General features: G+C 57.4%; 61 protein-coding genes and 2 pseudogenes (2 of these 63 cut by a window edge). 22 read left to right on the top strand and 41 right to left on the bottom strand.

Translation table 11 applies throughout. From position 1 onward, the window contains the following. The 7 genes in view from H035_RS0107705 to H035_RS0107675 are tightly spaced (at most 37 nt apart) and all read right to left on the bottom strand, a layout consistent with a single transcriptional unit that may run on beyond the window. Positions 1-978: the 5' portion of an FAD:protein FMN transferase gene (locus H035_RS0107705; protein WP_152485988.1), read on the bottom strand. Its footprint begins 27 nt before the window's first position; only the first 978 of its 1,005 coding nucleotides appear in the window; its start codon is at positions 976-978; its stop codon lies beyond the left edge, outside the window. Positions 979-1,015: 37 nt separating this feature from the next. Beyond that, positions 1,016-2,233: an NADH:ubiquinone reductase (Na(+)-transporting) subunit F gene (gene nqrF / locus H035_RS0107700; protein WP_022948411.1), complete on the bottom strand. Its 1,218-nt coding sequence runs from the start codon at positions 2,231-2,233 to the stop codon at positions 1,016-1,018. Between the two features lie 15 nt (positions 2,234-2,248). After that, positions 2,249-2,857, bottom strand: coding sequence for an NADH:ubiquinone reductase (Na(+)-transporting) subunit E (gene nqrE, locus H035_RS0107695; protein ID WP_022948410.1), 609 nt, complete (start codon positions 2,855-2,857; stop codon positions 2,249-2,251). Continuing rightward, on the bottom strand, positions 2,857-3,552 hold the full coding sequence (locus tag H035_RS0107690) for an NADH:ubiquinone reductase (Na(+)-transporting) subunit D (protein ID WP_022948409.1): 696 nt from the start codon (positions 3,550-3,552) through the stop codon (positions 2,857-2,859). The genes nqrE and H035_RS0107690 overlap by 1 nt, the downstream gene beginning before the upstream one ends. A 12-nt stretch (positions 3,553-3,564) precedes the next feature. Further along, positions 3,565-4,425, bottom strand: a complete 861-nt coding sequence (locus tag H035_RS0107685; RefSeq protein WP_022948408.1) for a Na(+)-translocating NADH-quinone reductase subunit C — start codon at positions 4,423-4,425, stop codon at positions 3,565-3,567. Beyond that, positions 4,418-5,623: an NADH:ubiquinone reductase (Na(+)-transporting) subunit B gene (locus H035_RS0107680; protein ID WP_022948407.1), complete on the bottom strand. Its 1,206-nt coding sequence runs from the start codon at positions 5,621-5,623 to the stop codon at positions 4,418-4,420. The genes H035_RS0107685 and H035_RS0107680 overlap by 8 nt, the downstream gene beginning before the upstream one ends. Further along, entirely contained in the window at positions 5,623-6,984 is a 1,362-nt protein-coding gene (locus H035_RS0107675) for a Na(+)-translocating NADH-quinone reductase subunit A (RefSeq protein WP_022948406.1), read from the bottom strand. The genes H035_RS0107680 and H035_RS0107675 overlap by 1 nt, the downstream gene beginning before the upstream one ends. A gap of 384 nt (positions 6,985-7,368) precedes the next feature. Here H035_RS0107675 and H035_RS0107670 point away from each other — a divergent pair, with 384 nt between their 5' ends. From H035_RS0107670 to H035_RS0107655, 4 genes are all read left to right on the top strand, one after another. Continuing rightward, a complete protein-coding gene (locus tag H035_RS0107670; RefSeq protein ID WP_022948405.1) occupies positions 7,369-8,229 on the top strand; it encodes a glycosyltransferase family 2 protein in 861 nt (286 codons plus the stop codon). Between the two features lie 22 nt (positions 8,230-8,251). Then, a complete protein-coding gene (locus tag H035_RS0107665) occupies positions 8,252-9,457 on the top strand; it encodes a glycosyltransferase (protein WP_022948404.1) in 1,206 nt (401 codons plus the stop codon). A 125-nt stretch (positions 9,458-9,582) separates the two neighbouring features. Next, positions 9,583-10,596: a glycosyltransferase family 4 protein gene (locus tag H035_RS0107660; protein WP_022948403.1), complete on the top strand. Its 1,014-nt coding sequence runs from the start codon at positions 9,583-9,585 to the stop codon at positions 10,594-10,596. Beyond that, positions 10,593-11,534 (top strand): glycosyltransferase family 2 protein, encoded by a 942-nt coding sequence (locus H035_RS0107655; RefSeq protein ID WP_022948402.1) that lies wholly within the window; start codon positions 10,593-10,595, stop codon positions 11,532-11,534. The genes H035_RS0107660 and H035_RS0107655 overlap by 4 nt, the downstream gene beginning before the upstream one ends. A 76-nt stretch (positions 11,535-11,610) precedes the next feature. Here the strand turns inward: H035_RS0107655 and H035_RS18740 are convergent, their stop codons facing one another. The 4 genes from H035_RS18740 to H035_RS21265 form a co-directional block, all read right to left on the bottom strand. Further along, the gene (locus tag H035_RS18740) at positions 11,611-12,510 is read right to left on the bottom strand and encodes a sulfotransferase domain-containing protein (RefSeq protein ID WP_022948401.1); all 900 of its coding nucleotides are present in this window, start codon (positions 12,508-12,510) and stop codon (positions 11,611-11,613) included. After that, the gene (locus tag H035_RS0107645) at positions 12,507-13,820 is read right to left on the bottom strand and encodes a flippase (protein WP_022948400.1); all 1,314 of its coding nucleotides are present in this window, start codon (positions 13,818-13,820) and stop codon (positions 12,507-12,509) included. Before H035_RS0107645 ends, H035_RS18740 begins: the two co-directional genes overlap by 4 nt. A 177-nt stretch (positions 13,821-13,997) precedes the next feature. After that, a complete protein-coding gene (locus H035_RS22175; protein ID WP_200861533.1) occupies positions 13,998-14,255 on the bottom strand; it encodes a hypothetical protein in 258 nt (85 codons plus the stop codon). Further along, positions 14,194-14,346, bottom strand: a complete 153-nt coding sequence (locus H035_RS21265; protein ID WP_022948398.1) for a hypothetical protein — start codon at positions 14,344-14,346, stop codon at positions 14,194-14,196. The genes H035_RS22175 and H035_RS21265 overlap by 62 nt, the downstream gene beginning before the upstream one ends. A 62-nt stretch (positions 14,347-14,408) precedes the next feature. Between H035_RS21265 and H035_RS0107630 the strand changes: the two genes are divergently transcribed. Then, positions 14,409-14,639, top strand: a complete 231-nt coding sequence (locus H035_RS0107630) for an AbrB/MazE/SpoVT family DNA-binding domain-containing protein (RefSeq protein WP_022948397.1) — start codon at positions 14,409-14,411, stop codon at positions 14,637-14,639. After that, positions 14,629-14,964: a type II toxin-antitoxin system PemK/MazF family toxin gene (locus H035_RS0107625; RefSeq protein ID WP_022948396.1), complete on the top strand. Its 336-nt coding sequence runs from the start codon at positions 14,629-14,631 to the stop codon at positions 14,962-14,964. The genes H035_RS0107630 and H035_RS0107625 overlap by 11 nt, the downstream gene beginning before the upstream one ends. An 82-nt stretch (positions 14,965-15,046) precedes the next feature. Here the strand turns inward: H035_RS0107625 and H035_RS0107620 are convergent, their stop codons facing one another. The 12 genes from H035_RS0107620 to rpe all read right to left on the bottom strand — a co-directional run bounded on the left by H035_RS0107620 (position 15,047) and on the right by rpe (position 23,053). Beyond that, positions 15,047-15,346 (bottom strand): nucleotidyltransferase domain-containing protein, encoded by a 300-nt coding sequence (locus tag H035_RS0107620; protein ID WP_022948395.1) that lies wholly within the window; start codon positions 15,344-15,346, stop codon positions 15,047-15,049. 1 nt (position 15,347) lies between these two features. Continuing rightward, positions 15,348-15,662, bottom strand: a complete 315-nt coding sequence (locus tag H035_RS18735) for a DUF4351 domain-containing protein (RefSeq protein ID WP_022948394.1) — start codon at positions 15,660-15,662, stop codon at positions 15,348-15,350. A gap of 58 nt (positions 15,663-15,720) precedes the next feature. Further along, positions 15,721-16,290, bottom strand: a complete 570-nt coding sequence (locus H035_RS0107610) for a Uma2 family endonuclease (RefSeq protein ID WP_022948393.1) — start codon at positions 16,288-16,290, stop codon at positions 15,721-15,723. A gap of 4 nt (positions 16,291-16,294) precedes the next feature. Then, positions 16,295-16,855, bottom strand: coding sequence for a Uma2 family endonuclease (locus H035_RS0107605; RefSeq protein WP_022948392.1), 561 nt, complete (start codon positions 16,853-16,855; stop codon positions 16,295-16,297). Between the two features lie 3 nt (positions 16,856-16,858). Beyond that, positions 16,859-17,404 (bottom strand): hypothetical protein, encoded by a 546-nt coding sequence (locus tag H035_RS18730; RefSeq protein ID WP_022948391.1) that lies wholly within the window; start codon positions 17,402-17,404, stop codon positions 16,859-16,861. Continuing rightward, positions 17,401-17,712: a nucleotidyltransferase domain-containing protein gene (locus H035_RS21260; protein WP_022948390.1), complete on the bottom strand. Its 312-nt coding sequence runs from the start codon at positions 17,710-17,712 to the stop codon at positions 17,401-17,403. Before H035_RS21260 ends, H035_RS18730 begins: the two co-directional genes overlap by 4 nt. Before the next feature lie 76 nt (positions 17,713-17,788). Beyond that, entirely contained in the window at positions 17,789-18,346 is a 558-nt protein-coding gene (locus H035_RS0107590; RefSeq protein WP_022948389.1) for a Uma2 family endonuclease, read from the bottom strand. A 30-nt stretch (positions 18,347-18,376) separates the two neighbouring features. Then, positions 18,377-19,180, bottom strand: a complete 804-nt coding sequence (trpC, locus tag H035_RS0107585) for an indole-3-glycerol phosphate synthase TrpC (RefSeq protein ID WP_026596383.1) — start codon at positions 19,178-19,180, stop codon at positions 18,377-18,379. After that, the gene (gene trpD / locus H035_RS0107580; RefSeq protein ID WP_022948387.1) at positions 19,177-20,196 is read right to left on the bottom strand and encodes an anthranilate phosphoribosyltransferase; all 1,020 of its coding nucleotides are present in this window, start codon (positions 20,194-20,196) and stop codon (positions 19,177-19,179) included. Before trpD ends, trpC begins: the two co-directional genes overlap by 4 nt. Further along, on the bottom strand, positions 20,193-20,780 hold the full coding sequence (locus H035_RS0107575; protein ID WP_022948386.1) for an anthranilate synthase component II: 588 nt from the start codon (positions 20,778-20,780) through the stop codon (positions 20,193-20,195). The genes trpD and H035_RS0107575 overlap by 4 nt, the downstream gene beginning before the upstream one ends. Next, entirely contained in the window at positions 20,777-22,360 is a 1,584-nt protein-coding gene (gene trpE, locus H035_RS0107570; protein ID WP_022948385.1) for an anthranilate synthase component I, read from the bottom strand. The genes H035_RS0107575 and trpE overlap by 4 nt, the downstream gene beginning before the upstream one ends. Before the next feature lie 9 nt (positions 22,361-22,369). Further along, positions 22,370-23,053: a ribulose-phosphate 3-epimerase gene (gene rpe, locus H035_RS0107565; protein ID WP_022948384.1), complete on the bottom strand. Its 684-nt coding sequence runs from the start codon at positions 23,051-23,053 to the stop codon at positions 22,370-22,372. Positions 23,054-23,171: 118 nt separating this feature from the next. On the opposite strand from rpe, the gene grxC reads away from it, so the two are divergent. Then, the gene (gene grxC, locus H035_RS0107560; RefSeq protein WP_022948383.1) at positions 23,172-23,429 is read left to right on the top strand and encodes a glutaredoxin 3; all 258 of its coding nucleotides are present in this window, start codon (positions 23,172-23,174) and stop codon (positions 23,427-23,429) included. A gap of 14 nt (positions 23,430-23,443) precedes the next feature. Here grxC and rd read toward each other — a convergent pair whose 3' ends face one another. The 3 genes from rd to H035_RS18725 all read right to left on the bottom strand — a co-directional run bounded on the left by rd (position 23,444) and on the right by H035_RS18725 (position 25,056). Continuing rightward, complete coding sequence (rd, locus tag H035_RS0107555; RefSeq protein ID WP_022948382.1) at positions 23,444-23,623, bottom strand: rubredoxin; 180 nt, start codon at positions 23,621-23,623, stop codon at positions 23,444-23,446. A gap of 92 nt (positions 23,624-23,715) precedes the next feature. Continuing rightward, on the bottom strand, positions 23,716-24,540 hold the full coding sequence (locus H035_RS0107550; RefSeq protein WP_022948381.1) for a thermonuclease family protein: 825 nt from the start codon (positions 24,538-24,540) through the stop codon (positions 23,716-23,718). 156 nt (positions 24,541-24,696) lie between these two features. Further along, positions 24,697-25,056, bottom strand: a complete 360-nt coding sequence (locus H035_RS18725) for a hypothetical protein (RefSeq protein ID WP_022948380.1) — start codon at positions 25,054-25,056, stop codon at positions 24,697-24,699. Between the two features lie 173 nt (positions 25,057-25,229). Between H035_RS18725 and H035_RS18720 the strand changes: the two genes are divergently transcribed. Further along, positions 25,230-26,747, top strand: a complete 1,518-nt coding sequence (locus tag H035_RS18720) for a putative bifunctional diguanylate cyclase/phosphodiesterase (protein WP_022948379.1) — start codon at positions 25,230-25,232, stop codon at positions 26,745-26,747. Positions 26,748-27,027: 280 nt separating this feature from the next. On the opposite strand, the gene H035_RS0107535 is transcribed toward H035_RS18720, so the two are convergent. Beyond that, positions 27,028-27,804 (bottom strand): enoyl-ACP reductase FabI, encoded by a 777-nt coding sequence (locus tag H035_RS0107535; RefSeq protein ID WP_456152364.1) that lies wholly within the window; start codon positions 27,802-27,804, stop codon positions 27,028-27,030. Positions 27,805-27,850: 46 nt separating this feature from the next. Then, entirely contained in the window at positions 27,851-28,774 is a 924-nt protein-coding gene (locus H035_RS0107530) for an AEC family transporter (RefSeq protein WP_022948377.1), read from the bottom strand. Between the two features lie 92 nt (positions 28,775-28,866). On the opposite strand from H035_RS0107530, the gene pyrF reads away from it, so the two are divergent. Next, the gene (gene pyrF, locus H035_RS0107525) at positions 28,867-29,592 is read left to right on the top strand and encodes an orotidine-5'-phosphate decarboxylase (protein WP_022948376.1); all 726 of its coding nucleotides are present in this window, start codon (positions 28,867-28,869) and stop codon (positions 29,590-29,592) included. Between the two features lie 6 nt (positions 29,593-29,598). Here pyrF and lysM read toward each other — a convergent pair whose 3' ends face one another. The 4 genes from lysM to H035_RS0107505 all read right to left on the bottom strand — a co-directional run bounded on the left by lysM (position 29,599) and on the right by H035_RS0107505 (position 33,498). Then, the gene (gene lysM, locus H035_RS0107520; RefSeq protein ID WP_022948375.1) at positions 29,599-30,045 is read right to left on the bottom strand and encodes a peptidoglycan-binding protein LysM; all 447 of its coding nucleotides are present in this window, start codon (positions 30,043-30,045) and stop codon (positions 29,599-29,601) included. A 12-nt stretch (positions 30,046-30,057) separates the two neighbouring features. Continuing rightward, positions 30,058-30,618 carry a DUF937 domain-containing protein gene (locus tag H035_RS18715; RefSeq protein ID WP_084684854.1) on the bottom strand — a complete coding sequence of 187 codons (561 nt, stop codon included), beginning with the start codon at positions 30,616-30,618 and terminating at the stop codon, positions 30,058-30,060. A 12-nt stretch (positions 30,619-30,630) separates the two neighbouring features. Further along, positions 30,631-31,038, bottom strand: coding sequence for a DUF4332 domain-containing protein (locus H035_RS0107510; RefSeq protein ID WP_022948373.1), 408 nt, complete (start codon positions 31,036-31,038; stop codon positions 30,631-30,633). A gap of 282 nt (positions 31,039-31,320) precedes the next feature. Further along, on the bottom strand, positions 31,321-33,498 hold the full coding sequence (locus tag H035_RS0107505; RefSeq protein ID WP_022948372.1) for a TonB-dependent receptor plug domain-containing protein: 2,178 nt from the start codon (positions 33,496-33,498) through the stop codon (positions 31,321-31,323). 231 nt (positions 33,499-33,729) lie between these two features. Here H035_RS0107505 and H035_RS21255 point away from each other — a divergent pair. Together H035_RS21255 and H035_RS0107500 are read left to right on the top strand one after the other, a co-directional pair. Next, positions 33,730-34,398 (top strand): annotated as a pseudogene (locus tag H035_RS21255) (sulfite exporter TauE/SafE family protein); the annotation flags it as partial. A 78-nt stretch (positions 34,399-34,476) separates the two neighbouring features. After that, positions 34,477-35,424 carry a sigma-54 interaction domain-containing protein gene (locus tag H035_RS0107500; protein ID WP_026596380.1) on the top strand — a complete coding sequence of 316 codons (948 nt, stop codon included), beginning with the start codon at positions 34,477-34,479 and terminating at the stop codon, positions 35,422-35,424. A 54-nt stretch (positions 35,425-35,478) separates the two neighbouring features. Here H035_RS0107500 and H035_RS0107495 read toward each other — a convergent pair whose 3' ends face one another. The 5 genes from H035_RS0107495 to H035_RS0107475 form a co-directional block, all read right to left on the bottom strand. Then, a complete protein-coding gene (locus H035_RS0107495; RefSeq protein WP_026596270.1) occupies positions 35,479-36,420 on the bottom strand; it encodes an IS110 family RNA-guided transposase in 942 nt (313 codons plus the stop codon). Positions 36,421-36,651: 231 nt separating this feature from the next. Continuing rightward, the gene (locus H035_RS0107490) at positions 36,652-37,872 is read right to left on the bottom strand and encodes an argininosuccinate synthase (RefSeq protein ID WP_022948370.1); all 1,221 of its coding nucleotides are present in this window, start codon (positions 37,870-37,872) and stop codon (positions 36,652-36,654) included. A gap of 96 nt (positions 37,873-37,968) precedes the next feature. After that, positions 37,969-38,229 carry a hypothetical protein gene (locus H035_RS0107485; RefSeq protein ID WP_022948369.1) on the bottom strand — a complete coding sequence of 87 codons (261 nt, stop codon included), beginning with the start codon at positions 38,227-38,229 and terminating at the stop codon, positions 37,969-37,971. Positions 38,230-38,298: 69 nt separating this feature from the next. Beyond that, positions 38,299-38,511, bottom strand: a complete 213-nt coding sequence (locus H035_RS18710) for a PA3496 family putative envelope integrity protein (RefSeq protein WP_152485987.1) — start codon at positions 38,509-38,511, stop codon at positions 38,299-38,301. Between the two features lie 19 nt (positions 38,512-38,530). Further along, on the bottom strand, positions 38,531-39,412 hold the full coding sequence (locus tag H035_RS0107475) for a fructosamine kinase family protein (protein ID WP_022948367.1): 882 nt from the start codon (positions 39,410-39,412) through the stop codon (positions 38,531-38,533). A 137-nt stretch (positions 39,413-39,549) separates the two neighbouring features. On the opposite strand from H035_RS0107475, the gene H035_RS0107470 reads away from it, so the two are divergent. Then, positions 39,550-40,026 carry a YbhB/YbcL family Raf kinase inhibitor-like protein gene (locus H035_RS0107470; protein WP_022948366.1) on the top strand — a complete coding sequence of 159 codons (477 nt, stop codon included), beginning with the start codon at positions 39,550-39,552 and terminating at the stop codon, positions 40,024-40,026. Between the two features lie 22 nt (positions 40,027-40,048). Further along, a pseudogene (locus H035_RS21765) lies at positions 40,049-41,008 on the top strand (O-antigen ligase family protein); the annotation flags it as partial. Positions 41,009-41,217: 209 nt separating this feature from the next. Here the strand turns inward: H035_RS21765 and H035_RS22425 are convergent. Then, entirely contained in the window at positions 41,218-42,315 is a 1,098-nt protein-coding gene (locus H035_RS22425) for a mitochondrial fission ELM1 family protein (RefSeq protein ID WP_022948363.1), read from the bottom strand. Between the two features lie 14 nt (positions 42,316-42,329). Between H035_RS22425 and H035_RS0107450 the strand changes: the two genes are divergently transcribed. The 7 genes from H035_RS0107450 to H035_RS20750 are packed head-to-tail and all read left to right on the top strand — an operon-like array spanning position 42,330 to position 49,550. After that, the gene (locus H035_RS0107450) at positions 42,330-43,373 is read left to right on the top strand and encodes an N-acetylneuraminate synthase family protein (protein WP_022948362.1); all 1,044 of its coding nucleotides are present in this window, start codon (positions 42,330-42,332) and stop codon (positions 43,371-43,373) included. After that, positions 43,373-44,527, top strand: a complete 1,155-nt coding sequence (gene neuC / locus H035_RS0107445) for a UDP-N-acetylglucosamine 2-epimerase (RefSeq protein WP_022948361.1) — start codon at positions 43,373-43,375, stop codon at positions 44,525-44,527. The genes H035_RS0107450 and neuC overlap by 1 nt, the downstream gene beginning before the upstream one ends. Beyond that, positions 44,524-45,876, top strand: a complete 1,353-nt coding sequence (locus H035_RS0107440) for a surface carbohydrate biosynthesis protein (protein WP_022948360.1) — start codon at positions 44,524-44,526, stop codon at positions 45,874-45,876. Before neuC ends, H035_RS0107440 begins: the two co-directional genes overlap by 4 nt. Continuing rightward, positions 45,863-46,588, top strand: a complete 726-nt coding sequence (locus tag H035_RS18700; protein WP_022948359.1) for an acylneuraminate cytidylyltransferase family protein — start codon at positions 45,863-45,865, stop codon at positions 46,586-46,588. The genes H035_RS0107440 and H035_RS18700 overlap by 14 nt, the downstream gene beginning before the upstream one ends. A 1-nt stretch (position 46,589) precedes the next feature. Continuing rightward, a complete protein-coding gene (locus H035_RS0107430) occupies positions 46,590-47,555 on the top strand; it encodes a class I SAM-dependent methyltransferase (RefSeq protein ID WP_022948358.1) in 966 nt (321 codons plus the stop codon). 43 nt (positions 47,556-47,598) lie between these two features. After that, positions 47,599-48,384: an aspartyl/asparaginyl beta-hydroxylase domain-containing protein gene (locus tag H035_RS0107425; RefSeq protein ID WP_022948357.1), complete on the top strand. Its 786-nt coding sequence runs from the start codon at positions 47,599-47,601 to the stop codon at positions 48,382-48,384. 5 nt (positions 48,385-48,389) lie between these two features. Next, positions 48,390-49,550: a sulfotransferase family protein gene (locus tag H035_RS20750; RefSeq protein WP_022948356.1), complete on the top strand. Its 1,161-nt coding sequence runs from the start codon at positions 48,390-48,392 to the stop codon at positions 49,548-49,550. Between the two features lie 12 nt (positions 49,551-49,562). Here the strand turns inward: H035_RS20750 and H035_RS0107415 are convergent, their stop codons facing one another. Further along, positions 49,563-50,474: a hypothetical protein gene (locus tag H035_RS0107415; protein ID WP_026596378.1), complete on the bottom strand. Its 912-nt coding sequence runs from the start codon at positions 50,472-50,474 to the stop codon at positions 49,563-49,565. A gap of 3 nt (positions 50,475-50,477) precedes the next feature. On the opposite strand from H035_RS0107415, the gene H035_RS18690 reads away from it, so the two are divergent. Then, positions 50,478-51,386 carry a metallophosphoesterase family protein gene (locus tag H035_RS18690; protein ID WP_022948354.1) on the top strand — a complete coding sequence of 303 codons (909 nt, stop codon included), beginning with the start codon at positions 50,478-50,480 and terminating at the stop codon, positions 51,384-51,386. 44 nt (positions 51,387-51,430) lie between these two features. Here the strand turns inward: H035_RS18690 and lptG are convergent, their stop codons facing one another. Continuing rightward, a complete protein-coding gene (gene lptG / locus H035_RS0107405; protein WP_022948353.1) occupies positions 51,431-52,501 on the bottom strand; it encodes an LPS export ABC transporter permease LptG in 1,071 nt (356 codons plus the stop codon). A 3-nt stretch (positions 52,502-52,504) separates the two neighbouring features. Then, positions 52,505-53,611, bottom strand: a complete 1,107-nt coding sequence (gene lptF / locus H035_RS18685) for an LPS export ABC transporter permease LptF (RefSeq protein ID WP_084684852.1) — start codon at positions 53,609-53,611, stop codon at positions 52,505-52,507. Between the two features lie 225 nt (positions 53,612-53,836). Here lptF and H035_RS0107395 point away from each other — a divergent pair, with 225 nt between their 5' ends. After that, positions 53,837-55,338, top strand: partial view of a 2-oxoglutarate dehydrogenase E1 component gene (locus H035_RS0107395; protein WP_022948351.1) — the 5' portion only. It continues 1,339 nt past the right edge of the window; 1,502 of the gene's 2,841 nt are visible here — the first part of the coding sequence; it begins with the start codon at positions 53,837-53,839; its stop codon lies beyond the right edge, outside the window.

Here is a 55,338-nt window from a genome sequence, read left to right as displayed (position 1 = left end):
GATAAACGCCGATGTGGCCTTTTCGCTGAAGCCTTCCTTTTCTTTGACGATAAACAAGGCGGAAAGTCCCGCCTCTTCCGCCCGGGCGAATCCCTCCCGGGGACCCAGTACCGTCAATGCGGTCGCCAACGCGTCGGCCTGCATTGTAGTATGACTCAACACGGTGACGGATGCCAGACGGTGCCTGATCGGCCTGCCGCTGCGGGGGTCGATGGTATGGGAGAAACGCTCGCCGTCGACCTCGAAATAATTGCGGTAGTCGCCGGAGGTGGCCATGGCGGTATCGGTTAATGTCAGCAATTTTTCCACTTGGCGTACTTGGGGTACCGGCTTCTCGAGCGCAATCCGCCACGCGCCCCCGCGGGGACTGTCGCCTTTCAGACGCACCTCGCCGCCGACCTCGACCAGATAATCTTCGATCCCCAAGGCTTCCAAATGTTCGGCCATAAGATCCACGGCGAAGCCCTTGGCGATCGCCGAAAGATCCACATACAACTGGGGCTCGCGTTTTTTCAACGCCGGCGGATCGAGCCGGACTTCCAGCCTGTCGTAACCGATTCGAGCCTTCAGCGTTTCAATCGCTGCATCGGATGGCGTCTCCGTGATGTCGGGATCGGGACCGAAACCCCACAGATTGACCAAAGGACCGACCGTCACATCGAAAGCCCCCCCGCTCCATCGACTGATTTCCAGGGACGCCGCCACCACCCTCGCCAAATCTTCCGAAACCGGCTGCCAATTGTCGGCGATGCTTCGATTGAAGCGGGATAGTTCGGAATCCTCGCGATAGGTGGACATTTGTCGATCCACCGTTTCCAGCAGATCTTCCAGCTCGTTTTTGAGGCCGTCCGGTTCGATTCCCGGCGGCAAGCGAGTGGCCTTGACCGAAAAACTCGTCCCCAGGGCAAGGCCATCGTGTTCGAATTGAGCCTTCGACGTCTCCCGCTCGCAACCGACCCCAAACAAAACGAGGAGCACCAAGGCTCCTCGCAAGGCGAAGGAAAGGACGGAAGGATTAACCGCCGAAATCGTCCAGCATGATATTTTCCCGCTCGACACCGAGATCCTCCAGCATTTTGATCATCGCGGCGTTCATCACCGGGGGACCGCACAAATAGTACTCGCAGTCTTCCGGCGCGGGATGATCCTTCAGATAGTTTTCGTACAATACCTCGTGGATGAAGCCCGTATAGCCGCTCCAGTTGTCTTCCGGTTTCGGTTCCGACAAGGCCAGATACCAGTTGAAGTTGTCGTTCTCGGCCTGGAGCTTGTCGAAATGATCGATATAGAACGCCTCGCGCAAACTCCGGGCGCCGTACCAGAAGGTCATCTTGCGATTCGTTTTGATCCGCATCAGTTGGTCGAAGATGTGGGAGCGCATCGGCGCCATCCCCGCGCCGCCGCCGACAAAGACCATCTCGTTGTCGGTCTCGCGGGCGAAGAACTCGCCGAACGGCCCCGAAATGGTCACTTTGTCGCCGGGCTTGAGATTGAAAATGTAGGACGACATTTGCCCCGGCGGAACATTCATGCCCGGAGGCGGGGTGGCCACTCGCACGTTGAGCATCACAATGCCCTGTTCCTCCGGATAGTTGGCCATGGAATAGGCCCGCACCACCGGCTCGCCCACCTTCGACTCGAACTTCCAAAGATCGTATTTGTCCCAATCCTCGCGGAATTCTTCCTCAATGTCGAAATCGGAATATTTCACGAGGTGGGGAGGACATTCGATCTGAATGTAGCCCCCGGCGCGGAAATCCAGGGTTTCCCCTTCCGGCAGCTCCAGCACCAACTCCTTGATGAAGGTGGCCACGTTATGATTGGAGCGTACCGTGCATTCCCATTGCTTGACCCCGAAGACGTCCTCCGGCACTTCGATCTTCAGAGGCTGCTTGACGGTCAATTGACAGGACAGGCGCTCGCCTTCCCGGGCCTCGCGCTTGGTGATGTGGCCAGCCTCGGTCGGCAGCAGTTCGCCGCCGCCTTCCAGCACTTTCACCTTGCATTGGCCGCAGGTTCCCCCGCCCCCGCAGGCCGAGGAGACGAACAAATGATTGTTGGCCAAGGCCATCAACAACTTGGACCCCACCGGTGCGTGGATGGTCTTCTCGTCGTTGATGACCACGTCCACCTCTCCTTGAGGCACCAAATGGGATTTGGCCCATAGAATCACCATCACCAAAGCGATGACGATGAGCGTGAAAAATAAAACCCCTAAAATGATCTCCAACATGTTTAAACCTTGTTATTAGAGCTGAATTCCGGAAAACGCCATAAACCCGAGCGACATCAGTCCCGCGGTGATGAAAGTGATGCCCAGCCCTTGCAAACCGGCCGGAATATCACTGTACTTGAGCTTTTCCCGGATTCCCGCCAAGGCGGTAATCGCCAACGCCCAGCCCAGACCGCTGCCCACGCCGTACACCGCGCTCTCGGACAGATTGTAGTCGCGCTCGATCATGAACAGACTGCCGCCGAGAATGGCGCAATTGACGGTGATCAAGGGCAGAAAAATACCCAGGGCGTTGAACAGCGCCGGAAAGAAGCGGTCCAGGGTCATTTCCAAGATTTGGACGATGGCCGCGATCACCCCGATACTGGCCAGGTAAACCAGAAAACTCAGATTCACATCCGGCAGCCCCGCCCAACTCAGGGCGCCCTCCTGGAGCAGGTAGGCATGGATCAAATGGTTGGCCGGAACGGTCAGGGTCTGCACCACGATCACCGCGATCCCGAGCCCGATGGCGGTGCTGATCTTCTTGGAGACGGCCAGAAACGTGCACATCCCCAGAAAGAACGCCAAGGCCAGGTTTTCGATGAAAACCGATTTGACGAACAGACTGATCAACGCTTCCATTACGCCACCTCCCCGTGGGCCGGCATGATTTTATAATCCGGCGCTTCCACTTGCTTCGGCTTCCAGGAACGAATGCCCCAGATCATCAAACCGATGATGAAGAAGGCGCTGGGCGGCAACAGCATGAGGCCGTTGGGCTCGTACCAGCCGCCGTTCTGGATCAGCGGCAGCACCTCCACGCCGAACAGGCTGCCGGAACCCAGCAATTCGCGAAAGAACGCCACGAACATCAAGATCAAGCTATAGCCCAAGCCGTTGCCCAGGCCGTCGAAGAAGCTGGTCACGGGCGGGTTCTGCATGGCGAAGGCCTCCGCCCGCCCCATGACGATGCAGTTGGTGATAATCAGACCCACGAACACCGACAATTGCTTGCTGATATCGTAAGCCACCGCCTTCAGGACCTGATCCACCACAATCACCAAGGAAGCGATGATGGTCATCTGAACGATGATCCGGATGCTCGACGGAATGTGATTGCGAATCAAGGCGATCGCGGTATTGGAGCTGGCCACCACCGAGGTCAGGGCGATGCACATGATCAACGCGGTGGTCATCTGCGAGGTGACCGCCAGCGCCGAGCAGATCCCCAGGACCTGCAGGGTGATCGGATTATTGTCGACCAGGGGGTCGAGCAAAACCGGCTTGACCTTTTGAAAATCGAATTCTTCTTCGGTTTCCAGGATTTCTTCACTCATGACATCTCTCCTCTATTGCCCGCACAGCTTGTCGAGAAAGGGCTTGTAACCGTCTTCGCCGAGCCAGAAACGAATCAAGTTGGTCACCCCATTACTGGTCAGGGTGGCGCCCGCCAGGCCGTCCACCATATATTCGGAGCCCGGTCGGTCGGCACTCACCGATCCCTTGATCAGGCGCAACACCGGCGTCCCCGACTCGTCGTAAACCTGCTTGCCTTTCCAGATGGCGCGCCAATCGGGATTGACCACTTCGCCTCCCAAGCCCGGGGTTTCACCTTGATCATAAAAGTTGATCCCGATCACGGTATTGCAGTCCGGTTCGAGGGCCAAAAAACCGTACATGGTGGACCACAAACCGTAACCGGATACCGGTAGGACAATCGCCTGCAGCTCACCGTTCTCGTCGTTCAGAAAATAAACGGTGGCATATTTGGGCAGGCGCTTGATCTGGGCAATATCCTTGTCCCGCGGCAAGGGTTCGCTCAATTGGGGATCCTTGACCGCCTTGCGCATATCGTAGCTGCTCGGATCGACGTCTTCGGCGGTTTCGCCGGTCTCGAGATCCACCACTTGCACTTCAAACCGCTCGAAGGCGTCATCCACATCCATGCCTTCCTTCCATAGGTCGACCACTTCGAGGATATTGCGCTTCATATCGGCCGCTTTGTTGCTTTCCTGCAAAGGCTTCAAAACCACCGCGGCGAACGAAACCACCACCGCGCACACCAAGCACAACCAGAACGCCACCGATAGGGTTTTCTCGAAGCTGTCGTTGGGCAGGGAACGGATTTTTTCGGCATAGATCCTGGCTTTTTCCCGCCAGACCTGCCATGCGCCGGGTTGTTGAACCGTCGAGTTGGTATTCTCAGACATTGCGTTTGACCCTTCTTCTGATATTCGCTTGAACCACAAAATAGTCGATGAGCGGCGCAAAGATATTGGCGAAAAGAATCGCCAGCATCATCCCTTCCGGGAAGGCCGGGTTCACCACTCGGATCAGGACGGTCATCACCCCGATGAGGATGCCGAAGATCCAGCGTCCGGTATCGGTCATCGCGGCGCTGACCGGATCGGTGGCCATGAAAACCAAGCCGAAGGCCAGTCCTCCCAGGCTCAGGTGCCAGTACCAAGGCAGGCCGAACATGGGGTTGGTTTCACTGCCGATGAGATTGAACATGACCGAAGTGGCGATGACGCCGATCAGCACCCCGGCCATGATTCGGTAATTGGCAACCTTCGTGTAAATCAGGAAAGCCGCCCCGAGCACGATCGCCACCACCGACGTTTCCCCGAGAGACCCGGGCATGAAGCCGAAAAAGGTCTGCCCCCAGGAATAGCCGGCTTCCTGGACGGCCTGCAAACCGCCGGTGGCGGCCAGACCCAACGGCGTCGCCGCGCTATAACCATCCACCGCGGTCCAAACCGTATCCCCCGACATGAAGGCGGGATAAGCGAAGAACAAAAACGCCCGACCGGTCAACGCGGGGTTGAGGAAGTTCTTGCCGGTGCCGCCGAAAATTTCCTTGCCCAGCACCACCCCGAAGCTGATACCCAAGGCAACCATCCACAAGGGAATTGCCGGGGGGCAGATCAGCGCAAACAAAATGGAAGTGACGAAGAAGCCTTCGTTGATGTCGTGCTTGCGCACCACCGCAAACAGCACTTCCCAGACCCCCCCGGCCACGAAGGTGACGATATAGACGGGGAAGAAATACAAGGCCCCGTGCATCAAGCACGACAGGGGGTTGGAGGGATTGTAGCCGAACCAATCCATGATCGGTCCGCGCCAATTGTCGATCGTCTCCAGTCCCAGGGACTGCATCGCCTGGTTGGCTTGGTAGCCGGTGTTGTAAAGGGCGATGAAAATGGCCGGAAAGGTCGCCAGCCAGACGTATACCATCACCCGCTTCAGGTCGACGGCATCGCGTATGTGAACCGGATTCTGGGTGGCATCGGCCGGCGAATACATGAATGTATCCACCATTTCATAGAGTGGATACAGTTTTTCGTAACGCCCCCCCTTGGCGAATAAAGGATGAATCTTGTCTAAGAACGCTCTGACCTTGGACATCAGCCTTCCTTTTCAATTTGGGTTAAATTTCTTCTTAGGACCGGGCCGAAATTGTGCTTACCGGGATCCACGAAGGTGCACAGCGCCAGATCCTCTTCGTCCAATTCCAGGCAGCCCAAGTCCTGGGCGGCGTCGGTATCTCCCACCACCAGCGCCCGCAAGAGCTGGGTCGGCAGAATGTCGAGCGGCATCACTTGTTCATACACCCCGATGGGCACGATCGCCCGGGGACTCCCGAACAAGGCGGTGGTCAGTTCGTAGGACTGAGGCTTCTGGCGCTGGAGCGGAAACACTTTCATAAAGGAAAACTTGTGATTCCCGCCCTTCATCTCGATCCAGCCGAGCAGCTCGCGATCCCGGTATTCCGAAAGGACCGTTACCTGGTTGTGATACTGCCCCAGAAAAGCCGACCAGTCTTTCGCCTTGCGGCCGTTGAGCACCGAACCGGAAACGATGCGGCAAGACCCTTCGACCTCGATTTCCCCGCGCAAGAGATCATCGGTATTGGCGCCCGCCCGGGTCCGCAGCAAACGCGGCCGTTTCACGGACGGACCGCCCAGGGCGACGACTTTTTCCAGATTCAAGCGGCCGCTGGTAAACAAGGCGCCGATGGCCAGAACGGACTGATAATCCAGATACCAAACCGTCTTGTGAAGACTGACCGGATCCAGGAAATGGATATGGGTGCCGGGCAGTCCGGCGGGGTGGGGACCTTCGAAATCGGCCAATTCGACCTTGCCGGGCAGAGTGCCGGGAAATCCCTCGCTTCTTGCCGATCGGCACACGTACACCTTGCCCGGTGTCAGATGAGCGATCACCTCCAAGCCGTGGCGAAAATCATCCGATCGTTCGCCCAGCACCACCGTCGGATCGGCGGCCAGGGGGTTGGTGTCGATGGCGGTCACGAAAATGGAATGCGGCTCGTAATCGGGCGTCGGCACCTTGCCGTAGGGACGGGTGCGAAAACGGGTCCAGAGACCGGATTCGAGCAAATTTTCCTTCACTTGCGCGGCGGTCAAATCCGTCAGCGCCTGCGGAGAATATTGAGCAAAGGTTTCCTCCTCGCCGCCGTCCAGGTCGATCACCACCGACTGGAGCGCCCTGCGCGCACCGCGATTGATCGCCCTGACCGTTCCGCAACCGGGGGAAGTAAATTGGATCTCGGGATGCTTCTTGTCGATGAACAACGCCTGCCCCAGCTTGACGCGGTCACCTTCCTGAACCTGAAGCGAGGGCCGAAGCCCGGGAAAATCTCGGCCGATCACGGCCACCGACTTGACCTCGCCCCCATCCTCGTAGATCTTCTGTTCAGGCTCACCCGCGATAGGCAAGTCCAATCCCTTTTTGATTTTTATCAGCATAAGATTTAAAGCCCGCTTGGAAGATGGATGGTTTATGGCAAAAAGCAAACCCGTACGCCGCGCCGGCCTACGGGCCACAAACTCTTTTTATTACAGCACAATTTTCGTGGCCGAACAACGCGGGGCCGGGCTTTCGAGAGACGGGCAAAAAAAGAGCGGGGCGATTGCACCCGCTCAAACCCTTCCCAGAGGATAAATGGCTGAAATGTCCGAAACCAACGGTAACTAAGGAGGTTTAGGGAATAGGCTAGCAGTTTGGCAAAGGTCGATTTTGATCTGGATCAAACTTGCCCGCTCGCCCCCATTACGCTTGCAGGAAACGATCCATTTCATTATATTGGCTCAATTCGACGGACCTTGAGAGGGTCAAGGACGCATTATCCGATGCCACAACTTTCCATCATCCTGCCGGCGAAGAACGAAGCGGACGGCTTACGCCGCCTGATCCCCCAATTGAAACGGCTCCACCCGAATGCCGAAATTCTGATCGTCAACGACGGCTCCACCGACGCCACCGAAGCGGTCTGCCGGGAACACGGCGCCCGGGTGATCAACCATCCCTACAGCATGGGCAATGGCGCGGCGATCAAATCCGGCGCCCGCAACGCCCGCGGCGATATCCTGGTCTTCATGGATGCCGACGGTCAGCACGATCCGGCAGACATTCCTCACTTGCTGGACAAGTTGGACGAAGGGTACAAAATGGTGGTCGGCGCCCGTCACGCCCGCACCCATGCCTCGTTGACCCGGCGCTTCGCCAACCACTGGTACAACCACCTGGCCTCCTTCATGACCGGCTATCAAATCGAGGATCTCACCTCCGGCTTTCGCGCCGCCGATGCCGAATGTTTCCGCAAGTTTCTTTACCTGCTGCCCAACGGCTTCTCCTACCCCACCACCAGCACGATGGCTTTCTTCCGGGCCGGCTTCCCGGTCACCTATGTCCCCATTCACGCCGGCAAACGCGACAAGGACAGCAAGAGCCATATCAAAATTGTTCGCGACGGCATCCGCTTTTTCGTCATCATCCTCAAGATCGGCGCCCTGTTCTCCCCCATGCGCCTGTTTCTCCCGGTCAGCGCCTTCACCTTCGCTACCGGTTTGGGTTATTACGCCTACACTTATTTCTTTTGGGGACGATTGACCAACATGTCGGTGGTCATGTTTCTGGGGGCGCTTTTCATTTTCCTGATGGGGATCATCTCGGAACAAATCTCATCGCTGCATTACCGCTATCACGAATGACGCTTGTTCCGAAAACCGCATCATGAGAGTCCTTTGGCTGACTTCCAGCTATCCGCGCTTCGAGCACGACAGCGCCTCCATTTTCCTGCAGCATCTCGCACATTCCCTACAGTCACAAGGTGTCGATCTCCACATTCTGGCACCGGATGACTTCACCATCGCCCCGAAAGCGTCATCCATTCCCCTGCACCTATTCCGTTATTTCGCGCCCCGGTCTCAACAAAAACTGGCCTATGGTTCCGGCATTCTTCCCAACTTGAAACGACAGCCTCTCTTGTACGGCCAGATTCCTTTTTTTCTTCTCGGCATGGCGACCGGATTGTGGCGCCAGTGTAAAATGCTCAAGCCCGATCTCATTCACGCCCATTGGATCATCCCGCAGGGAACGGTCGCCGCCGCGATAGGAGACCTACTCACCATTCCCGTCATCGTGACCGCCCACGGCGGAGACGCCTTTGCCCTGAAAAGCCCCTTTCTCAACCGGATCAAAGCTTGGACCGTTGATAACGCCGCCGCCTGGACCTGCAACACACTGCCTACCGCACAAGCCATTCAAACCCGTCCTGCTCTGCCGCCGGCCCGCATCATTCCCATGGGCGTGGATTACCACACCTTCGCCCACGCTTCCTCCGATGCGCTTATCCGAGAAAAAGCGGACAACCGAATCATTCTTTTCGTCGGCCGGTTGGTAGAGAAAAAAGGCGTCGGCGATTTGATCGAGGCTTTCGGAGCACTGGATCGAGCGGTCCAGGAGAAAACCCACTTATGGATCGTCGGAGACGGTAGCGAAAAAACCCGCCTGCAAAACCAGGTAGACCGACTCGGCCTCGGCAGCCGGATACGTTTTTGGGGAAAAATGCCTCACCACCGCTTACCCACTTTTTATGCGACGGCCGACCTTTTCGTCGCGCCCTCGGTCACCGACCGGCAAGGCGATACCGAGGGTCAAGGCGTGGTCTTCCTTGAGGCCATGGCCAGCGCCACCCCGGTGATTGCCACCCATACCGGCGGTATCGGCGAGATCGTCGAACATGGAAGAACAGGGATATTGGTGGAACCCGGGCAACCGTCGGCACTCAAATCGGCCATTACCCACTTGTTAATCGACGACCCGCTCCGCGAACAACTGGCCGCCGCAGGACAAATCAAAGCCCGCGATTACGATTGGCGCCGAATCGGGGCGGCATTCTCCTGTCTTTACTCAGAAACGATCGCATCCCACCGATAGGTTTCGCTCAATTGATGCGCCTACTATCGCTGGTATACTTTTAGTCGGTAATTGTCCAGTCAAGCCATGAAAGATAGCCAATTTAAGGCAACCATGCCGACCATCCAACCAGGGATGATGTCCCCATGACCCGACCCGCCGTCTGGTTTCCCGCTGTACGCTGTGGCAGCGGGACGGACGTATTCACCGAGCGGCTTTGCGAGGCCCTGAACCGAAGCGGCATCCGCGCCGAAATCACCTGGCTTCCCCACCGAGCCGAATACGCCCCGTGGACGGTTCCAGCCCCCGAGCCGCCGTCATGGGCCAATCTCGTTCACATCAACTCCTGGCTCCCACCTAGCCTGGTGCCGCACAACCTGCCGGTGGTCGTCACCCTCCACTCATGCGTGCACGATCCGGCGCTGTCTCCCTACAAAAGCCGTCTGCAGGCGCTTTATCACCGGTTTTGGATTCGATCCATCGAAGCGGCCAATCTCGGACGCGCCCGGCGCATCGTTGCCGTCAGCCGTTATACCGCCGACATGGCCAAGGCCGCCTTCGGTACCCCATCCATCGAAGTCATCTACAACGGCATCGATTGCCAACGTTTTGCCCCCGCCCCCCGAACCGCAGCACCCCACCACCCTTTTCGCCTCCTTTACGTAGGCAACTGGTCGACACTCAAAGGTGTGGATCTCCTGGCACCCGTCATGGAACGACTAGGGAAAGATTTCGAACTGCGCTACACCGCCGACCGTCAGGGGCGCCATGCGCACTACACCTTGCCACAAAACTGCGTCAACCTGGGCCGGCTTTCGGGGAAAGACTTGGTTCGCGCATATCAGGAAGCCGATGCGCTGCTGTTTCCCTCACGCCTCGAGGGATTTGGACTAGTAGCTGCAGAGGCAATGGCCTGTGGACTGCCGGTGATCGCGGCGAGCGTATCATCGCTACCGGAAGTAGTGAAGGACAGAGAAACGGGTTTTATGTGTCCAGTAGATGATGTTGAGGCATTTGTTGCAGCAGCATGGCGTTTGGCTGATCACCCCGCGCCTTGGTACCAGATGCGGCAAGCTGGAAAGGAATGGGTAATGAAGCGTTTTTCAGAGCAGAATATAATAGAGGATTATTTTTCACTTTATCAGGAGTTGGCCTCATGAAGCCAACAACCATTGGTTTTACTCTCAACTACCGAGATCCTGTCCGTACCAATCGATGTATTCAAAGCCTGTTACATGACGGCGTAACCCATGTGTTGGTATGGGACAATTCGTCCGATGAAGGTAAAAACACCAAGGCATTGCAGGAAACCTGGAACGCTGAAACTTGTGTGTCCATTATCCAAAGCCCGGAAAATCTCGGCTTTGCTGCTGGCGTCAATCGAGGAATCGAGCATATCACCTCCAGATTTCCTGAAGCCAGACTCCTGCTGATCAACAATGACGCCATTCTTCTGCCAGGCGCCCTCACTGCCTTGAACGAGGCGCTCGACAGGACCCAACAGGCTGTGCTTGCCTATCCCACTATCGATAACGACAGCCATCTCTTGGAGACCTTTTACTATCACAGATTTTTCGGTTTGATTACGTTTCGAGCGCTTCCCGGCAGTTTTCCCTATGCCAGCGGTTGTTGTCTGCTGATTGATCTTAGCCGTGCCCCTATGCCTGTGTTCAACGAGAATTTTTTTATGTACGGAGAAGATACTTATCTTGGCTGGACACTAGGTCGGGAACGCATAATTCATGTTCGAGATGCAATGATCCGACACGAAGGCAGTGCTTCCAGTGGTATAGGATCAAGGTTTTACGAATCCCGGCTGGTGGCTGGCCACTGGCTCCTAGCAAGGAAGCTGGCCAAAAATCGCTGCGACCGAATCCTCCTCTACGGCGGAAGGTTGATGACCCTGCCCCTTCGGGCCCTGTTGCGCGCATGGCGTTACCGCAGCGGGGTGCCAATTAGAAGTCTATGGGAGGGATGGCGCATCGCTCGCGGCCACGACCCCCAGCGCCAGAAGGCACAGCGATACCTTCAATTGCCTGAAGCCGCAACTTGCTCCAACAATGCTTCCCACTTGGGCACGATGCGCTCGGGAGAATAATGCTTAGCACACTCACGATCACAATCTATAGAACCGAAAGGCATTATTGGATGAATCATGCTAATGATCTCTAATCCTATTTTTTGCGCCAAGCAGACAGATCCCGGTTCAGCATCCGTTCCAGCCGCTGGATATCCTCGGCGAAAAAGTCGACTAGTTCCTCTCGCAGCTGGGCAGACATGGGCGGACGAGAGTATTGTTGGAAATTCAGCGATTCATACATGTCCACCAACCACTTTAATCCAAAACTGTTTACTCCAGCTGCACTTCTCAGTTTTGCGGCTTTAATTCTGACCGTATGGGTAAGTTTGGCAAATTTTTTCAGTCTCCACTCCCGTGCCGCATTATGCACAGGAAAACTCTGCCGTCCGTCATCCAATAGCCCGAGGAAATCCAACACCTTGAGATATTCCCGGCGGGGATTCTCCTTCACATCGTCCAGCAGCAGGACCAGTACCCGCTCCCGCGGAACAATCGAATAAAGACGTTCCAATTGTTCGCCCAAAAGGCACCAGGAGGAATAGTCCAGCAAAATTGGATCCGGGCAATTCGAAGGCACATGATGCCCGGCACGGCGATTTGGGGCTAACCGCCAAGCCTGTGAAAAATCATCAATATCTTCTTGAAAATAGCGTAAATGCTGACCATGATAAGCATAAGCCATCTCCACCGGATTGCGCAGCATCACAATGTAAGTAGAGCCAGGCAGTTGTCGTTCGATAGTTGGGACGGCTACCTGTGAAAAAAGATATGGCACAGATGCCTCCCCCCTTCGCACCTTCTCAGGTGATGCAGCCTGAAATAACTGCAAATAGGCACCCCAAGTCTTGATCCCCGGATAACGTATATCGCTACAAAAAAACCAGGGTTCTTTCTCCGGCGACATATATATATTCGGGTGTTCACCAAGCCAAGCCGCCATGGACGTGGTGCCGCACTTGGGCGCGCCGATGATGAAAAAATTGGGTTTCTTCATGCGAGTTTTACCGTGCCTCCAAAGTTGAACGCGGTGCTGTTCAAACCGAGACGCTTTCTCACCGCATACCAAAGAATGATATTCCAGACCACAAGGGAAATCGCCGTAGCCAACGCCGCCCCGGTTATGCCGAAAGCAGGAATCAAAAGAAAATTGAGGGGCACATTCAGGAAGGTAGACACGGCGACACCTTTGGCGGTGTCCCGCTCGTGACCCGTCATGTTGAGCAAAAGCCCGACCGACCCCATGCCGGCATTAACTAATTGGGCCACCACCAGAATGATCAGAGCCTCATGTCCCGCCACAAAGGCGGCACCGAAGACCCTCTCCAACAAGACACTTCCGAATGCGATAAACACCAAAGCCACGGGAATCGCACCGAGCAAGGTAATTTGCGCGCTTCGGGTAACCAGGCGTTGCAAGCGGCCAATGTCCCCGGCCGCGTGCAGGCGGGCCAAATGGGGAGCGACCACTCTATTTACGACTTGTAAAACAAATACCACCACCATCGCCATCTGAGTTGCCACGCGGTAAATCCCCACCTGTTCATCCGTGGCGAAGAAACCCAACATCACCATGTCGGTTCGAGAATTGACGAGATACAATCCGGTTGCCAAGGCCAACGGTCCCAGGCTAGCCAACCACAGACGCCCTCGATAGACGGGCGCGGCGGTGATCGACTCGGGCGGAATTTTCCAGCTCAGCAAACCGGAGGCGATCGACAGGGTCAATACCGACGACAGCACGGTTAACGACATAAGGGATACGGCGTTCCAATCGAAAGCGGGCAAGAACAACCAGGCAACCGTCATAAAACCGATCAATGCGGTAGGATGAAGGACGTTATCTGGAAGCTGGCCCAAAACAACCCTGCGCAATCCGGTCAACGCAGAAGTAGCAAGACCGATCCATGCCAGCAGCGGAAGCAAGGGAATCCCCCATAAAAGCGCACGACCGCGGCCTTCCAGTGAGCCCGAAAACGCTTCCATCCCGGCGAGGAATGCCACCCCGACCAGCAGCGCCATGGTACTCGCCAGCAACACGGACCAGCGCAGAATGCCCCGCAGGCAGCCCCAGTCACGCTGCTGCTGCGCCCGGGCCACCTCGCGGATCAACAAAGTGGGCAGGCCCAATTGAACCGGCACCGACAACAAAGCCACCAGCGCCATCACCCATGCATAGATCCCGTATTCCGCCGGCCCCAGCAGACGGGCCAGAACCACCGTCAGGACAAATCCGAGCAGCGCCCCGGTGATTTTCACCGACGCGGCGCCGCACAGACCGGCGATCCATTCCGAACGAAAAATCATGTTAAGGCATGCTCAAACAGGAACCGGATCGCACAGACATCTCTCCGGCCGGCGATCCTGATGATCGAGGGTTTTCGGACAAGCATCCACCTTAATCTCCGTCCGTCGTGTTTGTCTCAAACTAAGCTTAGTAACAAAATCCGTGCCTAACAAGTAGGCGCGGTTTATTGCATTGCTTTATTTAGATTTCAAGCGAACAAGAGCGAGAGGGATTGAGCTTGAACTGTGGAGTCGGCCGGCGGGATCGGAGCGCGTCTCCCGCGCCTTGAGATGCGCCATCACCACGACGGCGAACGGATTCTCCGAGGACGCCAATTCCTCCCAGCGCTGCCGGTAGTCGTCCAGCTTCACCGCCGGAAACCGGAACGCCAGCTCACAGCCCCACAAACCATAGTCGAACCCCTCGGGCCGCCAACCGCCGTCCCAACTTGGCATCGCGCACTACCTGTTGAAGTTCCTTGTCGAGAAACTCGTAACCCCGACTCCAGTCGATCCCGCGATGGGCCTCCGGGAAGAAAATCGCCATGAAGGCTTCAAAATAGGGAAAAATGATATCATGGTATTACCGTAATACTTTAGAGACCTACCATGCCCAACGTCGTCAAAGTCACCGTCAAGGGACAGACCACCATTCCGGTGGATATCCGCAAGGCATTGGGGATCGAACCTGGCGATCGGATCGTCTGGGAACTCGATGAGAACGGCAGCGCCAAAATCCGGAAAGTGCCGCCGATGGATGTGGAATACCTGAAAGCGGTCCAGGCTACCCTGAGCGAATGGCGATCCGATACTGACGAGGAAGCCTATCGTGATCTATGATCGCTTCACCGTGGTCAAGGTCCCGTTTCCCTTCACGGATCGAGGGTCTCATAAAAAGCGTCCCGCGTTGGTACTCTCTTCCGCTGAAGCCTTCAACACCAGAATCGGCCATTCCGTCATGACCATGATCACCTCGGCCTATCACACGCCCTGGCCTCTGGATTGCCCGATCCGGGACATTCAAAGCGCCGGCCTTCCTGCACCATCCAAGGTTCGTTACAAGCTGTTCACCCTCGATCACCGACTGATCCTTGAGGTGCTGGGGCGGCTTTCCGAAAGGGATGTTCAGGCAGTTGAAAATGCCTTGAATCGGTTATTTTCTTGATTTAAACGCCGACCGAAAGCATCGGTCAAGCCTTCTCCATGAGTACGGCAGTCGGCGTTCGCCGGGTCGGGTCAAGGATGTTTCATAGTCCGATCCCTGTGTTTTCGGCAATTCGGTGAATCGGTTGGGCAGGCGTATCCGGTGTGCGCAACACCACGTCCACTCTGCGGCCATCCAGGGCACGTTCCAGCCTTGCCGCCAAAAGACTGGCGGTCATGGCGCGATTTTCAACGCAATAGGGAATGGTAATCAATAAATCGACATCCCCTCCACGGGCGGCGTCGTCCCCCCTGGAACCAAACAACAAAATATCGGCCTTACCTCCCAGCATTTTGCGAACCACCCCGCGAATACGGTCGATTTCAGACGGATTCAGACGCATGTCATGACTTTCCCGAATCCGATCGGCTTTCCAGCCACACTTCTTCCAGGGTTTCAGCCGTCAGCACGCGCTCGCACCAGTGCAGCAGGGTCGCATCGTCGGCACGGGCCAACCGTTCGCGAACGGCCTCGTCGACGGGTCCGAATTGGCGTTCCAATAAACGCAGCAGAACCGCCGCTTCGCCCTCCTGCCGGCCTTCCAAACGGCCTTTTTGCAACCCCATCTGCTCGATCGATGTGACGTAAGGCATATGTTTCTCCTGCTCGTAGGCGAAAAGTGTTTGCGCAAGGCTCAGCATTTCCGGACTCTGCTTCATAGCCGAATCCCCGTTTCATGAGCAATCCTGACGATGGGCCGATTTTCAAAAAACCGGTTCATGACTTTGAGGAATCCGGCAAACGGACGCCCCGGTAAATTTCAGCGAGGGGGAGTTCGAGATCCACCGAGGCCAGACGCATGACTTCACCCGGTCCGTAAATCTCAAGATCCCAACCGGATCCGCTGCGGCGGTAGAGTTCCGCCCGAACCCTGTCCTGGGCCAAAAGCAAGTATTCCCGAAGACCGGGAATACTTTGATAGGCGAACCGTTTAACGATGCGATCGCGTTGTTCGGTGCTTTCGGACAACACCTCGATGATCAGCACGGGATGCTCCAGATAGAAATCGTGATCGTCTTTAGGATCGCAACCGACGACCACATCGGGATAGTAAAAGCAGTCGTCCACCCGGACTTTCATATCCGACGCGAATGCCTCGCAAGAGGTATCCTCCAGGTGGCGCAGCAAGTCGGCGAATATGCGTCCCGTCAGTCGATTATGATTGCGGCTCGCGCCGACCATGGCCACCACTTCGCCGCGCTCGTATTCATGGCGGATATCGGCGTGTTTTTCGCCTTCCAGGTATTCCTCGACGGTCAGCACCACGTTTTTTCTTAAAATCGGCATCTCATCACACCCACAAGTCGGTCAATTCGATCGCCACTTCGGCGAACGGCGCCACCGACACCTTGTCGTCGTCGCGGAAACGGCCGATCTCCACCCAATCTCCTTGCCGAAGTTCGTAGGCTTCCAAGGTCCGCGCCTCCGGATCCACCAACCAGGTGTATTGAACTCCGTAGCAGGCGTAGATCGGCATCTTGATGCGCCTATCCTTGCTCTCGGTGGAAGGGGAGAGGATCTCGCAAACCCAGTCCGGGACCACCTCGAAACGGTGCCCCCGGGGAATCTCGGGCATTCTGGTGCGTCGCCAGCCGCCCAGATCGGGCACCGCCACCTCCCGGTCGCGAATGAAATGAATTTCCGGCTCGACCAGGATCCACCACCCGCCGGGGCCGCCACGGCCGCGTCCGAAAGGCGCAATCAGTTCACTGCCCAATACCGATTCCGCCCAGGCATGGGAACCTCGAGGCCGGGGCTGGGTATGGAGCTGGCCGTTGAGGATTTCTCCGGTCAGATTTTCCGGCAGGGCCAGCAATTGGTCGTACAGATTGTATTGCTCCGCCAGCGACATACTTTATTTTTGTATCCCGTCTACCGATTCGCAGAAAAGCCGATGAATTTCCCGGTCGGGCGGTTCGATTTTCAGCATCTGCTGGACGAATGCCACAAACCGGAAAGTCATCTTAACTAAAGCGCAAAGATCCTCTTCCAGAAGATTGAAATGCTCCGTCGTTGCTCTAGGATCAATATCGTATTCGTGCGCCGCGTCGTTTCTAAGCTTTCGCATCCGCTGCCACAAGTTGACCGATTCGATTACATCGTGCTTTTCATAAAACTCAAGCACATGCAAGAAAGTGGGTACTGACTCGGCCAGAAGAAACGCAGCGTTCCGCATCGCCGCACCGAGCATATCTTGAAGCTTTGCAAAACGTTCATTTAGCGCCGCCAGCGGTTCAAAGAATTCGGCGTCCAATCGATGTATCTCGAGATCTTCCGGTTGAAGCGGCCAACAAATTTTTTTGCGGGTCAGTAAGGCAAAATAGGCGCACCGCTCCACTGCGATGAGTTGTTCCGCCAAATATTGGGCTTCGGGCGAATACTCGGAAGAGTCGGTTCTCATATCCGTAGTTCCACAGGCGGAAGCTTCTGTGCTCGTTCAATCGCCAAATGCTGGAAGGCGGTCTGAGGTCCCTGCGGCGGAATAACGAGAATATCCACCGGAAGGCCTAACCTATCTTCAAGATCACGTTCGAGTTCGAGTTTTTTCACGAGCGGAATCGAGCGGGGACTGATCAACATCAAATCCACATCTCCACCACGAAGTGAATCGTTCAAACGCGAACCAAAAACGAAAATCTCAACCTCTGATCCCAGTAGGGATTCAACACATTCTCGAATAAGCGAACGCTGAGAATTACTCAACCTCATGATTATTTCCAACCCAACACGCGAAGTATTTCACACCCATATAAGATCTCTCCGCTAGCCGCATACCCTCACCCATTCAACCATCACCGTAAATCTCCGCCAGGGGAAGCCTGGCCTCCACCGAGGTCAAGGCCACCGACTCGTCCTCCGGTCCGTACACGTCCAGTTCCCAGAGATTCTCTCCCGCGCGGCGGTAGACCTCGACTCGGATTTCATCGGGGGCCACCAGCATATATTCCTTGAGGCTGGGAAGTTTCTGATAATTGAGCCGCTTCTCCCGGCGGTCGACGTTTTCGGTGCTCGGAGACAAGACTTCCACCACCAGCGTCGGTTCGTTCAGGAAGACGCTTTTGGGATCGAAGGGTTCGCAGCTCACCACCACGTCGGGATAGTAAAAAGCATCCGCCGCCTCGACGCGGACCTTGACGTCGCTCATGTGAACCTCACAAGGGGTCCCGCGCAGATGATGGCGAAGGAAAGCAGCAATGTTCAAAGTCACCCGGTTATGAGCGCGGGTGGAGCCCACCATCGCGAACACCTGGCCGGCCACGAATTCGTGGCGAATGTCGCTGATTTCCTCGCCCGCCAGATAGTCCTCGATACTCAGTGGATGCAAAAAGGCATGCTGGGACATGATCGGACCTCTTCAAGCAACAGGAACATTTTACATCCCTATATCGAATAGCCGGCCTAGCGCTTTGCCCGGATCCTCGGCGCGCATGAAGGCCTCCCCCACCAGAAAGGCATGGACGCCCCGCGCCCGCATCTTGGCCACATCTTCACGGGTGTGGATCCCGCTTTCGGTAACCACCAGCCGGCCTTCCGGAATATGGGGCAGCAAGTTCAAAGTGTTTTCCAAAGAGACTTCAAAGGTGCGCAGATTGCGGTTATTGATCCCCAAAACCGCGTTCTCCAAAGGCAACGCCCGCTCCAGCTCGTCGCCGTCGTGCACCTCCACCAGCACCGCCAGGGAGAGTTCCCGTGCCAGTTGGTACATATCCCGCATCAGGGCGTCGTCGAGGGCCGCCACGATCAATAAAATAGCATCGGCTTGGATGGCCCGGGCCTCGTAGACTTGATAGGGATCGACGGTAAAGTCCTTGCGCAAAGTGGGGAGGCCGGCGGTTTGTTTGGCCAGCTGCAGATAGGCCTCCGAACCCTGAAAATACGGTTTGTCGGTCAGTACCGAAAGACACGCCGCCCCGCCTTTGGCGTAACTGAGGGCGATTTCTCGGGGATCGAAGGCTTCCCGAATCACTCCCTGGCTGGGAGACGCTTTTTTGATCTCGGCGATCACCGCCGGTTGAGCACTTTCGACTCGTCTTTCCAAGGCGCCTCTGAAATCCAGGGGAGCGGCCTGGGATTCGGCCATTTCGCGCACGTCGCCCAAAGCGACGCGCCGGCGGCGACGGTCGATCTCTTCGCGTTTGGTGGTCAGGATTTTCTGCAAGATATCCGCTTGGCTCATCGCTTCTGCGTCCATTCGACTAAGGCATTCAATTTGTCCAGGGCGGCACCGGCAGCCAAGACGGCGCGGGCCTTTTTCACTCCGGCGGCGAGGGAATCGCTGAGATCGGCGGCGTAGAGCGCCGCGCCGGCATTGAGGGCGACGATGTCGCTTGCAGGCCCCGGTTTGCCGGCGAGCACGTCGCGGATGAGCTCAAGGCTCTCGTCCACGGAAGCGACCTGGATCGCCGCCAACGACGTGCGGGAAATACCGAACTGTTCCGGCGCGAGGTGGTAGGTTTCCACTTCCCCGTCCTTCAGTTCGGCCACCCGGGTGGACGCGGCGATACTGATTTCGTCCAGGCCGTCCTCGGCGTGCACCACCAACACATGGCGGCTGCCCAAATGCTTGAACACCAAGGCCAACGGCGCCACATAGCGGGGATCGAACACCCCCACCAGTTGGTGGCGGGCACCGGCGGGGTTCAGCAAGGGGCCCAGCAGATTGAACAGCGTGCGAACCCCCAACTCTCGCCGCACATCGGCCACATGCCGCATGGCGCCGTGATGGCGGGGGGCGAAAAGAAAACCGATGCCGAGTTCTTCGACACAGCGCTTGACCTCCGTCGGCGTGAGGTCCAAATTGACCCCGGCCGCCTCCAGGACGTCGGCGCTTCCGCAGCGGCTCGAGACCGAACGGTTGCCGTGCTTGGCCACCTGTCCGCCCGCGGCGGCCACCACGAAGGCCGCGGTGGTGGAGACGTTGAACGTGTCCAGGGAGTCGCCGCCGGTACCGCAGGTATCGATCAGGTGATCGCCGGCGACGTCGATTTTGAGCGCCTGTTCGCGCAGCACTTCGGCCGCCGCCGCGATTTCCTCGACGCTTTCGCCCTTGGCCCGCAGGGCGACCAAAAATCCCGCCACCTGGGCCGGGGTGGCTTCGCCCGCCAGGATCCGAGTCACCACCCGGCGCATCTCGGATGCGCCGAGATCGGCCGGCTCGAGCAGTTTGGCGATGGCGGCGCGAATGGGAGTCATCGGCCTTCCAAAAAGTTTTGCAATAATTGATGGCCGTGACGGGTGAGGATGGATTCGGGGTGAAACTGCACGCCCTGGATCGGGTAGGTCTGGTGGCGGATGCCCATGATTTCCTCCACCGCCCCGTCCTTGTCCCGAGTCCAGGCGGTGATTTCCAGGCTCTCGGGCAGGCTCTCGCGTTCGATCACCAGGGAATGGTAACGGGTCGCCTCGAAGGGGTTGGGGAGACCGTGGAATACGCCCGAATCGGTGTGATGAATCAGGGAAGTCTTGCCGTGCATGATCGTTTTGGCGTGGACGATACGCCCCCCGAACGCCACCCCGATGCTCTGATGCCCCAGGCAGACCCCCAGGATCGGCAATTTGCCCTTGAAATGCTCGATGGCGGGCACCGAGATGCCGGCTTCCTTGGGGGTGCAAGGGCCGGGAGAAATGACCAGACGATCCGGTGCCAAGCGTTCGATGTCCGCCAACGCCACTTGGTCGTTGCGCACCACCTCCACATCGGCCCCCAGTTCCCCCAAGTACTGGACCAGGTTGTAGGTGAAGGAATCGTAATTGTCGATCATTACCACCCGAATCATGCCGTCAGACCCTCCGCCGCACGAGCCACGGCGCGAAACAGCGCGCGGCCCTTGTTCATGGTCTCCTCCCATTCCTTCGCCGGAATCGAATCGTGGACGATCCCCGCCCCGGCTTGGACGTGGAGCTGCTCGTCCTTGATGACCGCGGTGCGGATGGCGATGGCGGTGTCCAGGTTGCCCGACCAACCGATATAACCTACCGCCCCGGAATAGACGCCGCGCTTGACCGGCTCCAGCTCGGCGATGATTTCCATCGCTCGGATCTTGGGGGCGCCGGAAACGGTTCCGGCGGGGAAAGTGGCCGCGAGCACGTCGAAAGCGTCCAACCCCGGCTTCAGCTTTCCGATGACATTGGAGACGATGTGCATGACGTGGGAATAGCGCTCGATCAGCATTTGATCGGTCACCTCGACGCTTCCCACTTCCGCCACCCGACCGATGTCGTTGCGTCCCAAATCGATCAACATGAGATGCTCGGCCAACTCCTTGGGATCGGCCAAAAGCTCCTTTTCCAACGCCTGATCTTCCTCCGACGTTCGGCCCCGGGGACGAGTTCCGGCGATGGGACGGACGGTCACCGTCTCGTCTTCCAGGCGCACCAGAATTTCGGGCGAAGAGCCGACGATCTGAAAATCCCCCAAGTTCAGATGGTACATGTAAGGAGAGGGATTGAGGCTGCGCAGCGCCCGGTAGACACTCAAGGAATCGCCGCGGTAGGGAATCGACAGGCGTTGGGACAGCACCACCTGCATCACGTCGCCGGCGACGATGTAATCCTTGATGCCCCTCACCGCCTGCTCGAAACCCTCGCGGGTAAAGCCGGAAATGAAATCCGCTTCGCTGATGCGCCGGCCGCCGGCCTCGGAAGGATAGGGACAACTGCCGCGCAGGCGATCCACCCATTGTTCCAAGCGCCGTTGGGCTTGATCCAAGGCATCCGGCTCCTCGGGGTCGGCGTGGGTGATCAACTGCAGCGTTCCCGACAGGTTGTCGAATACCACCAGATCCTCGGAAACCATCAACAGAATATCCGGGTTCTGAAGCGGATCCGGCTTGGCTTGGGCCGCCTCAAGCTTGGGCTCAATGTAGGCGATGGTCTCGTAGCCGAAATAGCCCACCAATCCGCCGCTGAAACGGGGCATGTCCGGCAATGCCGGCGTGCGGTAACGGGCGGTGAATGCCTTGATCCACTCGAGCGGGGCGGGAGAGCTCACCTCCTCGATCAACTCTTCCCCCCTCCCTAGCCCTCCCCCCGTTGGGGGGAGGGGAGAGGTCGCACTTGGCCCTCCCCCCAGCGGGGGGAGGGTTGGGAGGGGGGAGGTCGCAGCGGCGTCGGGATAACGCCAAACCTGGATCTGGTCGCCCTCGATGCGGATCACTTTCCGGGCCGGCAGGCCGATGATGGAATAACGCCCCCACTGCTCGCCCCCCAGCACCGATTCGAACAGATAGGTGTAAGGCCGACTCGCGAGCTTGAGATAGGCGCTCAAGGGGGTATCCAGGTCCGCCAGGACCTCGCGCGTCACGGGGATGCGGTTGTAGCCTTGGGCGGCGAGTTCTTGAAAGCGTTGAGGCGTCATGGGTTTGGTTTAGGCGGCCTCCGCCGTTCCCTTGGCGATTTCCGCGCGCATTTCCTCGATCACCGCCTGGTAATCGGGTTTGCCGAAAATCGCCGAGCCGGCCACGAAGGTATCGGCGCCGGCGGCGGCCACCTGGGCGATATTGTCCACCTTGACCCCGCCGTCCACTTCCAGGCGAATGTCCCGGCCGCTGGCGTCGATGATCTTGCGCGCCTGCTCGATTTTGCGCAGCACGTAGGGGATGAACGACTGGCCGCCGAAGCCCGGGTTGACCGACATCAAGAGAATCATATCCACCCGGTCGATGGCCCAATCCAAGTAATCCAGCGGGGTGGCCGGATTGAACACCAATCCCGCCTTGCAGCCGTTGTCGTGGATCAACTGCAAGCTGCGGTCGATATGATCGGAGGCTTCCGGATGAAAGGTGATGTAGCTCGCACCCGCCTTGGCGAAATCGGGAATAATCCGGTCCACCGGCTTGACCATCAAATGGACGTCGATGGGTGCGGTGACGCCGTGATTACGCAGGGCCTCGCAGATCATCGGGCCGAAGGTCAGATTGGGCACGAAGTGATTGTCCATCACGTCGAAGTGAACCACGTCGCCACCGGCCTTCAAGACGTTTTCGACCTCCTCTCCGAGACGGGCGAAATCGGCGGACAAGATCGAAGGGGCAATCCAGGGTGTCTGCATAACTGGCTCCTTAAAATGAATCCATGAATACTTGGAAACGGTAAAGTTTAACCGATTTCGGCACGGCTTTCAGCGACCCGGTAAAATAGTCGGTTTTGATCCGATTTCAGGAGTTGGAATGAAAAATATCGTCATGTACACGAGCGACCGCTGCCCCTATTGCGTGATGGCCGAGCGGTTGCTGGCAAGCAAAGGCGTCCAATCCATCCACAAGGTCCGGGTCGATCTGGAGCCGGAGCGGCGCCAAGAGATGGTCGCCCGAACCGGTCGCCGAACGGTTCCGCAAATCTTTATCGAAAATCGGCACGTGGGTGGGTTTCAGGAATTGGCCGCGTTGAACCACGAGGGCGAACTCGATCGTTTGCTGGGCGATTGAGCTTCGCCCGGCCCTTACTCCTCCAACAATTCGAAATCGTCCTTGGAGGAGGCGCACTCGGGACAGACCCAATCGTCGGGAATGTCCTCGAAACGGGTGCCGGGCGGAAGGCCGCCGTCCGGATCTCCCTCGGCCTCGTCATAGATATAACCGCATACTACGCAGACGTATTTGCGATAGCCTTCTGTCGCCATGGGTTGCCTCCTTATTTTGATCGGACAGGGCAACTATACCGGTAAGCGATAAAATCTCCAACGTCCGCGGCCGTGCGAAATCGCCGAGAAGCTTATGGGGCGGGATCCAGAATCCGCAAGGCGTCGGGATGCCGCACCAGAATCGAGTGGCTTCGGCCGCGCCGACCGGGCCAGCCCCGCACTTCCACCCGGTGCCCGACGTAAGCATCGAAATCGGGAAACAATTTCAGATTGGTTTTGGGAATCACCACGTACAAGTCCGCGGCGAACAGGAGCCGCACATACTTGCGCATGGCCTTGATCTGCAGCACCTCGCCCACCAAACGATGCCAACCGTATAGCCTTTTACGCCGCAACGTTTCAATCGGTTGCGGGGCGTAATCGTCCATTCCCCAAATCCCGCGCCCGGCCTGTTCCGCCTCGGCCTGGGCCGCCAGAATTTTATCCGCGTATTTGAGGTTGGGCGGGTGAATGTTTGCGATCGCCCAGCCCTCCTCCACCAAAAGCCGATTGATATGCACCCCGTCCTCGGTGAAAAGATGCGCCAGCGTGCGATCGTATTTGTCGCGTCGCTCGACGTCGTACACCAAGCGTATCCGTCGATCCTCCAACAAGTCTTGGAGACGGCGCTTGGCTTCTTCTCCTCCAAGTTCGCCACGCTTGCGAGGCGTTTCCACCTCCGGGGTATTGATATTGAGCAGGCGTACCCGACGGCCATCCACCAATTCGACCGTATCGCCATCGAATATATGGCCGACCCGGTAATAGCTGAAGCCGGGTTTGAGAGAGAGGGTATTCGCGCCGGGAACGGGACGGTCCCCGTAATGGATTTGCCCATCGGGACCGCGCCATTGATAAACCGCCGCGGAGGCTTTTAGGACGCAGAGCCACAAGATGCAAAAAATGACTTTCCGCATGGATGCGTTACCGGAATGGTGAAAGAAACTTGCTTACAGGAGGGTCAGCCCGGAATCGTTTTTTTCGGGCGCTTGAAATCCGTCGAAATGCCACCCGGGTGGCCGGGAGAAAAGGACGGTTCGAGAATCGCTCCGTCCTCCCGGACAAATGGCGTTTCAAGCCTCTTCTGAAGCGGGATTGGCCTCGGACTTCGAGGAGATGCTCCGTGCAATGGCTTCCAAGTGTTGGATCTGGGCATAGCCCGCGTTGGTCAATTCCACGCCGCCGTTGAGTATGGTCCGATACAACTCGGGGAGTTTGTAGACCAGGTAACAAAAAATCCCGGCGACCGCACCGGCCACGGGAACGGAAACGAGCGACGGCAGGCCGATGACTCCCATTCCCTTGACGAGCAACGAGACGATATCCAGCGGAAGCAGTAAAAACGCACCGAAATATGTCAACACGAAAAACGAATACAAAAGCAATGTAAAAAACTCGAACAGACGAATCAAACCTAGGTTGAGCCTTTTCATGACAGGTTCTTTGCCCCCAATTCCAAAATTACATCGGACCGGATCAATCCGGCCCCCAAAGGGAAACGAGAAGTATAGCAAGACACTTCCCTCCCGGCCAAACCGTAGGAATATTCGCACCCTTGCCAGCCAAGGGACTAAAATGACCAAACTTTACCCATCAGGTCGTTACCATGTCTACCCGGCATCCCTCGGCTTCACCCTATCTCAGGCACTCGATCGCCGCCCTGGACATCCTGCTGCTGGCCTTGCTGGCATTTATCGCTCTGTCGCTCCACCTGGCGGATTCGAAGGCAGAGACGGCTTTATGGTTGCTGCTGCCGGTCGTCTTGCTGAGATCGGCTTTGACCTTCCTGGTTCTACGCGCGCTTGCTTGGCGGGCTCGCCATGACGAAACCACCCGTTTGCCCAACCGTCACCTATTCCATGAACGATTGACGTGTTTGTTGCGTCATCATCCCGAATCGCCCGCCGCGGTGCTACTCATCAACGTCGACCGCTTCAAGCTGTTCATCGGAAGCCTCGGGTACTTGCTTTGCGATGATTTGCTGAAGGCGGTCGCGCGGCGTTTCACTGAAGCGTTGATCCGAAGGGGCGTGGCCGACGCCCGCCTCTACCGCTTCGAGGCCGACACCTTCGCGGTACTCGCTTCGGAAAAAACGCCGCCGGAATCTCTCGCCGAGGCGCTGATCGAGGCATTGCATCAACCGATCTACGTTAATCACCGGGAATGTTGCGTCACGGTGAGCGTGGGCTTCAGCCTTTCGCCCGAAGACGGGCAAACGGCGGATACCCTCCTTCACGCCGCCGACCTGGCACTGCAACAGGCAAAGAAACGAGGCGGCAATACCTGGCGCCGCTACCATCCCAAACTGGAACCCCGCCGTCATCCGCTGATTTTGGAAGGCTACCTCCGCCACGCCCTCGAATACGACGAACTGGAATTGTATTATCAACCCCAGATCCGTCTCGACGACCGCGCCTTGTGCGGCGCCGAGGTCACCCTACGTTGGCATCACCCCCAATATCGACTGATACCTCCCGGAGAATTCATTCCCCTGGCCGAGGAAGCCGGGCTGATCGCACCCATTACGGTATGGCTCATGCATCGGGCATTGCGTCAACTGCAAATATGGCAGCGGCAACACCGTCCGATCCGCCTGGCGATCAACGTCTCCGCCTACCAATTTCATCAGCAGGACCTTCCCCATTTGATCAAGCGCCTGCTGTCGGAATATCGCATCGATCCTCGCTGGTTGGAACTGGAGATCACCGAGTCGGCGGCCATGCTGGATATCGACCACACCGCCAAAATACTCCACCAACTCAAACGACTCGGCATTCAACTGGCGCTGGACGACTTCGGCACCGGCTTTTCGTCGCTGAATTACCTACGCCGCTTTCCGCTCCACACCCTGAAAGTCGACCAGTCATTCATCCGGCCAATCGAGAAAAGCCCAGGCAACACCGCGATCGTCAAGGGAATCATCAGCCTCGGCCGCAGCCTCCATCTGAAAACCCTGGCCGAAGGGATCGAAACGCCCGGCCAATTGGCCGCCTTGCAGCGCATGGGCTGCGACGAAGGTCAAGGGTATCTGTTCGGCAAACCCATGCCGGCTCAGGAATTCGAGCGGATGCTCCATCGACCGCGAACCCCCGCCGGGATCTTCGACAATCCTAGGGCACATTGAGATTGAGTCACTCCAACGCCCTTACAGTCTGTTTCAAAACTCGATATACCGTACAAGCTAGCCTATGAGGCATGACGCGTCCCCCCTTAATTTCCTCTCCGTCCGGGAATGACTCAAGAAGCGTCCCTCTCCCGCCAGCGGGAGAGGGGCTTTTGCGACACGCCTCTCCAGCAAGACAAAACATACAAGGGGGATAATGGCATTCGCGATTACTTCCGACCCTCACACGAGTTTTGAAACAGACTATTACCCCCCCTTGCGCCTATACAGGCCATGAATCTTAGCCTTCGAATGCCAAGCCGATCGTGTTGTAGCCGGCATCCACGTAGACGATCTCGCCGGTAATCCCCAAAGCCAAATCGGAGCACAGGAACGCCGCGGCATTCCCCACTTCCTCGATGGTCACATTCTTGCGCAACGGCGCCGCCTGCTCGGCTTTGCTCAACATTTCCCGGAAATTGCTGATGCCGGAAGCGGCCAAGGTACGGATGGGACCGGCCGAAACGGCATTGACCCGGACGCCTTCGGGACCCAAAGCGCTCGCCATGTAACGAACGTTGGCCTCGAGACTGGCCTTGGCCACGCCCATGACATTGTAATTGGGTATCACCCGTTCGGCGCCCAGGTAACTCAAGGTCAGCAGCGCGCCGTTGCGCCCTTGCAGCATGGAGCGGCCTGCCTTGGCCAGGGCGGCGAAGCTGTAGGAGCTGACGTCGTGGGCGACCTGGAACGCTTCTCGATCGACCGACTCCAGGTAATCTCCTTCCAGCGCCCGGCGGGGAGCGAAGGCCACCGAATGAACGATGCCATCCAGTCCATCCCAGTGTTGGCCCAGGTAATCGAACACGCCTTGAATTTCTTCGTCGCTGTTGACGTCGCAGGGAACGGTCAAACTGCTGCCGCATTCGCCCGCCAACTTTTCCACCCGATCCTTGAGTTTGTCGTTTTGATAAGTGAAAGCCAGTTCCGCCCCTTCCCGACGCATCGCCTGGGCGACTCCCCACGCGATGGAACGGTTGCTGGCCAAGCCGACGATCAAAACCTTCTTGCCTTGCATGAAACCCATAAAATTACCTTTTTGAAGTAAAAAAATCGAGCGGCAATTATACCGCGCCCTCGAGCAAGCGATACCATAGCGGCAAAGACGCCATCGACAAAAGCGTGGTCGCGGTCACCAAGAGTGCGTAGAGGCGGCTCTCCAGACCGAAGCGATCGCACAGCACGATTCCGAACATCATGCTGGGCATCCCCGCCTCCAACACCAAGGCGGCGAGCTGTTTACCGGAAAATCCAAGCAGCTGCCCCAGCCACCATCCGAACGCCGGCATCAAAATTAATTTGAGCAACACCACCGGCAGCACCACCGGCGCACTCTTCCAATGCAAGCTGCGCCAATCCAAAGCCAACCCCAAAGCGAGCAACATCAAAGGGGTGACTGCACCGGCCAACAGGTTGAGAAAATCCGTCCACCAGGAAGGCGGCGACCAATCGGACAAGTTCAATCCCACGCCCACTATCGCCGCCCATAGGGGGGGGACGCGCAGCAGGGCGAGAAAATGATTGCCCGCCTGACCGCGGCTGCCGAATGCCCTCGCCACCCCGACGCCCAAAGTCAGAACCAAAGGGGTGGATGCGAAATAATCCAATTGAATCACCATCAGCGCCGCCCAGTCGCCGAAAGTCTCGAGCAGCACCGGTAATCCCAAAAAGGTAATGTTGGGAAAAGTCATCGCCAACCAAACCGCCCCCGCCCGTGCCGCGAGCATTCGCCGCCAACGCACGTACAACCCCGCCAAGGTAGCGCTGAAGCCCAACATCCCGACCCCGAAGAGGGAAATGGAAAGGGTTTCCATCCCCAGATCCGCCCGGTTCATCAATTTCAAGATCAGGCCCGGCAAGAACAGATAATAAACGAGGGTTGTCAATACCAACCGAGTCTGATCCCCGTTCAATCCCGCCGGGCGCAACACACGCCAGGCGGCTCCGAACACCATCAGCAAAAACATTTGAATCAAAACCGACGACATGGATCCCTCTCTGTGCGAGCGTCCAAATCCTGCGTCGCAACGTTTCGATTGTGTATCATTTGGCTCCCCCTGATTAACGAAGGAAAAACATCATGCCACTATCCACCCAGCCCGTTCCCTCCCGTGAACGCTTGATCGTCGCCCTGGATTTGCCCACCCACCGGCAAGCCAAGGAATTGGTGGAAAGCCTGGGAGAGGCGGTGTCATTCTATAAAATCGGCCTGGAACTGTTCATGGCCGGCGATTACTTCGACTTGATCGACTGGCTCGAAAGCCGCGGCAAAAAAGTGTTCGCCGATCTCAAATTTTATGACATTCCCGCCACGGTGGAACGCGCGGTACGGGCATTGAGCCGCACTTCCGTGCAACTGGCCACCGTCCACGGAGACCCGGCGATCATGGAAGCCGCGGCCCGCGGCAAGGGGGAAACGCTAAAGATTCTGGCGGTGACCGTCTTGACCAGCCTGAACGAGTCGGCTTTGAAACGGATGGGATATACCGGCGATTTGAACTCCCTGGTGCTGGATCGCGCGCGCCAGGCTCAACAGGCAGGGCTTGACGGCGTCATCGCCTCGGGCCGGGAAAGCGCGTCGATCCGTCAGGCGGTGGGCGACGATTTCCTGATCGTCACGCCCGGCATCCGGCCTACTTCCGATCGGCAGGACGATCAACAGCGGGTGGTCACAGTCCAGCAGGCTTTTACCGACGGCGTGGACTACATCGTGGTCGGCCGCCCGATCCGTGATGCCCAGGATCCAAAAACCGCCGCCAGAGCCATCCAGGAGCAAATCGCCAGTTTATTTCACCCGAAGGAATAAAACCCTTCAGGACAAGGGGATTCTGATTTTTTGTCCCGGAAAAATCTTGTCGGGGTCCTGAATGACCTCCCGATTGGCCTCGAAAAGCTTGGGATACAACATGGGATCGCCATAATAGCGTTTCGCGATGAGCGAGAGCGTATCCCCTTTCTGGATGACATAGTATTCCACCTGCTCCGGCTGCTCCTGGGCCTCCGGGGATTCGGCGAGCTCCAGTTCGTTCATCACGTTGGATACGCCTTTCACATTGCCGGCCAGCAAAATGGCTTTTTCGACGGCTTGGAATGAGGAAGCCCGGCCTTTAAGAAAAGCGGATCCATCTTGATACCTGACTTCGAGAGTTTCAATGCCGGGATTGTGGGACTCGATGTGTTGTTTGATTTTCTCCGCGGCTTCTTCATCGCTGGTAAAAAGATTGTGGCCCACATCTTTGACGAAATCTAATAAGCCCATGATTACCTCCAATCATTTAAAGAATTTCCGGGCGATATTGGAAAGATCATCCATAACACTGCCGTCATTGTTCATATCGAGAAAATCCATGAAGGTGCCCATGAAGTCGGCTTGTTGCGTCCCTGGAGAACCTGTTTGATCATTTAACATTCCTCTTTTTTCCGTTTCCTTACTCAACGCGCCCATCACCAATTTGGCGGCCATCGGCAGCAGTTGTTTGACGATGTCGGGTTCCGTACCGGCTCTTTCGGCAACCTGGGAAGCCACGTTTCGGCTCACATCCTTACTTCCGAACAAGTGCCCCAGAATGGCATTGCCATCTTGAATGGTGTCATCCTGGACGAGGGCATCCGGTTGCTCCAGAACCTGCTGGTGTTTTTTCTGGGCCAGGGCGTTCATCAAGCCCTCCCGTTGCGAAGGTGCCTTCACATTGCGCTTGATACCTTCTCCAAGGGCGGGCACGAGCATGGAAAAAAGCTGATTCGCCTGGCTTTCCGATAAGCCCATCCTTTGGGCTACTTGGCGGATCGCAGATTGCCCGCCATTTTCCATGACTATCTGCAACAGATTCATGATGGATACCCTCTAATATTGCAATACTTTGGGTAATTGCTTTGCTTCTTCCACCCACTGCTCCACCTGGGCGAGCGTGGGAGGCCGTTTCACTAACTGAACCTGCTCATTGGTCACCAGGATCTTCTGATGCAGATGATCGGAACGCCGAGTGGCAAGTTCCTTGACGGTGTCGACGCCAACCTTTTCCAGAAGATCGGAATAAACGGAACCGATGCCTTTGATTCGGGCCAAATCGGCACGATTGGCAAGTTCCAGGACATCTCGCGTGGGAACCGCCATCTGCTGGGACAAGACTTGTCTCTGTTTGGGAGTGGTGGCGGCATCAAGAAGATCCCCGCTGTCGTTGATACCGATCTCCTTGAGCTTGCGCTCCAATTCCGAGGTCATTCCCATCAATTCGTTTAACTCTATCGTCATTTCTCATTCTCCTATAAATCTAAATGAGCTACGACACGGCGGAAGATAACCGTCATATCAACGAAGACCCGAACCCGATACAGTTTGGGTCGCTCCATCACGGCAAGCCAACATGGATCAATCCAACTTAACCGAATGTCGGCTTAACCGAATACGGCTCTTTTTATCATGAAATCCACCCGATTGCCGACCTATTTAATCCTAAATTTCACCCTCCCAAAAAAACGCGCCCGTAGGCGCGTTCAAGAGGGATGGCACAATCAATCCAAAGCCGGATTGAGCTCAAAAGTCATAGGCAACCGTTGCATAAAGATTGCGACCCGGATTGGGTACGCGAGTTCCCACGGGTAAATCGCGCACGCTTCTTGCCCGGTTGAGACCGTTCAAATGGTCGGTGTGCTCATTGTCGAAAACATTGTCGACGCCGAGCGCGATTTTCAGCCCCGCCACATATTGATAGGACGGTTGATATTGGAGACGCAGATTCAACACGCTCCAATCGGAAGTTTGACGCTCGTTGTTGTATTCGGCCACCTTATCCTGGCGCAATGCCGCCACCAATTCCGTGGAAAAAGCCAGATCCCACCAGGAGAAAGTACCGCGAATCCGCCCGTTGAGCGGGGCGATCCGGTAGAGATTGTCGTCCTTGCCGCTGAGCTTTATTCCGCGGGTATAGTTCATCAAGCCGTCCACGCGGAAATGATCCCCCACGGCGAAGCCCGCCTGGATGTCGGTGCCGTAAAACTGGGCATCCACATTGGCCCACTGAAGCACGCAATCGGCGGCATTGCCGTCACCGGGGGTGGGGTCGTTGGGGCAGCTGGCGCCGGGCAGGATCATATTGGCCGCCATGACGACCGTCGGATCGTCGACCGCCTGCCCCTGAATGTAATCGTTGACGTAGCGGTAGAATCCGCGCGGCTCGAAATAGACATCGTGGACCCAATCGCCGACCAGATGGTCCAGGTGAAGATCGAAGCCGGCCACCGCTTCATAGGCCTTTTCGCTGTCCAGACCGACGTCGCCGATATAAACCCGACCGTCCGCCAAGCCGCCGGTCGCTTCCAACGGCAACCAAGTATAGCGCTGTTGGTAGGTGGGTGCGTTGGTTTTCCGAGCCAAACCGAGCACCAGGTCGAGGCTTTCCTGGAGGGCGTAGCGGAAATTCAACGCCACATCCACGTCATGTTGATCCTGGCGCCGGTCGGAGGCATTGAATCGATCCCGAAGCATGCGGGCCGCCGGCATCATCATCGCGGGCGTGCCGTCCACCTGGCCGGCGTCCATAAAGGTGAAACGATAGCGAACACCGGCGGTGACCAGCAGCTTGTCCAGCGGTGCCCCTTCCCATTCCGCGTAGGCACCATAACGATTTCGATTGACATCGTTGTAAGCGGATACGAAGAATGCGGCGTTGTTGGGGTTGGATACCGTCGCGTTGTGGACGCCCACATCTCCGTCCACCCCGACTTCCAAACTGCCCGGCCCGACGCCGGGGACGGTCAGGGCCAATTTATAACCACCGGCCTCCACATCCGTCTTCATTTCTCGCCAACGAGTCGGATCGGTAGGTGCGGGACGCAGAGAGAAATTATCCATCTTATGGTCGGCATCCTGGTAGAAACCTGCAAAGGCCAACTTCCATCCACCCCCCAGATCCCAACCGTAGTTACCGCGGAATACATCTGTATTGATGAACCGGATATCCATGGGCAAGGAAGGCGTGCCGGTGAATCCGGTATATTTATTGTCGTAGTCGAAACCGAATTCATGTCCCGCCCTGCGCAGACCGAAACCCAGGTTATAGGTCTCGCGGCTATATTTGCTGGGATTGACGCGCCGGGTGCGGTCGAAGCGGTAATCGCGCCCCCGCTCTACGCTGCCGGAAAAATGGAAGCGGTAGTTTTGGTTAGCCACCCCCAGCAAGCCGGCGCCGTAGTGTCCATTACTGACCCCCATATAACCGGCGCTGCCGAAACCTTGAAGATCGAATTGCTCGCTGTCGGTGAACCGGCTGCGGCGCGATTCGGTAATCACCGATCCTCCGAGGGTTTCCAAACCGGTGCTCACCGGCGTGACCTCTCGATATACTTTTACCGTGCGCATCAAAGCCGAAGGGATATGACTCATGCGTGAATCCATGGCATTAGGACCGGCATTTCTGAGGGCCACGCCGTTGGTGAGCACATTGACCCGCTCGGCGTAGGCGCCGCGAAACTGGGCGATCCCGGTAAGCGGGCCGTTCCGGTTCACGTTTCCGCCCGGCACCCGCTTGAGAAAATCGGAGGCATCCAAAGTCCCCGAGGTTCCCGGCTGAAGGGAGGCCGTGCCGGATTCCATGACCTCTCCCTCCACGGTCAAGGTGGGCAACTCCTCGTATTGCGCCAGGGCATATTGACCTTGGCTGGCGATGGCGGCGGCAAGTGGAGCCAGCACCCATTTTCTTTTCCCGATCTGCATAATCCCCCTCATTTATGATTTAGTTGATGATAATCAGGGTTCTTGAACTCTTTAGCTATGCAATTAACTTGCCATGATACCTAGAAAATTGATTTTACATCACCTTACCCGACCCAATTCAAACCGAATGCCTTCAAAGTGTGGGATATCACGCACCTGGTGCGGCATTTCCCGCACTTTCTGCCTCAGCGGCGAGGCGACTGACAACGATACCCCTAGCTTGCAGGGATTATGCTAATGTTTACATCCATGTCCGCAGAAGCACTGAATCCCATTTACCTGGTCGCCTTTCTCATGGGGCTGTTCAGCAGCTTCCATTGCATCGGCATGTGCGGCTCCATCATCGGGACCTTGACCTTAAGCTTGAGTCAGGAAATCCGCATGCGCAAGCAGCGGCTGACCCCCTATGTACTCAGCTACAATCTGGGCCGGATTTTGAGCTATTCCATGGCCGGCTTGATTGCCGGCAGTTTGAGGTACGCGCTGGAATTGCCATTCGGCATTCAAGGCTATCGCCTGCTCCAGATCCTGGCAGCCATTATCATGACCAGCTGCGGGTTATATATCGCCGGATGGTTCCCCCGTTTCGCCTATCTGGAAAGGCTCGGCGCCCGGCTTTGGCGGCGGATCGAACCCTTTGGACGACGTATTCTGCCGGTCACCAATCTTTCCCAGGCTTTCCTGTTCGGCATGGTTTGGGGGTGGCTGCCCTGCGGTCTGGTTTACACCGCCCTGGCACTGGCCGCCACCGCGGGCAGCCCGACTCACGGCGCGTTGGTCATGACGGCGTTCGGCGCCGGTACTTTACCCGCTGTCATGGGGGTGGGTATAATGACAAATTGGATGGTCCGTTTGGCTAGAATGCGCCGTTTTCGGTATTTCGCCGGAATCGTCATGATTCTCCTGGCTTTGCTGGCGGCCTTCCCGAAGTTGAACCCATGGGTTATGCAGCAAATAAAAATCAACGGGGTAGACCTGATGGAGAAGTTCAAATCGCTCGTCGGCCAAGCGCCGAATTTCGAAGCGTTACTGCGCTCCGCTAAGATGGTGGCGGCCACCGATGTCACCGTCCTGATCACCGGAGAAACCGGCACCGGCAAAGAAGAATTGGCCCACGCCATACAACAGTCCAGCCCCCGCGCCGACAAGCCGTTCATTACCATCAATTGCGCGGCCTTGCCCGAATCCCTGGCGGAATCGGAATTATTCGGCCACCGCAAGGGCGCTTTCACCGGCGCCATGGGCAACCACCTGGGCAAGCTTCAAGCCTCCGACGGCGGCACTTTGTTTCTGGACGAAATCGACTCGATGCCTTTCAACCTCCAGGCCAAACTGCTCCGCTTTCTCGAAACCGGCGAATGCCAGCCGGTGGGAGCCACCGGAACCGAGCGGGTGGACGTTCGGATCGTCGCCGCCACCAACGCCGACTTGGAGCGGAGAATCGCAGCCGGCGAATTTCGCAAGGATCTGTACTATCGCTTGAATGTGGTTCCCCTGGAAACCCCCTCCTTGCGCGAACGCAAAGAGGACATTCCCTTATTGGCGGCGCACTTCATTCGCCAATCCACCCGGGAGCACGGCCTGGAACCGCCCCGCCTCTCCAAGGCCGCCCAGCAGATCATCATGAACTACGAGTGGCCGGGCAACGTGCGCGAACTGCGCAACGTCTGCGAACGGCTTTCCATCCTGCTGGCCGGCCAAACCATCGAACCGACCAATTTGCCTGCGGAAATCACGCTCAATCAACCGCGCCCCAAGACCGGCATCACCCTCCCCGCCTCCGGCCTGTCCCTGGAGGAAGTGGAGATCGAATTGATTCGTCAGGCGCTGGTTCGAACCAACGGCAATCGCAGCCGTTCGGCGCGGCTTCTGGGAATCAGCCGCGACACCCTATTGTACCGAATGCAGAAATACAGTATCGGCTGAAAAACGGATTCTCTAAACCCTCTCCCGCCAGCGGGAGAGCAACCGTGTTTAAAGTCAAGTGTTTTGTGGCTGCCAAGGGGTATTATTTTTCAACATGGCATTCATGATGGTGAGCAACTTCCTCATGCAGGCGACGATGACGACCTTGGGCGGTTTGCCGGCGTTTTTGAGGCGTTCTGCAAAGGCGCGGATGACCGCATTACAGCGTATCGCCGAGATCGTGGCCATGTATAGCACGGCGCGAACCTCGGAGCGACCACCCCAGATGAAGCGCTTGCCGCGATACTGGCCACTGTCGTTGGCCATCGGCGCCACGCCGACCAGCGCGGCAATCTCGCGCCGGTTGAGGGTGCCCAGCTCCGGGCATTTTGCCAGCAACGTGACAATGGTCACCGAACCGACGCCGGGAATGCTCTTGAGCAGATCGTCCTTGGCCCGCCAGGCGTCCGACTCGCGCAACCGCCGGGTCAGGTCCCGGTCGTTCTGGTCAATCTGCTTGTCCAGCCAGGTGATATGCTTTTTCAGACTGGTTTGCAGCGGTTTCGTCGTGGCCCCATTCAATCGGAGGACCTCTTGAACCCGGATGCCGATCAACTGCCGCCGCCGATCCACCAGATCGTCCAAAGCGCGGGTGTCCGCATCCTTGAGCGGACGCGCCTGGGGACGGATGGCCCGGGCAAACGCCGCCAGCACCCCGGCATCCACCCGATCGGTCTTGGCCAGCCGGCCACTGGCCTTGGCAAAGTCGCGCACCTGGCGCGGATTGACCACCGCCACCGGCAATTCCTTACCCGCCAAGGCAGACGCAATCTGGGTTTCCAAACCGCCGGTGGCCTCGATGACGATCAAGGTCGGCCCGATCTCTTGCAACTGCAAAACCAGCTGATCGATCCCCTTGGCATCGTAGGCCACCTGCCATACCTGACCTTGAGGCTCGACCGCCCCATCCAGCGTCGCTTTCGACACGTCAATACCAACAAACTGTTCTGCATTCATTTCGTTCATGATTCCCAACCTTGCAAAAATACGGGCTTATCTGCCCAAGCAACCGTCCGGGGTATCCATGAAAACCGGTGCGACGCTCATCGCTCTCCCACGGGCTTGGTGTCCCAAGGGAGTTTCGAACTGCCGCACCGGGCCAGACATAAACCTACTCAAACAACCACTGTCCAGCAACACAAAACATACAAGGGAGATTGAGGCATCTTTTTTTGAAGCATTAAAACTTCAAAACTTCATTCCCCGCCGGGCGGCGATTCGGAGCCTGAGCGCGTTCAATTTGATAAATCCTTCCGCATCCTTTTGATCGAAGGCACCCGCATCGTCCTCGAAAGTGGCGATGTTGGCGTCGAACAAGCTGTCGGCCTCCGATTTGCGTCCCACCACGGTCACACCGCCTTTGTAGAGCTTAACCCGAACCACGCCGTTGACGCTCGACTGGGAAGCATCGATCATTTCCTGCAGCATTTTCCGTTCCGGACTCCACCAATAACCGTTATAGACCAGGGAAGCATAGCGCGGCATCGATTCATCCTTGAGGTGGGCCACTTCCCGATCCAAGGTGATGGATTCGATGGCGCGGTGCGCCTTGAGGAGAATGGTACCGCCGGGGGTTTCGTAACAACCGCGCGATTTCATCCCCACATAGCGGTTTTCGACGATATCGAGCCTTCCTACGCCGTGCTCACCGCCCAATCGGTTCAGCACTTCCAATACTTGGGCGGGGGTACGCGGCTCTCCGTCGATGGCGACCACATCCCCGCGCTCGAAGGTCAATTCCAGATATAGGGGACGGTCCGGGGCCTTTTCCGGTGCGCGGGTCCAACGCCACATCGCCTCTTCGGGCTCGGCCCAGGGATCTTCCAAAATACCGCCTTCGTACGAAATGTGCAGCAAGTTGGCATCCATGGAATAAGGCGAGGCCTGCCCCCGTTTCTTTTCGATGGGGATCCCGTGCGCCTCGGCGTAAGCCAGCAATTTTTCCCGGGAATTGAGATCCCACTCCCGCCAGGGGGCGATGATCTTGATATCGGGTCTTAAGGCATAGGCACCCAACTCGAATCGAACTTGATCGTTCCCCTTGCCGGTGGCCCCGTGGGAAACGGCATCCGCCCCCACTTCGTTGGCGATCTCGATCAACCGCTTGGCGATCAAGGGTCTGGCGATGGAACTGCCGAGCAAATATTCTCCCTCGTAGATCGCATTGGCGCGAAACATCGGAAACACGAAATCGCGCGCGAATTCCTCCCGCAAGTCATCGATGTAGATTTGCCGAATGCCCAAGGTGCGAGCCTTTTCCCGCGCCGGCTCCAATTCCTCGCCTTGACCGAGATCGGCGGTGAAGGTAACCACTTCACATTCGTAGGTCTCCTGCAACCATTTGAGGATCACCGAAGTATCCAGACCACCCGAATAGGCCAATACCACTTTGTCGATTTTATCCGCCATGAATTCAAATCACTCTCTGCTTAAAAAACAGGTCATTATACTGCAAAAGAAATGGCCGCTTGGAGCGGCCATTTTCGACAATCGATTAATAACTTTTTATAAACGCTCGCGAATCCTGCGGTAGGCGTTTTTCAGTTCCTCTCCGATAATTTTGGTCGATTTGACGATTTCATCCCTGCTGTCCTTGGTATCCCGTAGCACCTCGTCTACTTTGGGTTTGAAGTGCTCCCATTTCTTTTCCGCCTCATCCCATTCCTCTTTCAGCTCCATCCTCGCCAAATGCATTCTGACGCGCAGTTCATCCCGATCCTGCTTCAAAGTCTCGAGCAATTCGTTCAAGTCGGTTCTGGCATCCATCTCTGCATCCTCTCAAACATTCAACCCCGTTCGGAATATGGGATAAATTCACGGGAAATTCAAGCGTCCTCAAAAATCGTCGTCCAATTCGTATATATCGCCGATCTGCTCACGCAAGCGCTTCAGTTCGAAATAACGCTCCAAACGCCTCCGGGAAGCCAGCTTTTCCTGATCCTCTCGCCATTCGGAAAAAAGCTCATCCACCTCTTTTTCGAAATTGTCCGAAGAAATAGGGTCTTGATTTTCATGAAAATCATCATCCAGATCCACAACCATCGTCATTACCTCCCGCAACAGGCTGTCATCCGGTTTCAATCAACAATCGTTCCAACAAGGTTTCCGCTTGTCTCAAATAACCTCCGCCAAAAAGGTTGAGATGATTCAAAACATGGTACAAATTGTAAAGCATGCTTCTCGTTTCATAGCCCGGCCGCCTGGGCATTAGACTCTCGTAAGCGTCATAAAATGCCCCACTAAATCCCCCGAACAATTCGGTCATGGCGAGATCCGCTTCCCGGTCCCCCCAATAACAGGCCGGATCGAAGATGACCGGCATTCCCGCATCGGTCATCGCCGCGTTGCCCGACCAAAGATCGCCGTGCAGCAAAACCGGACGAGGGCGGTAATCGGCAAGCAGCCGGTCCAAGCCGACCAGCAGTCGCTCTCCCAGACGCTGGAGCCGGCCCCCGTATCCGTTTTCCGCGGCCAATTGCAGTTGCCAAGCCAACCGACGGCGGCGCCAAAAGGCCGCCCAATCGTCACAAAGCTCGTTCGGCTGAAGCGTCGCCCCGATAAAATTATCCCGAGTCCAACCGAACGCCGGCTGATCGATGGCGTGCAAAGCCGCCAATTGCTCTCCCAGACGCCGATCCGAAGCCGAATCGCGCGGCTTCAGGTGGAGATACTCCAAAACCAAATACGCCTCGGTCGCCGTATTCCCCTCGCAGATGGGCAAGGGCACCCGCACCGTCCCGGTGGCGGCCAGCATCCGCAAACCCTCCGCCTCGCCGGCAAACGCATTAGACAAATTCGGTTCGGCGAGTTTCACAAAAAAGTGCTCTCCGACTCCGCTGATTCGATAGGCGGCGTGAATGCATCCGCCGCTCAAGGGAAGCGCATGCATCACTTCAAACCGATGACCCACCGCGGCACGAATGGAAGCTTCTATTTCCCGCCAGTTCATCGCCTAGAAGATCTGGAAAAAGTTTGGCATTATAAGCACATATCGGTTGAAAGTAATCAATCATGTCATACCGATTTGGGATCCGACTGGCTACGCTGTCGGCACTGGCCGTTGACTCGGCAATCGCGAGGTCCGTTATGGCGCTTACCCTCACTTCCAACGAATTCGATCATAATGAGAGCCTTCCCGCCCTCTACACATGTGACGGGGAAAACGTCTCGCCCCCGCTGAAATGGTCCGGGATTCCCGAGGGAACCCGAAGCTTGGCCCTGATCGTGGACGATCCGGACGCGCCCGATCCCCGCGCCCCCAAAATGACCTGGGTGCACTGGGTGCTTTACAATCTCCCCCCCGATTCGGCTGAACTTCTCCAAAACGCAACTCGGGCCCAGCTGCCCTCAGGAACTCGAGAGGGACTCAACGATTGGAAACGGACCGGCTACGGCGGACCTTGCCCTCCCGTAGGCAGGCACCGTTATTTCTTCAAACTTTACGCTTTGGATACCGTGTTGCCAGACCTGGGCCAGCCCACCAAACAACGGCTGGAAGAAGCCATGGCGGGGCACGTTTTGGAAGAAACCGCGTTGGTCGGCACTTACGCACGCGCTCACTAAGCCTTTGTTTCTCTAAACATTTATGTTCCTACTCCAAAGGCTTGCCGTCCTCGATGGACGGCAACGTTTGCTCTTAACTTATATTTTTTTTCTGAGCCTTTGTTTTTTCACTGTCATTCCCGACGGCAAAATCGTATGGGCCTTGTACGCGGGATTGATCGTACCCGCCTCCTGGCGCTTCCTTCCCGAGCTTTGGCGCACCGTAGCGGCAAGCCGCCTCTATTGGAGCTTGTTGCTTTATCTGATTTTTTTGTTGGCAAGCCTCTTCTGGTCTCCGCACGTGGAACTGAAGCCGTTATTGGCGAGAATGGCGGGCGCCGCCACCATGGCCCATTTCATCCTCTTGACGGCCGGACTGCGCACCTGGCATTTCCAAACATTCGACCGCCATCTCGGTTGGCTTTGTTGCTGGGTCGCCTTATCGGCGCTGGGGGTCATGCTGGTGTGGTATGGTCAGCACCCCTTTCCCGAATCGCGCATGGAAGGTCTCGGATACCTGGATCATCCCATCCGTAGCGCCGCCGCTTTCGGACTCTTTGCATTGATTGCCTGGCATGGGATGAGCGGCTCCCTCCAGGTTGCCGGTCGTCTCGCCTACGGAGTGATATTTGCGGTCATTCTCGCCTATATTTGCTTGAGCTGGACCCGCAGCGTACTGGTGGCGATGGGTGCGGCCTTATTTTGTCTCCATATCCTGACACCCAGTAAACGCATCGGGCTATACCTGATCGCTTTCGGAGCGGTGGCCGCCCTGGTGCTAGGCACGATACTACCGGATCTCACCGCTCAACTGATCCGTGCCATGCCTTATCGCCCTTATATTTGGATGGATTCATTTGCCCATGCGCTGCAACACCCCTGGTTGGGACAAGGCTACCTCGCCGCGCCCGATGGCGTCACCCGATTGCCCGACGGCACCACGTTCCATTACGGCGATTCCCATAGCTTTTTCCTTGCCAATTTCAGGAGAGGTGGTGTCCTGGGGCTGGGTTTGACACTTTGGACGATGGGATACAGCTTGTTTATCACTTTCAGAAGCGGCCGCCTATCCGGGAATTTTTTACCGTTTGGGCTGCTGATTTACGGTTTTCTTTGCATCACACCCAACGAATGGGAACTTTTAACCGGTACCAAGGAAGGATGGATTTTCTTTTGGTTTCCCCTGGGGTGGGCGATCAGCGAAGAACTGCTTTATTTGAATAGCCCCCGAATTCGATCGATCACTTCAGGAAGCACATCGATCGCTTCTCCTTGCGGCACCCACTCATCCAGTTGTGATTTGGAAATGCCCGCCTCCCCGTCCAAGGGCAGCGCCAACTTGTGATCGTACAAATATAGGTGAACCCGCTCCAGTTCCCGCAGGTAACCGATCAACCCCACCTCAAACGCCCAGCGCGCCAACCGGGATCCGAATGCGCTCGGCTCGGATCGATATAGCCCATGCTCGATCAGCCACCGATAAACGGCATGCAATCGCGGATACTTGATGGGCAGTGGATAAATCGCCAAAGGTTTACCGAGTCGGGCCACTTCCACCATCATGGAGACACTGTCGCCGGTCACCACGAAGGCGTCGGCCAATCCCAAGAGACCGAGATAGGGGTTATCGTGAGCCCCCTCTCCCCAACCGTAGACAGGCGCGCCGCTTTTTCGAAGCTCGGCCAGGACTTCCGGCGATGTCCGGCGGCTGGCGCAAAAATATAATGAACCTTGGCCTGCCAAGGCCCTGCTTTTGGCCACTAAGTCTTGGGCCACCCGGCGATCGAAACGATACGGCTTGGTGGCTCCCCCCACCAATACGGCCACCAATGGCCGCGCCATGGAAGCCAACCGAGGCTGCCAAATCTCTTTCGCTTCATTTATTTTCTCCAGGGATGGAAATAATAGCGGCAAACCCATCGAAATGAGTTTGGGGTGAGGAGGCAAACGGTATTGCAAAGGGGCGAGAATCAAATCGTAGGGATCGAAACCGCGTTTGGGGCGACCGAGCAAAACGATTTTCGTTTTGCCGCCGGCTTGCCTTTTGACCCAAAGCGCCGCCATGATGGGGCGCCGCCCCACAGTGAGGATCAAATCCGGCCAGGGAGGTGACAATGAACCGGAGCGGGTCAAGTCCACATGATGAAGAGAAGCGTTCACCTTAGGCTTGCCTTTGACGAAAGGTGGCTTAAAATGGAGCACTTTCCATTCGACCGGCCAGCCCAACGCTTCGGCGATGGCGCGGACTTGGGCATTGTCGCCCGATTTATCTCCGACGATTAACCAGACACGCGGACTTTTTCTTTGCATTTCGACCAAACTCCATGACTTCGGAAACCACCTGGCTCCACCAACCCGGCCCTGCGGCATCTTGCACCATCATCGCAGAGGTGGCCCAGGCTCACGACGGAAGCCTGGGCACGGCCCACGCTTTTATCGATGCCATCGCCGAAACGGGCGCCGATGCGGTCAAATTCCAAACCCATATTGCCGATGCGGAGAGCACCCCCGGCGAACCCTGGCGGGCGCGCTTCAGTCTACAAGATGAAACCCGCTATGACTATTGGAAGCGGATGGAATTCACTCCCGCCCAATGGCGGGGACTCAAAGCGCATTGCGAAGACAGGGAACTTTTGTTCTTGAGCACCCCTTTTTCCGAGCAGGCTTTCGAACTGCTCGAATCCATCGGCGTCGCCGGTTGGAAAGTGGCCTCGGGAGAGCTGACCAACCGTCCCCTGTTGGAAAAAATGGCGCGCACGGGACGTCCTCTTTTGCTTTCCACCGGAATGAGCGCCTTGGCGGAAATCGATCGAACGATCGCTTGGCTCGAACCTTTCAAAATCCCGTCGCTGGTCATGCAGTGCACTTCCGCCTATCCGTGCCCGCCGGAAAGCATCGGCCTCAACAATATTTCCCTGTTTCGGGAGCGATACGGCGCCAGCGGGCTTTCCGACCACTCGGGCAAAATTTTCCCGAGCCTGGCCGCCGCCACCTTAGGCGCCCAGGCGGTCGAAGTCCACGTCACCTTGAGTCGACGCATGTTCGGACCGGACGTGCCCGCCTCCGTCACCGTCGAGGAACTCGAGCAGCTGGTCACCGGTATCCGCTATCTGGAAACGGCCCTCAATCATCCGGTGGACAAAACCCACTTGCCCGAATCGGTGGCGGAACTCAGGCCGATATTCATGAAAAGCGTGGTGATCAATCGCCCCCTTAGCGCCGGTACCCGACTGGAACGAGACCACCTCGCCGCGAAGAAACCCGGCACCGGTATCCCCGCTCATGACCTGGAGCAGGTGGTCGGCAAACGCCTGCGCCGCGATGCCGCCGCCGATCATCTCCTGACCTGGGCAGATTTGGAAGATTGATGACTCAAAAAAAACGCCGCAAAATTTGCGTGGTGATTACCGCGCGCCCCAGTTACGCCCGCTTCCGCACCGCCATGGAGGCGATCGCCCGCCACCCGGAGCTGGAGCTTCAGATCATCGTGGCCGCCTCGGCGATTCTGGAACGCTTCGGCTTTCCCGACCGGGTGATCGAAGCCGATGGCTTCAAGATCGATTACAAACTGCATACCATGCTCGAAGGCGGCAATCTGATCACCGCCGCCAAATCCACGGGGCTCGGCATCATCGAACTCGCCTCCGCCTTCCAAACCCTCCAATCGGACGGGGTGATCACCATCGCCGACCGCTTCGAAACCTTGTCCACGGCGGTGGCGGCTTCCTACATGAATATTCCCCTGGTTCACATTCAAGGCGGCGAAATCACCGGCAATATCGACAACAAGGTGCGCCACGCCATCACCAAGCTGGCGGATCTCCACCTGGTGTCCTCGGACCCGGCGCGCCAACGGGTCATCGCCTTGGGGGAGGAGCCGGACAAGGTTCACGTCACCGGTTGCCCTTCCATCGACATCGCCGCCCAGGTGCGGGAAGATCCGGAAATCGGGGTGGATATTTTCGACGCCTATAAAGGCGTCGGCCCGCGAATCGATTGGCACCGTCCTTATCTGGTGGTCCTGCAACACCCGGTCACCACCGAAACCGAATCGGCCAAACAACAAATCGACGAAACCTTGCATGCGGTGTATGAAAGCAATCTTCCCGCCCTGTGGTTCTGGCCCAATATCGACGCCGGTTCGGACGTGGTCTCCCACGGCATCCGGGCGTTTCGGGAACGCTATCGCCCCCCCCATATCCATTTTTTCAAAAACGTGCCGCCCGAGGACTTCCTGCGTCTCGTCCACAATTCCCTGGCCATCGTCGGCAATTCCAGCGCCGGGATTCGAGAATGCGCTTTTTTGGGGGTGCCGGCACTCAATATCGGCAGCCGCCAGCACGGACGGGATCGGGGAAAGAATGTGATTGACGTCAACCCCGATCGCAGCCAGATTTTGGCCGCCATCGACCAGGTCAACCATAGCCCGCGCCCGGCACCGGATCATCTTTACGGAGACGGCGCCGCCGGCGAGCGCATCGCCCAGATTCTCGCCACCACACCGTTGAGTTTCAAAAAATGAGCGATCGCCTTCCCGTCTTCCTGCCGGTGGAAATCAAAACCCGGGAGTTGGACGCCATGATCCTGCTCGCTTGCGTGCTGGCCGAACAGGGCCATTCGGTCTATCTTGGCGATCGGGACCGGCTCAAGCCGCTCGCCCATCGCCTTCCCCGAGGCATTTATCTGGGCAAGAGCGTGACCGGTGACATGGAAAAATTCTACCGTCACTTGCGCCAACTGGGGCATACGGTCACCGCCTTGGACGAAGAAGGGTTGGTGATTTATTCCCCCGAGATCTACAAGACCCGTCGAGTAGGCGCCGGAACCTTGCAGCAACCCCAAGCGCTCTTCGCCTGGGGGGAAGCCAACGCCACACTTTGGCGCGACTATTTCGGCTCCCGGGAAGGGGGTAAAATCCATGTCACCGGCAATCCCCGCTTCGACCTGTTCCGCTCTCCCTTACGCGAGCTATATCGAAAACAAGCCCAAAACCTCAGAGACCGTTACGGCCCCTACCTCCTGTTCAACAGCAATTTTCACTGGGTCAACACCCGCAAGGCGGCCGCCACCCGGCTCCCTTCTCCGGCAGATGTGGCCTCGGGGAAATTCCCCACTCCCAAGTTTTACAACCCGGACCTGGCGCGCTATCGAATCGCACTGTTTCGCGCCTACCTGGAAGCCCTCCCCGAGTTGGCCGCATCGTTTCCGGAATTGCAGTTCATCCTCCGGCCACACCCGGCCGAAAGCTCCTTTCCCTGGCAGCAAGCCACCGCGCATCTGAACAATTGCCACGTCATCTACGAAGGCGAAGTGACCCCCTGGATCCTGGGCAGTCAAGCGGTTCTCCATCACAGTTGCACCACGGCGGTGGAGTCCTTCGTCCTGGGCAAGTCGGTTATCTGTTACCGTCCCCTCCGCGACGAAGCGCTCGATCCCCCCCTGCCGATCCAGCTGAGTCTGGAGGTCGCCAGCGTTAACGAACTCAAAGACACCCTGGCCGCCGTCCTCAAAGAGGAAACGGATCTCAAGGCCCGCACCGCCCAGGGCGAGGTGTTGAAGCGCCACCTGGCCGCCGCGGAAGGACCGCTGGCCTGCGATCGAATTGCCCGAATATTCAAAGCGTTGCCGCCTCAGACCGCTTCCCTCGGGGAACGCCTGGCCGGCAGAATGCGAATCGCGCGGAAGCAAATCAAACGCCAAATGAAGGGCAAATCCAAGCAGCGCATGTTCGCCGACCTCTATCCGCCCACCCCGGTCGCCTACGTCGAGGCACAAACGAAATCGTTCTCCCGCTTACTGAACCGTTTCCATTCGGTCGCGGTGACCGAATTGGAGACCAACCTCTACCGGATTCAAGATGTGGAAAGATAAATCCGTACTGGCCATCGTTCCGGCCCGCGGCGGCAGCAAAGGCATACCCCGCAAGAATTTGCGCACCGTCGGAGGCAAAAGCCTGATCGGCTGGACCGCTCGCCTGATCGAGGAATTGCCCTGGATCGATCAAGCCCTGTTGAGTACCGACGATGCGGAACTGGCGGAAGAAGGACGCCGGGAAGGCCTTCCCGTGCCCTTTTTTCGCCCCCCGGAACTGGCCACCGATACCGCCTTGGGCGTCGACGTCTGGCGCCACGGGTGGCTGGCGGCCGAAGACCATTACGGTTGCCGGTTCGATTTGAGTCTCTATTTGCAACCCACCACGCCCCTTCGCACGCCCGAGCAAATCGCACGGACGGTGGAAACCTTATGGTCGGGGCCCTTTGAGGCGGCGACCACCATTGCGCCGGTGCCGGGGCATTTCGTTCCCGAGAAAATCCTGCGCCTGGACGATCAAGGACGGGTCCAACCCTATCTGGAAAAATTCGTCTCCAACCGGCAAACGGCGTCCCGTTATTACTATCGCACCGGCGCCTGCTACGCCGCTTGGCGGGAGGCCGTCGTGGAGCGGCGTCAAATCGTCGAATCGGCTTGCGCGGGGGTCGTCATCGACGAATACACGGCCAACATCGACGACCCCATCGATCTGGCCTTCGCCGAATTCCTGTACCGGCGACAAACTTTCTCAACCCAATCCTCTGAAGGTTGATATGGACGCGTGTGATCTTTGTCTGGCCGATGACGCCGTTATCGTCTCCGAACCCAACCCGCCTCAGCAAGGGCGGATCGCCCTGTGTCGGCGCTGCGGCTTGTTTTTCGCCCGCCCGCGCCTGACTCCGGAAGCGCTGGAGTCCTTCTATCGCAGCGACTTCACCGGGGATGCGGGCGCCCGGGCCATCACCGGCGAGGAGGGGCTGCCCACGCCCAAGAAAGTCCGCTCCGAGGAACGGCGCGTAAACCGCTGGGCACTACCCCTGATCCGCCGGCATATCGATTTGACCGGAAAAATCGTGCTCGATCTGCGCTCGCGCTCGGGCGCCTTGGCATCCGCCATGACATCGGAAGGCGCTCAAGTCATTCCCGTGGATCCCTTTCCGGCCAACATCGACTATGCCCGAAAGCACCGCAAACTCGGGCGAGCGCAACAAATGCCCATGACGGAATTGCACCGTTTGGCGGACATTCCCTCCGCATCGATCGACGCGGTCACCGCCTTGACCGTACATCTCCTCGCCCATTTACTTTCCCCCCGGGAGTTTTTGCACAACGCCCTGCGCATCTTGAAACCGGGAGGATGGCTATTCTTGCTGGAAAAAGACGTCCTGCGTCCCAACTACAATGTCGCCCGCCCCACCCCTTTCGCCTCGGGCCAAGCCCACCAATACCACCTCACCCGGGAAAGCATGGCGCTTTATCTGAAAGCGGCGGGCTTCGAGGTAGTTCAGTGCAGCATCGATCCCATCCAAGCGACCGGCCAGAACCGCGTGATCGTCGTCGTCGCACGCAAACCCGATTCGGCCGTTACGCCGACCGACCTGTTCTTGCAGCCGGTGGCGATCGCCCCGATTCTGGCCAAAACCAGGCGCATCGAACACTTTTGGTACGGCTATGCCTTGTGGGGAAAGGGGCGGCGCAAATGGCGCAAAATCAAACGACTACTGCAAACGTTGTCCTAATGCTACAATCTGTAGGGTTAAAACAAAGCCACAGGCACCGAACATGAATCTGGAGCGAATCAAGCAGCTAAAACGCCGCGCCATCATCAAAACGGGCAAGGCCCTCACCCGAACGGTGGACCGCTTTCTCGCCAGCCAATCCCTGATCGGCGACGCGCCCGCCTTCGAGGCCGACCAATTCGATTGGGTGCCCAGTCTGGAGAAAAACTATGCGCCAATCCAAAAGGAAGCCGAAAAGCTCTTGCAGGAGCGGGATCTGATCCCCGCCTTCCACGAAATCTCCCCCGACCAGACCCGGATTTCCAAAGGGGATCACTGGAAGACCCATATCTTGTACGGCTTCGGTCGCCGCATCGAACAAAACTGCGAGCGCTGCCCGGAAACCGCCAAGGTCCTGGAGTCCATCCCCGGCCTGATGACCGCTTGGTTTTCCATGATCGACCCGGGCTATCACATTCCGCCCCACCGGGGACCCACCAAGAGCTTTACCGTCTGCCACTTGGGATTGATCGTCCCCAAGGAAAAGGACCAATGCTATTTGCGGGTGGCCGATCGCAAACTCACCTGGGAAGAAGGCAAATGCTTCGTCTTCGACGACACCTTCGACCATGAAGTACGCAACGACACCGACGAACACCGGGTCGTCCTCCTGGTGCATGTGGAACGCCCCTTGCGCTGGCAGGGAAAAATCGTCAGCCGGCTGATGCTGGCGTTGATCAAGGCGTCCCCCTATGTCAAGGACGGGGTCAAGAATATGCAGCGCTGGGAAGACCGGTACGCGGCGGCCCTGCGCCGCATGGAAAACCAACCCGTCAGTCAGGACGGTTAAAATACATGAACCCCAAACCGAAACCCTGCGCAACGGAAATGGATCTTCCGTTCTTTCCCGATTTTTTCCTGGTCGGAGCCCCCCGTTGCGGCACCACCGCCATGAGCCATTATCTCGGCCATCATCCGCAGATTTGTTTTTCCAAACCCAAAGAACCCCATTTCTTCAGCCTGATCCGCAAGCGCCATCCCGATCTCGACGAGCATTTCTATCTGCGCCATTGCTTTTCCCATTATGAACCTGCTCGCCATAAAGTCATGGGAGAAGGGTCGGTGTCCTACCTGTACGACCGGGATGCCATCGAGCGCATTTTGACCCTGAATCCGGGGGCGCGTTTCATCGTCATGGTGCGCAACCCCGTGGATCTGGTCTATTCCTATCATTCCCGTTTGGTCGCCCTCCTGGACGAAGACGAAGCGGATTTCGCCACCGCCTGGCGGCTGCAGGAACGACGCAAGCAAGGAGAACGCCTGCCCAAAGCCTGCCGCAACCCTTTCTTGCTGCAGTATGCGGAGATCGGTAGTTTGGGAAAATATCTCGAGCGGTTTTTCCAACAGGTCGGCCGGGAGCGCTGCCTGGTGCTGGTATTCGACGATTTCATCGCCGATCCGCTCTCCGTCTATCGGCAAGTGCTCGAATTCATCGGCGTCGAGTACGACGGTCGGACGGCGTTTCCGCCGCGGGCGAGCCACAAATATCCGCGCTTCAAATGGTTGCAGCGCTGGCTGAAACGCCCGCCCACCCAGGTACAAAGCTTTCTGGTTCATCTGGAGCACCAACGAAAAAGAAAAAAAACCAAGAAGAAACATCCGATTAAACGGTTGCGCAAATGGTTGCTGAGCAAAAATCTTGTCTATCGCCCCCGCCCCCCGATGGCGAATGATCTTCGGAAAGAACTCGTAGCCACTTTCCGAGAAGACATCGATTTGCTCGGTTCCCTTTTGAATCGCGATCTGAGCCAGTGGAAAGATTCTTCTCCCCCCACCCAACCCTCCCCCGCTGGGGGGAGGGCCAGGGAGGGGGCAAACGCCCTCAAGGCAATCTCCCGGCCCTCTCTCCTTCTAGGAAAACAAAGGGAAGTGCCTGTAAACCTTTTTTCAGGGAAGAAAAACGGGTTTGCGGAATACTACCGGCGCACCTCCATACACCACACAATTTATGTATAGGTGCTTAAACTATTAACGAAACGCCCCTTCGCGATAGAGTCGCCACAACACGCCCCAACCATAAACCAGGGGACGGCGGCGGGCGCGGGGCGGAACTTCGATCTTCCGACCGGTATGGCGCTCCAGCTTCCAGACGATATAGTCCACCCCGCCCTGGAAGGTAAACAGAGACTTGATCAGGCGCAGCAGGGACAAACCTTTCCCCTGGAGGAAGCGCAGCGCCCATCCGGCTTTGGCGATCCTTCGAGTCGCATTGGGAATGGCAAAGCAGTAGCGTCCGTTCTCGCACTGCGTCGTCCAGGGAAGTTCTCGCAATAAGGGAGGCGTCAAGATTTGGTAGAAATCCGCGGCATAGTCGAATAACTGCTGTGCCCTGGCGGCGGCGTTTTCAGCGCGAAGCTCGGCCCGATAACTCAACCGCAACCCCCTCTGCCATAACTCGGGCAAGGTAAGACACGCCGAACATGCGGGAACGGTCCGCCGGATGAATGTCCGCGCCGCCTCCACAAGCCGTTCAGAGATCCAGTCGGCGGTATCGGAATCGCGTCCGTAGAGCAAGCGGCAAGGTTGCGCGAAGCGCCCCCAGAGATAGGAGTGGAACCATTGGCTCACGCCCGCGGCGAAATCTTGCCGCGATAAGACCGCATACTTGACCCGGAGGGGACGCCCTTCAACCTCTATTTCCAAATAAAAGACATTGGGCGGCAAGAGACGATTGGCCCACGCCTGCCAGCGGTGTACATAGACGCTGGTATAATCGTCCACCAGCACATATAAATCCACTAGGCCATCGAAAGGATCGCCGCTGCGGAGACAGGAGCCGTACATGAGCACCGCGGCCACCCCGGCACCGTGCAGCTCACGCAGTTTTTCCACCAACGGGGCAACCGGCGCGAATGCCGGGGCTTGAATTTGACCACTCATCCAATGACGCAAACTTTCCGTCTCGCCCATTTATCCGATCCTCATCTCACTTCGCTCAATTCGATTTCTCTTCGGCAACTTCGGGGAAAACGCCTGTTGGGGTATCTTTCCTGGCAACTCAAACGCCGCCACGAACACCGGCCCGAAGTGTTGGAAGCCTTGCACCGGGACTTAAAAGCTCAAGATCCGGACCATATCGCCGTGACCGGCGATCTGACCCAACTGGGACTGCCATCGGAATACCTTCAGGCGGCGGACTGGCTGGCCCGCCTGGGCCGACCCGAACGAGTCACGGTCATTCCCGGCAATCACGACCGTTATATCGCCACTCGGTGGGAAGAATCCCTAAAGTTTTGGGAACCCTACCTGCTCGGCGATCACCGCGCGAATCCCCGGATTTTCCCCGCCCTCCGACGGCGCGGACCCATCGATCTGATCGGCATCGATTCGGCCCCTCCCAGCGCGCCCTTCCTGGCCACCGGCACGCTCGGCAGGACTCAATTGGAAAGTCTGTCCGCTTTGCTCGGGCGCCCCCCCGATCCGGGTCGTTGCCGGATTTTGCTGATCCATCACCCCCCCCATCCGGAAGCGGTCAAACACCGCAAACGTCTGACCGACGCCGCCGCATTGAACGACATCCTGCGTCAACACGGAAGCGGGCTGATACTTCACGGCCACAGCCACTATTGGCAGCTCCATTGGCTCCCCGGCCCGAGCAAACCGATTCCTGTGATCGGCATCCCCTCCGCTTCCGCCCGGGGGCGGAAACGCGGTTATCGCGCCCGCTACCATCTCTACCACCTGATCCCCCGCACCGGCGGCTTCGAGATCGAGGTGGAAATTCGCGGCTACTGCACGCCGACCGGATGTTTCCACCCCGAAGGACGGTTCCGTTTGGATGTCGGCGGTTAGGGCAGAAACGACCGGCCGGTCGCCCCCACTGCGATGTCTGCCCCCTAATGCCGGCACCAAGCCCATACCCCCACGGTTAAAACCAAGATCGCGGCAGTCGGCGTCAACGCGGTCAACAAGGGAGGGATGTTGAGAAGCAAACCGGTATTGGCGACCACCTGGGTGGCCAGAAAATAAAGCACCCCCACCACGAGCGAAAACGCGACCTGCCATCCCAATCCCTGGGCGCGGGGGTTGGTCAGGATCAGGGGAATCAGAAACGGAACCATGACCGCCATTCCCACCGGCAACAATACTCGCTGCCAAAACAACAATTCATAGCGCTCCGATTTTTGTCCGCTGCCGCGCAAATAGCGCATGTAGCCCCAAAGATCGGATAGGGACAAGGTTTCCGCCGGGAGCTTCAAACTTTGCAGTTGCTCGGTAGTGAGGAAAGACTGCCACGACCATTGCGGCTGACGCTCGGTCTTTAGCACCCCCTCGCGCCAGTGCTTCAAGGTGACGTCCTGCAGCAACCATTTACCGCCTACCTGGATCTCGGCGTGGCTGGCATGAATAAAGTCCAGCAAGCGACCGTCGTCATCGAAATGATAGATGTCGATATCTTGCGGGATGCGCCCGTGCACGATGCTGCGCACATTCATGAACCAATGCAGATCCCGGGACCAAAACCCCTGCGCGGTTCGCAATGCGTCACTATCGGTCAACGCTTGATGCCGATGCAGAAACCCCCACTGTTGGCTGCGCGGTGCGACAAACTGCGCCACCAGACCCAACCCGACCGCCAACATCAAGACGATTTTCAATAGCGCCACCGCGATCTGGCCCACCGACATGCCGGCGGCGCGCATGGCCAACAGCTCGCTCCCCCGGGCCAATCCAGCTAAAGCAAAACTGCCTCCCATGAGAACGCAAACGGCGGAAAACTCGATCAGCTTAGTGGGAAAAGTCGACAACACATACAAAAAAGCGTCGGCCATTCGATAGCTGCCTTCCCCCACCTCGCTGAGTTCGTCGATGAGATCGAGGAAGCCGAACAAGGCCAACAAAACCAAAAGGACCAGCAAATAGCCTTTGAGAAAATTAAACCCGAGGTAGCGCTCTAAGATATCCACGGTTCAACCCAAGGTTTGTAGCCGAAACAAGCGCCAACGGCCGGTAATCAACGGCCAATACCAGACCAAGACGCACATTAGCAACAGGGCATCCGGCCACCAGGCTCCGGGCACCGGGCCCACGACCCCTTCTTTCACCCAGGTCTTGGCCATGCCGATGAGATTGTAATAGACGGCGAATAGGACGATCGCCAAAATCGTCTTTATATATCTGCTTCGTCGGGGCGCGGTGCGGCTCAGGGGAACCGCCAGCAACGCCAGGAGTATCGCGCTCACGGGACGTAAAATTCGCCACTGCAGCTCGGCGATATCCTTGGGGTCTTCAGCCCCCCACAATTGACTCGTGGGCGCGGCTTTGCTGCGGTATCCGAGCGGCTCCGGCGCACCGTCCAAAAACAAGGTCAAGTGCCGAAAACGTAAAGTCATATCCGAACTGCCGCTGGGGTCCACTTCGTAGGCATAGCCGTTTTGGAAAATCAAAGGCGTCGCCCCTTGCTCCCTTTCTCCTTGAGTCAAGGAATCGGCGTAGACGACTTGGACTTTATCGTCGGCCTGATCCTGACTGAAAAAAACCCGGCGCAGTCGCCCCTCGGCCCGATCCACCTTTTCGGCGAAGAGGACGTAACCGGCGCTTTGACTGGCGTGGAAGCGTCCCGCTTCAAGCTTATTGACATCAAACTCCGCTTCCGCGCGGTTTTCGATTTGATAGCTTTGCGTATAGGCCCAGGGGCGGATCAGGATGGCGAAACAAGCCACCACCGCGGCCACGATCAGTCCCAAGCGGAAGGTCGTCCAGGCCACCCGACCTTCGCCATAGCCGCAGGCCGCCATGGCGACCATCTCCGAATCGGCGTGCAGCCGCCCCAAACCCATCACCACCGATAAATACAGGGCAATGGGGAAAAGCACCTCCAAGGCAATCAGTATTTTAAGCGCGATCAATTGCCAGACCACGTCCATCGGCAACAAACCCGCCACTGCATCGGACAGCATACGGGCACTGCTGTAACTGCCGAACAACAAAATGAACAACAGACAAGTCGCCGCAAATGGACGCAAAATTTCGCGCACCAGATAACGGTCGAGGACCAAAAACCTTACGGGTATCACCCTTACCCCTCAAGTTAGAAAATCGTTTAATCGCGCGACATTCGCTTTATAATTCATCGTAACGAAAACCAAACGGGTTGATTTTTGCGCTAGCCATGAGTAAAGCCGACGGCTTGGGGATGGAACGCTCGCTTTGCTAAGATTAAAGGACCATTGTACCAACGCTGCCCTGGGGAATATACGATCCGATGCTGGACCCCGCCCGACCACCCGCCTGAAATTCCCATGAAAAAGTCACTCGCCGACTATCTCGATACTTCTCCATTTTACGGCGGTAACGCCGCTTTTCTAGAGGCCCTGTATGAACAATTCCTGAGCGACCCGGCAAGCGTCCCGCCCCACTGGCGGGAGCACTTCCGGATACTCCAGCGACGCATGCCGTCCCACCCCGACATTCCGCATGAGGCAATCCGGCGCCGTTTCCAGGAAATGCCTCCATCGCCACGCGTTGCCCGGCCTGAAGCGGCCGGAGCCGCGCCTTGCAACAAACAAATCGCGGTCAACCAGCTGATCAATCGATATCGGCTGATGGGGCATCGAACTGCGGAAACCAATCCCTTGCCCCTGGCTCCCCGACCTTATCTGCCGGAACTGGATCCGATCTATTACGGCCTTTCCGATAAAGACCTGGACGCCGAATTCGACGCCGCCACCCTGGCCAATGGAAAACGGATGAAATTGCGCGAGATTCTGGCCAAGGTCAAGCGGACCTATTGCGGATCGATCGGCAGCGAAATCATGCATATCCTGCAGACCGAGATCCGGCAGTGGCTCCAGGAAAGGCTGGAGACCACCGAAGCCCGCCAGAGCGTCTCCCCGGCCCAGCAAAGTCAGTTACTCAAGGGATTGATCGCCGCCGAAGGCATCGAAAAATATCTCCACCGACGGTACGTGGGACAGAAACGCTTTTCCTTGGAAGGCGGCGAAACCCTCATCCCTTTATTGGACGAACTCATCCAGCAGGCCGGCGCCAAAGCAGTACGCGAAGTGGTGATCGGCATGGCCCATCGGGGCCGGCTGAATGTCCTGACCAATATCCTGGGCAAGCAGCCCCAATTATTGTTCGAAGAATTCGAGGGCCGCGGCCGCCCCTTGGAAGGAACCACCGGCGACGTCAAATATCACATGGGGTTTTCCTCCGACGTGGACACCCCCGGGGGGCCGGTCCATTTGGCCTTGGCGTTCAACCCTTCCCATCTGGAAATCATCGATCCGGTGGTGGAGGGATCGGTCAGGGCGCGCCAGGATCGTTACGGAAAGGATGGCCATAACCGAATTCTACCGCTTCTGATCCACGGCGATGCCGCCTTCTCCGGCCAGGGGGTGGTCATGGAAACCCTGCAAATGGCGCAAACGCGCGCCTTTCACACCGGCGGCACGATCCACATCGTGGTCAACAATCAGATCGGCTTCACCATCAGCAATCCCTTCGATGCCCGCTCCACCACCTACTCCACCGACGTGGCCAAAATGGTGGAGGCGCCCGTTTTTCACGTCAACGGCGACGATCCCGAGGCGGTGTTGTTCACGCTCAAGCTGGCACTGGATTTTCGCATGACCTTCAACCGCGATGTGGTGATCGATTTGGTCTGCTACCGCCGTCACGGCCACAACGAAGCCGACGAACCGGGGGTCACCCAACCGGTGATGTACCGCCACATCCGTCAATACCCCAGCGTGGCTACCCTTTACGGCAAGCGGTTGACGGATGCGGCAGTCATCGACCC

The sequence above is a fragment of the Methylohalobius crimeensis 10Ki genome, assembly GCF_000421465.1.
GTDB lineage: Bacteria > Pseudomonadota > Gammaproteobacteria > Methylococcales > Methylothermaceae > Methylohalobius > Methylohalobius crimeensis.
This window is presented reverse-complemented; position numbering and strand designations above follow the sequence as displayed.

Bases quoted from the DNA above. Each gene is read 5' to 3' on its own strand.
- nqrF (WP_022948411.1), bottom strand. From the start codon at position 2,233: ATGTTGGAGATCATTTTAGGGGTTTTATTTTTCACGCTCATCGTCATC.
- nqrE (WP_022948410.1), bottom strand. From the start codon at position 2,857: ATGGAAGCGTTGATCAGTCTGTTCGTCAAATCGGTTTTCATCGAAAAC.
- H035_RS0107690 (WP_022948409.1), bottom strand. From the start codon at position 3,552: ATGAGTGAAGAAATCCTGGAAACCGAAGAAGAATTCGATTTTCAAAAG.
- H035_RS0107685 (WP_022948408.1), bottom strand. From the start codon at position 4,425: ATGTCTGAGAATACCAACTCGACGGTTCAACAACCCGGCGCATGGCAG.
- H035_RS0107680 (WP_022948407.1), bottom strand. From the start codon at position 5,623: ATGTCCAAGGTCAGAGCGTTCTTAGACAAGATTCATCCTTTATTCGCC.
- H035_RS0107675 (WP_022948406.1), bottom strand. From the start codon at position 6,984: ATGCTGATAAAAATCAAAAAGGGATTGGACTTGCCTATCGCGGGTGAG.
- H035_RS0107670 (WP_022948405.1), top strand. From the start codon at position 7,369: ATGCCACAACTTTCCATCATCCTGCCGGCGAAGAACGAAGCGGACGGC.
- H035_RS0107665 (WP_022948404.1), top strand. From the start codon at position 8,252: ATGAGAGTCCTTTGGCTGACTTCCAGCTATCCGCGCTTCGAGCACGAC.
- H035_RS0107660 (WP_022948403.1), top strand. From the start codon at position 9,583: ATGACCCGACCCGCCGTCTGGTTTCCCGCTGTACGCTGTGGCAGCGGG.
- H035_RS0107655 (WP_022948402.1), top strand. From the start codon at position 10,593: ATGAAGCCAACAACCATTGGTTTTACTCTCAACTACCGAGATCCTGTC.
- H035_RS18740 (WP_022948401.1), bottom strand. From the start codon at position 12,510: ATGAAGAAACCCAATTTTTTCATCATCGGCGCGCCCAAGTGCGGCACC.
- H035_RS0107645 (WP_022948400.1), bottom strand. From the start codon at position 13,820: ATGATTTTTCGTTCGGAATGGATCGCCGGTCTGTGCGGCGCCGCGTCG.
- H035_RS22175 (WP_200861533.1), bottom strand. From the start codon at position 14,255: ATGCCAAGTTGGGACGGCGGTTGGCGGCCCGAGGGGTTCGACTATGGT.
- H035_RS21265 (WP_022948398.1), bottom strand. From the start codon at position 14,346: ATGGCGATTTTCTTCCCGGAGGCCCATCGCGGGATCGACTGGAGTCGG.
- H035_RS0107630 (WP_022948397.1), top strand. From the start codon at position 14,409: ATGCCCAACGTCGTCAAAGTCACCGTCAAGGGACAGACCACCATTCCG.
- H035_RS0107620 (WP_022948395.1), bottom strand. From the start codon at position 15,346: ATGCGTCTGAATCCGTCTGAAATCGACCGTATTCGCGGGGTGGTTCGC.
- H035_RS18735 (WP_022948394.1), bottom strand. From the start codon at position 15,662: ATGAAGCAGAGTCCGGAAATGCTGAGCCTTGCGCAAACACTTTTCGCC.
- H035_RS0107610 (WP_022948393.1), bottom strand. From the start codon at position 16,290: ATGCCGATTTTAAGAAAAAACGTGGTGCTGACCGTCGAGGAATACCTG.
- H035_RS0107605 (WP_022948392.1), bottom strand. From the start codon at position 16,855: ATGTCGCTGGCGGAGCAATACAATCTGTACGACCAATTGCTGGCCCTG.
- H035_RS18730 (WP_022948391.1), bottom strand. From the start codon at position 17,404: ATGAGAACCGACTCTTCCGAGTATTCGCCCGAAGCCCAATATTTGGCG.
- H035_RS21260 (WP_022948390.1), bottom strand. From the start codon at position 17,712: ATGAGGTTGAGTAATTCTCAGCGTTCGCTTATTCGAGAATGTGTTGAA.
- H035_RS0107590 (WP_022948389.1), bottom strand. From the start codon at position 18,346: ATGTCCCAGCATGCCTTTTTGCATCCACTGAGTATCGAGGACTATCTG.
- trpC (WP_026596383.1), bottom strand. From the start codon at position 19,180: ATGAGCCAAGCGGATATCTTGCAGAAAATCCTGACCACCAAACGCGAA.
- trpD (WP_022948387.1), bottom strand. From the start codon at position 20,196: ATGACTCCCATTCGCGCCGCCATCGCCAAACTGCTCGAGCCGGCCGAT.
- H035_RS0107575 (WP_022948386.1), bottom strand. From the start codon at position 20,780: ATGATTCGGGTGGTAATGATCGACAATTACGATTCCTTCACCTACAAC.
- trpE (WP_022948385.1), bottom strand. From the start codon at position 22,360: ATGACGCCTCAACGCTTTCAAGAACTCGCCGCCCAAGGCTACAACCGC.
- rpe (WP_022948384.1), bottom strand. From the start codon at position 23,053: ATGCAGACACCCTGGATTGCCCCTTCGATCTTGTCCGCCGATTTCGCC.
- grxC (WP_022948383.1), top strand. From the start codon at position 23,172: ATGAAAAATATCGTCATGTACACGAGCGACCGCTGCCCCTATTGCGTG.
- rd (WP_022948382.1), bottom strand. From the start codon at position 23,623: ATGGCGACAGAAGGCTATCGCAAATACGTCTGCGTAGTATGCGGTTAT.
- H035_RS0107550 (WP_022948381.1), bottom strand. From the start codon at position 24,540: ATGCGGAAAGTCATTTTTTGCATCTTGTGGCTCTGCGTCCTAAAAGCC.
- H035_RS18725 (WP_022948380.1), bottom strand. From the start codon at position 25,056: ATGAAAAGGCTCAACCTAGGTTTGATTCGTCTGTTCGAGTTTTTTACA.
- H035_RS18720 (WP_022948379.1), top strand. From the start codon at position 25,230: ATGTCTACCCGGCATCCCTCGGCTTCACCCTATCTCAGGCACTCGATC.
- H035_RS0107535 (WP_456152364.1), bottom strand. From the start codon at position 27,804: ATGCAAGGCAAGAAGGTTTTGATCGTCGGCTTGGCCAGCAACCGTTCC.
- H035_RS0107530 (WP_022948377.1), bottom strand. From the start codon at position 28,774: ATGTCGTCGGTTTTGATTCAAATGTTTTTGCTGATGGTGTTCGGAGCC.
- pyrF (WP_022948376.1), top strand. From the start codon at position 28,867: ATGCCACTATCCACCCAGCCCGTTCCCTCCCGTGAACGCTTGATCGTC.
- lysM (WP_022948375.1), bottom strand. From the start codon at position 30,045: ATGGGCTTATTAGATTTCGTCAAAGATGTGGGCCACAATCTTTTTACC.
- H035_RS18715 (WP_084684854.1), bottom strand. From the start codon at position 30,618: ATGAATCTGTTGCAGATAGTCATGGAAAATGGCGGGCAATCTGCGATC.
- H035_RS0107510 (WP_022948373.1), bottom strand. From the start codon at position 31,038: ATGACGATAGAGTTAAACGAATTGATGGGAATGACCTCGGAATTGGAG.
- H035_RS0107505 (WP_022948372.1), bottom strand. From the start codon at position 33,498: ATGCAGATCGGGAAAAGAAAATGGGTGCTGGCTCCACTTGCCGCCGCC.
- H035_RS0107500 (WP_026596380.1), top strand. From the start codon at position 34,477: ATGGAGAAGTTCAAATCGCTCGTCGGCCAAGCGCCGAATTTCGAAGCG.
- H035_RS0107495 (WP_026596270.1), bottom strand. From the start codon at position 36,420: ATGAATGCAGAACAGTTTGTTGGTATTGACGTGTCGAAAGCGACGCTG.
- H035_RS0107490 (WP_022948370.1), bottom strand. From the start codon at position 37,872: ATGGCGGATAAAATCGACAAAGTGGTATTGGCCTATTCGGGTGGTCTG.
- H035_RS0107485 (WP_022948369.1), bottom strand. From the start codon at position 38,229: ATGGATGCCAGAACCGACTTGAACGAATTGCTCGAGACTTTGAAGCAG.
- H035_RS18710 (WP_152485987.1), bottom strand. From the start codon at position 38,511: ATGACGATGGTTGTGGATCTGGATGATGATTTTCATGAAAATCAAGAC.
- H035_RS0107475 (WP_022948367.1), bottom strand. From the start codon at position 39,412: ATGAACTGGCGGGAAATAGAAGCTTCCATTCGTGCCGCGGTGGGTCAT.
- H035_RS0107470 (WP_022948366.1), top strand. From the start codon at position 39,550: ATGGCGCTTACCCTCACTTCCAACGAATTCGATCATAATGAGAGCCTT.
- H035_RS22425 (WP_022948363.1), bottom strand. From the start codon at position 42,315: ATGCAAAGAAAAAGTCCGCGTGTCTGGTTAATCGTCGGAGATAAATCG.
- H035_RS0107450 (WP_022948362.1), top strand. From the start codon at position 42,330: ATGACTTCGGAAACCACCTGGCTCCACCAACCCGGCCCTGCGGCATCT.
- neuC (WP_022948361.1), top strand. From the start codon at position 43,373: ATGACTCAAAAAAAACGCCGCAAAATTTGCGTGGTGATTACCGCGCGC.
- H035_RS0107440 (WP_022948360.1), top strand. From the start codon at position 44,524: ATGAGCGATCGCCTTCCCGTCTTCCTGCCGGTGGAAATCAAAACCCGG.
- H035_RS18700 (WP_022948359.1), top strand. From the start codon at position 45,863: ATGTGGAAAGATAAATCCGTACTGGCCATCGTTCCGGCCCGCGGCGGC.
- H035_RS0107430 (WP_022948358.1), top strand. From the start codon at position 46,590: ATGGACGCGTGTGATCTTTGTCTGGCCGATGACGCCGTTATCGTCTCC.
- H035_RS0107425 (WP_022948357.1), top strand. From the start codon at position 47,599: ATGAATCTGGAGCGAATCAAGCAGCTAAAACGCCGCGCCATCATCAAA.
- H035_RS20750 (WP_022948356.1), top strand. From the start codon at position 48,390: ATGAACCCCAAACCGAAACCCTGCGCAACGGAAATGGATCTTCCGTTC.
- H035_RS0107415 (WP_026596378.1), bottom strand. From the start codon at position 50,474: ATGAGTGGTCAAATTCAAGCCCCGGCATTCGCGCCGGTTGCCCCGTTG.
- H035_RS18690 (WP_022948354.1), top strand. From the start codon at position 50,478: ATGACGCAAACTTTCCGTCTCGCCCATTTATCCGATCCTCATCTCACT.